This is a genomic window from Rhizobium sp. BK661 (assembly GCF_024808825.1).
Taxonomy (GTDB): domain Bacteria; phylum Pseudomonadota; class Alphaproteobacteria; order Rhizobiales; family Rhizobiaceae; genus Rhizobium.
This window is the reverse complement of the sequence record NZ_JANTYT010000008.1, coordinates 1-57,671: the sequence shown is the minus strand read 5'-3', so window position 1 is coordinate 57,671 and position 57,671 is coordinate 1. Positions and strand designations below refer to the sequence as shown.

General features: G+C 58.8%; 50 protein-coding genes and 4 pseudogenes. 33 read left to right on the top strand and 21 right to left on the bottom strand.

The window, feature by feature from the left end:
• The first annotated feature begins 354 nt into the window (after positions 1-354).
• The 5 genes from FHX16_RS17700 (at position 355) to FHX16_RS17680 (ending at position 6,428) form a co-directional block, all read left to right on the top strand.
• Positions 355-702 carry a hypothetical protein gene (locus FHX16_RS17700; protein ID WP_259129553.1) on the top strand — a complete coding sequence of 116 codons (348 nt, stop codon included), beginning with the start codon at positions 355-357 and terminating at the stop codon, positions 700-702.
• A gap of 415 nt (positions 703-1,117) precedes the next feature.
• Positions 1,118-2,206 (top strand): DNA topoisomerase IB, encoded by a 1,089-nt coding sequence (locus tag FHX16_RS17695; protein ID WP_183756156.1) that lies wholly within the window; start codon positions 1,118-1,120, stop codon positions 2,204-2,206.
• A gap of 9 nt (positions 2,207-2,215) precedes the next feature.
• On the top strand, positions 2,216-2,497 hold the full coding sequence (locus FHX16_RS17690) for a hypothetical protein (protein WP_183756157.1): 282 nt from the start codon (positions 2,216-2,218) through the stop codon (positions 2,495-2,497).
• 174 nt (positions 2,498-2,671) lie between these two features.
• Positions 2,672-5,938 (top strand): DEAD/DEAH box helicase, encoded by a 3,267-nt coding sequence (locus tag FHX16_RS17685; RefSeq protein WP_259129627.1) that lies wholly within the window; start codon positions 2,672-2,674, stop codon positions 5,936-5,938.
• Positions 5,939-6,065: 127 nt separating this feature from the next.
• A complete protein-coding gene (locus tag FHX16_RS17680) occupies positions 6,066-6,428 on the top strand; it encodes a hypothetical protein (protein ID WP_183756159.1) in 363 nt (120 codons plus the stop codon).
• A gap of 449 nt (positions 6,429-6,877) precedes the next feature.
• Here the strand turns inward: FHX16_RS17680 and FHX16_RS17675 are convergent, their stop codons facing one another.
• Positions 6,878-7,255, bottom strand: a complete 378-nt coding sequence (locus FHX16_RS17675) for a GFA family protein (protein WP_183756160.1) — start codon at positions 7,253-7,255, stop codon at positions 6,878-6,880.
• A gap of 354 nt (positions 7,256-7,609) precedes the next feature.
• Between FHX16_RS17675 and ligD the strand changes: the two genes are divergently transcribed.
• From ligD to FHX16_RS31565, 5 genes and pseudogenes are all read left to right on the top strand, one after another.
• Positions 7,610-10,246 (top strand): DNA ligase D, encoded by a 2,637-nt coding sequence (gene ligD, locus FHX16_RS17670; protein WP_259129552.1) that lies wholly within the window; start codon positions 7,610-7,612, stop codon positions 10,244-10,246.
• A gap of 203 nt (positions 10,247-10,449) precedes the next feature.
• Complete coding sequence (locus FHX16_RS17665; protein WP_259129551.1) at positions 10,450-11,667, top strand: MFS transporter; 1,218 nt, start codon at positions 10,450-10,452, stop codon at positions 11,665-11,667.
• Positions 11,668-11,788: 121 nt separating this feature from the next.
• The gene (locus FHX16_RS17660; RefSeq protein ID WP_259129550.1) at positions 11,789-11,968 is read left to right on the top strand and encodes a hypothetical protein; all 180 of its coding nucleotides are present in this window, start codon (positions 11,789-11,791) and stop codon (positions 11,966-11,968) included.
• A 225-nt stretch (positions 11,969-12,193) separates the two neighbouring features.
• Positions 12,194-12,628 (top strand): hypothetical protein, encoded by a 435-nt coding sequence (locus FHX16_RS17655; protein ID WP_259129549.1) that lies wholly within the window; start codon positions 12,194-12,196, stop codon positions 12,626-12,628.
• A gap of 95 nt (positions 12,629-12,723) precedes the next feature.
• Positions 12,724-12,866, top strand: a pseudogene (locus FHX16_RS31565) (IS630 family transposase); the annotation flags it as partial.
• Between the two features lie 830 nt (positions 12,867-13,696).
• On the opposite strand, the gene FHX16_RS17650 reads toward FHX16_RS31565, so the two are convergent.
• The 4 genes from FHX16_RS17650 to FHX16_RS17630 form a co-directional block, all read right to left on the bottom strand.
• Positions 13,697-14,818 carry a helix-turn-helix domain-containing protein gene (locus FHX16_RS17650; RefSeq protein WP_246712774.1) on the bottom strand — a complete coding sequence of 374 codons (1,122 nt, stop codon included), beginning with the start codon at positions 14,816-14,818 and terminating at the stop codon, positions 13,697-13,699.
• A 376-nt stretch (positions 14,819-15,194) separates the two neighbouring features.
• Positions 15,195-15,362 (bottom strand): hypothetical protein, encoded by a 168-nt coding sequence (locus FHX16_RS17645; protein WP_183756166.1) that lies wholly within the window; start codon positions 15,360-15,362, stop codon positions 15,195-15,197.
• Positions 15,363-15,493: 131 nt separating this feature from the next.
• Positions 15,494-15,991 (bottom strand): DUF1269 domain-containing protein, encoded by a 498-nt coding sequence (locus tag FHX16_RS17640; RefSeq protein ID WP_183756167.1) that lies wholly within the window; start codon positions 15,989-15,991, stop codon positions 15,494-15,496.
• 1,997 nt (positions 15,992-17,988) lie between these two features.
• A complete protein-coding gene (locus tag FHX16_RS17630; protein WP_183756169.1) occupies positions 17,989-18,174 on the bottom strand; it encodes a hypothetical protein in 186 nt (61 codons plus the stop codon).
• Positions 18,175-18,692: 518 nt separating this feature from the next.
• On the opposite strand from FHX16_RS17630, the gene FHX16_RS17625 reads away from it, so the two are divergent.
• The 3 genes from FHX16_RS17625 (at position 18,693) to FHX16_RS17615 (ending at position 20,295) form a co-directional block, all read left to right on the top strand.
• The gene (locus FHX16_RS17625) at positions 18,693-18,905 is read left to right on the top strand and encodes a hypothetical protein (protein WP_183864666.1); all 213 of its coding nucleotides are present in this window, start codon (positions 18,693-18,695) and stop codon (positions 18,903-18,905) included.
• Between the two features lie 535 nt (positions 18,906-19,440).
• Positions 19,441-19,872: a universal stress protein gene (locus tag FHX16_RS17620; protein ID WP_259129547.1), complete on the top strand. Its 432-nt coding sequence runs from the start codon at positions 19,441-19,443 to the stop codon at positions 19,870-19,872.
• 39 nt (positions 19,873-19,911) lie between these two features.
• Positions 19,912-20,295 carry a hypothetical protein gene (locus FHX16_RS17615; protein WP_183756172.1) on the top strand — a complete coding sequence of 128 codons (384 nt, stop codon included), beginning with the start codon at positions 19,912-19,914 and terminating at the stop codon, positions 20,293-20,295.
• Positions 20,296-20,445: 150 nt separating this feature from the next.
• Here FHX16_RS17615 and FHX16_RS17610 read toward each other — a convergent pair whose 3' ends face one another.
• The 3 genes from FHX16_RS17610 to FHX16_RS17600 form a co-directional block, all read right to left on the bottom strand.
• Positions 20,446-20,664 (bottom strand): hypothetical protein, encoded by a 219-nt coding sequence (locus tag FHX16_RS17610; protein WP_259129546.1) that lies wholly within the window; start codon positions 20,662-20,664, stop codon positions 20,446-20,448.
• A gap of 390 nt (positions 20,665-21,054) precedes the next feature.
• Entirely contained in the window at positions 21,055-21,615 is a 561-nt protein-coding gene (locus FHX16_RS17605; RefSeq protein ID WP_259129545.1) for a DUF5335 domain-containing protein, read from the bottom strand.
• Between the two features lie 470 nt (positions 21,616-22,085).
• Positions 22,086-22,604, bottom strand: a complete 519-nt coding sequence (locus tag FHX16_RS17600) for an Hsp20/alpha crystallin family protein (RefSeq protein ID WP_259129626.1) — start codon at positions 22,602-22,604, stop codon at positions 22,086-22,088.
• A 337-nt stretch (positions 22,605-22,941) separates the two neighbouring features.
• Between FHX16_RS17600 and FHX16_RS17595 the strand changes: the two genes are divergently transcribed.
• From FHX16_RS17595 to FHX16_RS17575, 5 genes and pseudogenes are all read left to right on the top strand, one after another.
• A complete protein-coding gene (locus tag FHX16_RS17595; protein ID WP_259129544.1) occupies positions 22,942-23,121 on the top strand; it encodes a hypothetical protein in 180 nt (59 codons plus the stop codon).
• Positions 23,122-23,132: 11 nt separating this feature from the next.
• Positions 23,133-23,594 (top strand): pyridoxamine 5'-phosphate oxidase family protein, encoded by a 462-nt coding sequence (locus FHX16_RS17590; protein ID WP_259129543.1) that lies wholly within the window; start codon positions 23,133-23,135, stop codon positions 23,592-23,594.
• A 251-nt stretch (positions 23,595-23,845) separates the two neighbouring features.
• Entirely contained in the window at positions 23,846-24,088 is a 243-nt protein-coding gene (locus FHX16_RS17585; protein ID WP_183756176.1) for a hypothetical protein, read from the top strand.
• Positions 24,069-24,360, top strand: a pseudogene (locus FHX16_RS17580) (SMC-Scp complex subunit ScpB); the annotation flags it as partial. The gene FHX16_RS17585 and the pseudogene FHX16_RS17580, both read left to right, overlap by 20 nt.
• Positions 24,361-24,434: 74 nt before the next feature.
• On the top strand, positions 24,435-24,662 hold the full coding sequence (locus FHX16_RS17575; protein WP_310503133.1) for a helix-turn-helix transcriptional regulator: 228 nt from the start codon (positions 24,435-24,437) through the stop codon (positions 24,660-24,662).
• A gap of 392 nt (positions 24,663-25,054) precedes the next feature.
• Here the strand turns inward: FHX16_RS17575 and FHX16_RS17570 are convergent.
• A pseudogene (locus FHX16_RS17570) lies at positions 25,055-25,565 on the bottom strand (methyl-accepting chemotaxis protein); the annotation flags it as partial.
• A 195-nt stretch (positions 25,566-25,760) separates the two neighbouring features.
• Here FHX16_RS17570 and FHX16_RS17565 point away from each other — a divergent pair.
• A complete protein-coding gene (locus tag FHX16_RS17565) occupies positions 25,761-25,919 on the top strand; it encodes a hypothetical protein (protein WP_259129541.1) in 159 nt (52 codons plus the stop codon).
• Positions 25,920-26,033: 114 nt separating this feature from the next.
• Here the strand turns inward: FHX16_RS17565 and FHX16_RS17560 are convergent, their stop codons facing one another.
• Positions 26,034-26,720: a TetR/AcrR family transcriptional regulator gene (locus tag FHX16_RS17560; protein ID WP_259129537.1), complete on the bottom strand. Its 687-nt coding sequence runs from the start codon at positions 26,718-26,720 to the stop codon at positions 26,034-26,036.
• 153 nt (positions 26,721-26,873) lie between these two features.
• Between FHX16_RS17560 and FHX16_RS17555 the strand changes: the two genes are divergently transcribed.
• The 5 genes from FHX16_RS17555 to FHX16_RS17535 all read left to right on the top strand — a co-directional run bounded on the left by FHX16_RS17555 (position 26,874) and on the right by FHX16_RS17535 (position 30,889).
• Entirely contained in the window at positions 26,874-28,052 is a 1,179-nt protein-coding gene (locus tag FHX16_RS17555) for a patatin-like phospholipase family protein (protein ID WP_259129536.1), read from the top strand.
• Positions 28,053-28,079: 27 nt separating this feature from the next.
• Positions 28,080-28,838 carry an acetoacetate decarboxylase gene (locus FHX16_RS17550; protein WP_259129533.1) on the top strand — a complete coding sequence of 253 codons (759 nt, stop codon included), beginning with the start codon at positions 28,080-28,082 and terminating at the stop codon, positions 28,836-28,838.
• Positions 28,839-28,864: 26 nt separating this feature from the next.
• A complete protein-coding gene (locus FHX16_RS17545) occupies positions 28,865-29,647 on the top strand; it encodes a 3-hydroxybutyrate dehydrogenase (protein WP_259129531.1) in 783 nt (260 codons plus the stop codon).
• A 170-nt stretch (positions 29,648-29,817) separates the two neighbouring features.
• Positions 29,818-30,264, top strand: a complete 447-nt coding sequence (locus FHX16_RS17540) for a hypothetical protein (protein ID WP_259129625.1) — start codon at positions 29,818-29,820, stop codon at positions 30,262-30,264.
• 187 nt (positions 30,265-30,451) lie between these two features.
• Positions 30,452-30,889, top strand: a complete 438-nt coding sequence (locus FHX16_RS17535; protein ID WP_259129528.1) for a potassium channel family protein — start codon at positions 30,452-30,454, stop codon at positions 30,887-30,889.
• Positions 30,890-31,155: 266 nt separating this feature from the next.
• Here FHX16_RS17535 and FHX16_RS17530 read toward each other — a convergent pair whose 3' ends face one another.
• The 4 genes from FHX16_RS17530 to FHX16_RS17515 form a co-directional block, all read right to left on the bottom strand.
• Positions 31,156-31,488, bottom strand: coding sequence for a hypothetical protein (locus tag FHX16_RS17530; protein WP_259129526.1), 333 nt, complete (start codon positions 31,486-31,488; stop codon positions 31,156-31,158).
• 684 nt (positions 31,489-32,172) lie between these two features.
• A complete protein-coding gene (locus tag FHX16_RS17525; RefSeq protein ID WP_259129523.1) occupies positions 32,173-32,835 on the bottom strand; it encodes a TetR/AcrR family transcriptional regulator in 663 nt (220 codons plus the stop codon).
• Positions 32,836-32,953: 118 nt separating this feature from the next.
• Positions 32,954-34,150, bottom strand: a complete 1,197-nt coding sequence (locus tag FHX16_RS17520; protein WP_259129521.1) for a hypothetical protein — start codon at positions 34,148-34,150, stop codon at positions 32,954-32,956.
• Positions 34,150-34,812 (bottom strand): DUF2092 domain-containing protein, encoded by a 663-nt coding sequence (locus FHX16_RS17515; RefSeq protein WP_259129520.1) that lies wholly within the window; start codon positions 34,810-34,812, stop codon positions 34,150-34,152. Before FHX16_RS17515 ends, FHX16_RS17520 begins: the two co-directional genes overlap by 1 nt.
• A 434-nt stretch (positions 34,813-35,246) precedes the next feature.
• Between FHX16_RS17515 and FHX16_RS17510 the strand changes: the two genes are divergently transcribed.
• From FHX16_RS17510 to FHX16_RS17490, 5 genes and pseudogenes are all read left to right on the top strand, one after another.
• Positions 35,247-36,311: an efflux RND transporter periplasmic adaptor subunit gene (locus FHX16_RS17510; RefSeq protein ID WP_259129519.1), complete on the top strand. Its 1,065-nt coding sequence runs from the start codon at positions 35,247-35,249 to the stop codon at positions 36,309-36,311.
• A 1-nt stretch (position 36,312) separates the two neighbouring features.
• On the top strand, positions 36,313-37,404 hold the full coding sequence (locus tag FHX16_RS17505; protein ID WP_259129518.1) for an efflux RND transporter periplasmic adaptor subunit: 1,092 nt from the start codon (positions 36,313-36,315) through the stop codon (positions 37,402-37,404).
• Positions 37,401-40,454, top strand: a complete 3,054-nt coding sequence (locus tag FHX16_RS17500) for an efflux RND transporter permease subunit (protein ID WP_259129517.1) — start codon at positions 37,401-37,403, stop codon at positions 40,452-40,454. The genes FHX16_RS17505 and FHX16_RS17500 overlap by 4 nt, the downstream gene beginning before the upstream one ends.
• Position 40,455: 1 nt before the next feature.
• Entirely contained in the window at positions 40,456-41,736 is a 1,281-nt protein-coding gene (locus FHX16_RS17495; RefSeq protein WP_259129516.1) for an alpha/beta hydrolase, read from the top strand.
• A 501-nt stretch (positions 41,737-42,237) separates the two neighbouring features.
• Positions 42,238-42,381: pseudogene (locus FHX16_RS17490) on the top strand (IS3 family transposase); the annotation flags it as partial.
• 830 nt (positions 42,382-43,211) lie between these two features.
• Here the strand turns inward: FHX16_RS17490 and FHX16_RS17485 are convergent.
• The 7 genes from FHX16_RS17485 to FHX16_RS17455 all read right to left on the bottom strand — a co-directional run bounded on the left by FHX16_RS17485 (position 43,212) and on the right by FHX16_RS17455 (position 51,096).
• Positions 43,212-44,507: an amidohydrolase family protein gene (locus tag FHX16_RS17485; protein WP_259129515.1), complete on the bottom strand. Its 1,296-nt coding sequence runs from the start codon at positions 44,505-44,507 to the stop codon at positions 43,212-43,214.
• A gap of 11 nt (positions 44,508-44,518) precedes the next feature.
• Positions 44,519-45,460 carry an ABC transporter permease gene (locus FHX16_RS17480; protein WP_183864664.1) on the bottom strand — a complete coding sequence of 314 codons (942 nt, stop codon included), beginning with the start codon at positions 45,458-45,460 and terminating at the stop codon, positions 44,519-44,521.
• Positions 45,457-46,506, bottom strand: a complete 1,050-nt coding sequence (locus FHX16_RS17475; RefSeq protein ID WP_259129514.1) for an ABC transporter permease — start codon at positions 46,504-46,506, stop codon at positions 45,457-45,459. Before FHX16_RS17475 ends, FHX16_RS17480 begins: the two co-directional genes overlap by 4 nt.
• Positions 46,496-48,022 (bottom strand): ABC transporter ATP-binding protein, encoded by a 1,527-nt coding sequence (locus FHX16_RS17470; RefSeq protein ID WP_259129513.1) that lies wholly within the window; start codon positions 48,020-48,022, stop codon positions 46,496-46,498. The genes FHX16_RS17475 and FHX16_RS17470 overlap by 11 nt, the downstream gene beginning before the upstream one ends.
• Entirely contained in the window at positions 48,019-49,443 is a 1,425-nt protein-coding gene (locus FHX16_RS17465; protein ID WP_259129512.1) for an amidase, read from the bottom strand. Before FHX16_RS17465 ends, FHX16_RS17470 begins: the two co-directional genes overlap by 4 nt.
• Positions 49,444-49,456: 13 nt before the next feature.
• On the bottom strand, positions 49,457-50,443 hold the full coding sequence (locus FHX16_RS17460) for a BMP family protein (protein WP_183756182.1): 987 nt from the start codon (positions 50,441-50,443) through the stop codon (positions 49,457-49,459).
• Between the two features lie 251 nt (positions 50,444-50,694).
• Positions 50,695-51,096 carry a hypothetical protein gene (locus tag FHX16_RS17455; protein ID WP_259129511.1) on the bottom strand — a complete coding sequence of 134 codons (402 nt, stop codon included), beginning with the start codon at positions 51,094-51,096 and terminating at the stop codon, positions 50,695-50,697.
• 676 nt (positions 51,097-51,772) lie between these two features.
• Between FHX16_RS17455 and FHX16_RS17450 the strand changes: the two genes are divergently transcribed.
• The 4 genes from FHX16_RS17450 (at position 51,773) to FHX16_RS17435 (ending at position 56,906) form a co-directional block, all read left to right on the top strand.
• Positions 51,773-52,546 (top strand): LamB/YcsF family protein, encoded by a 774-nt coding sequence (locus FHX16_RS17450; protein WP_259129510.1) that lies wholly within the window; start codon positions 51,773-51,775, stop codon positions 52,544-52,546.
• Positions 52,539-54,170: an urea amidolyase family protein gene (locus FHX16_RS17445; protein WP_259129509.1), complete on the top strand. Its 1,632-nt coding sequence runs from the start codon at positions 52,539-52,541 to the stop codon at positions 54,168-54,170. Before FHX16_RS17450 ends, FHX16_RS17445 begins: the two co-directional genes overlap by 8 nt.
• Positions 54,171-54,173: 3 nt before the next feature.
• Positions 54,174-55,886, top strand: a complete 1,713-nt coding sequence (locus FHX16_RS17440; protein WP_259129507.1) for a biotin carboxylase N-terminal domain-containing protein — start codon at positions 54,174-54,176, stop codon at positions 55,884-55,886.
• Positions 55,887-56,018: 132 nt separating this feature from the next.
• The gene (locus FHX16_RS17435; protein ID WP_259129506.1) at positions 56,019-56,906 is read left to right on the top strand and encodes a DUF1989 domain-containing protein; all 888 of its coding nucleotides are present in this window, start codon (positions 56,019-56,021) and stop codon (positions 56,904-56,906) included.
• Positions 56,907-57,671: the final 765 nt, after the last annotated feature.

The following is a 57,671-nucleotide window of genomic DNA, read 5'->3' as shown; positions in this document are numbered from 1 at the left end:
ATGGGGAGTTTTTCATGATTTGCTCCAATTGGACCTGCGCTCGCTCCAAGATGTTCCGCCCAGCTGCAAAACGCTCGAACGAGGATTCGGTGGAACTTCGATCTTCTGGCACGGTTTGAGTGGGCGAAAGATCGACAACGCAGCAGCTTACCGCATCGCCGGCCCAGTCGTCGCCTTCGCACGCCAGGCAACTTAGAGAGGAAATCAACAATGGACCCGGGATCCTCACATCGACCGCTGATGATCTACGTAGTTGCAACACTAATGATCGGCGTGGTGATCACGGTGGGATCGCTCGTCGTCGTCGGCCTGAGTTAAAATCCGGCAGCCCAAAACTGAAGTGGGAGAATAGCAATGACAAAACAAGAAGAAAGAACCGGTGCTCAGGTGCGCGGACAGATTCAATCCGGGCAGAGCGGCGATCGCCGATCAGGCTTTGATCCCGCTGCGGCACCGATGGAAACCGATGCAGAGGCCGGCGGAGTGCCAATATCGCCGGAGCAGGCAGGTATGGCCATTGAAGATCGATCAGGATTGAAGCCGGACATCCAGCAGAACTACGACGTCGCCATGCGTGAGCCAGGATCCGCACGGACAATATCGCAGACGGGCCGCGTCGTGCCGTTAGGCATCATTGTCGTCTGCCTTGTCCTTGTTGCCGTTGGACTTGCGATCGGTAGCTGGCTCCTCGGGCCGCCCTGATATGTACATCGACCAGACGCAATGCTGAAGGTTCTCGATCGACCAAGCTGCTTGGAACCGCGATGACAAGATGCCGTGACGACCATCAATCGCCCTGCGAGACGACATGAGCCCGGAGCTCGGAAGCAAGCTCCGCGCGGAGGTCCTGAGCGAAGAATGGCTCTCGCCGAGCTTACCGGCGCTATTGCTATTCTATAACCCGCAAGCCGAAAGAGGACCACAGGGTCCTCGGTTACGGCGCGGCCGTGCACGAAGGCTCTTCGTCAGGCTCTTGAGGAAGAGCTCAAAACATCGCGCGCCGATGACGCCCGCAGCAGATACTATCGCGTGATGCCTGGTGTGGCCAAACCTGCCCGACGTTCTTGGCTTCACTAGCACCCGGAACCGGAAGGCCGGGACCGGAGTTACGCATGTCATGAACCAGATGCTTTCCAAAGATGCTGTAAGGACTGCCGCTGCGGGCGCAAAGCTGGCATCCGGCCTCGTTTATCTGTCTTCTCTCGAAAGCGGCTTCACGCGACGGCCGGGCAAAAAAGGCTTTCTGTATTATATGCCGGACGGTCGACGTGTCACTGATCCAGCCGAAATCACACGTCTGAATGCCTTGGCCATCCCACCCGCCTATACCGACGTCGTTATCTCCACGAACCCGCTGTCCCACCTCCAAGCGGTCGGAACCGATGCACGTGGGCGGAGGCAGTACCGCTATCACGCGGAATGGCACATGGAGCGGGGACGGGCGAAGTTTGAACGTCTCGTTGATTTCGCTGCACGGCTACCGGACCTTCGCGAGAGAGTGGATCTCGATCTGAGATCCCGAGGGCTCACCATGGACAAAGCGCTCGCAACAGTCGTTTGGATGCTGGACAATCTCTATATCCGTATCGGTAACGTCGCCTATGCCGAGGAGAACCGTTCATACGGGCTGACCACGCTCCGAAACCGCCACGTGAAAGTTGATGGAGGGAATGTCAAGTTCAAGTTCAAAGGCAAGTCGGGCAAAGAGTGGAATCTTTCCCATCGTGATCGTCGCATCGCAAATGTTGTAAGAAAGCTCCAGGAGTTGCCCGGTCAACATCTATTTCAATATGTTTGCGATGAGGGAGGCTGTCGTCCGATCTCTTCCCACGACGTGAATGGCTACATCCGCGACGTCACGGGAGAGGATTTCAGCTCAAGACAGTTTCGAACCTGGGGCGGGACTTGCATGGCTGTCGCTGCACTTGCGCCAGTTGAAGCCGCCGCCTCCAAAAGGGGGATCGCCACACAATTGAACGAAGCAATTGACCAGGTCGCGGCAAAGCTTGTTAACACCCGCTCTGTCTGCCGATCTTCCTATATTCATCCCGCGGTTTTCGACGACTTTCGCGAAGGAAAACTGCGGGATGTTTTACAATTGAAGACAAGAAGCGAGCGGCTCTTGGAATGGATGGATGTTGAAGAGATCAGAGTCTTTCGTTGGTTGCAGAAGAGAGTTGCCACGCCAAATTCTACCAACCCATAGGAGCCAACTGTGAACACCGCCAATCTACAGCTCGAGGGACTGATCATGGCAGTCGCAGCGCTTTCCAACGCTCTTGTAGCGAAGGGCGCATTTACCCACCAGGACATCGCAGCGGCACTCGGCCGCGCTGAAAGGGCCGTGGCCGAAGATGATGATCACGAACTCTCGAATTCGAATCGCGCGGCAACCTTGTTTCCGATCCGCGTTCTCGTCCTCGCCAACGAAGCCGCGCAGCGGGGCAGGAATTTCACGTTTTCTGATTATGCTGAGCTTGTCGGAAAGCTGACATGATTGATTTTCCTGGTACCTTCAAACTTCACCCCTGTCGACGTCAAAAGCGGCCAGCGGGTTAACGTGCACTGTCGCGAGCGGATTTCAGCTCGTTGGATGGAGAGCGAATTTCCTGGTGAAAAGCGCCGGTCTCAAAATCACACACGCTGCTATCTGATTGGAAATATATAATTGATGGAAGCCAACGCCGCGACTGACATTGCCAACGGCCCCGCTTCCGATAGCTTGCCACCTCCAGCTTTCGTGGCAGCAAGCCTTTTGAGAGAGCTGCAGGAAAGCACGCATAATCTGGTCTATGTTGCTTCAAGCGAGTTGGCGGCGACCCAGATCGCGAGCGCTGTTATGGAGATGAACCCGATCGCTCCGGTCGTTATGCTTCCTGCTTGGGACTGCCTGCCCTACGATCGCGCTCCACCCTCAAGACACAGCATGGGCCGGCGCATGGACGCTCTCAGGGTCTGGCTCGAAAGCCCAACAGGACCCAAGCTTCTTGTAACCTCCCTCGAAGCAATGGTGCAGAAGGTACCACCACTAGGGGTCATCCGAGACACTTGGTATCGCCTGGCGATCGGCGAGAGCTTCGACATAACCACGTTTCTGGCCTTCGCGAAGCGGACCGGATATTATGAAGACGGAAATGTCGACGAGCCCGGAGAATTCGCATTTCGCGACGGTCTAATCGACATCTTTCCAGCCGGCGGCCGTTTCCCAGTGCGTGTCACCTTGCGCAACACTTTGATCTCGGAACTTTGGTTTTACGATCCAACCAGCCAAAGGACGACAAAGGCCCTGGAGGAGATGGTTTTCGGACCTGCGTCGGAGGCGGTAATTGGCCGCGACGAAGAAAAGGACGACCCGGCCAACACGGCGGACGCAATGTACAATCGGCTTTTTCGACAATATGGCGAACTCCCGAGCGCATTCGACATTCTGGAAAACGTCAAGATAGCGCTGCCTGACCAAACCTTTCGTCGATTGCCGTTCTACCTCGAATTGATTGATGATGCTCGTCACGCCCATGTGGCTTTCGGCGGACGAGCTTTCGAGCACTCGCTCTATATCGATGAAGCCCAATGGACGTTTTTCATCAACAAGTTGCCTTCTTTTGCGATCGACACGACCGCGGCTCAAGAAGTTCCGCAATTTAGCGAATTTGTCAGTCCGGGCAAAGCACTCCGGACTTTCGTCGAAGATCATATTCGTTCAGGATGGACCATCGTCTTGGCAGGAGAGTCGGTCGATATCGAGCGCGCTACCCAACGATTGGTGCAACAGACAGGCTTCAGCATTCAACCGATCGGAACATGGCTGGACCATCAAACCGCGCCGCCGGGAAGTCTGCTGAGGCTTTCCCGTAGTCTGCATCATGGCTTTATTGACCACCACCAAAGACTCGCCATGCTTGGAACGGCAGACATTGTGGGGCGGGCGATACCAACGCAGTACTCACAGGTCGGGATAAATACCGAACCAGACCTCGAGCTTGGCGATTTGGTCGTTCATGAGGATTACGGCATAGGCAGACTGTGCGGATTGGAAACAGTTGAGGTTGAGGGCGAAACTCGCGATGCGGCACGTCTCGTCTATTATGGCGAAGCATCGATCCTTGTGCCGACGGACGACTTCGGTAAGATCTGGCGATATGGCTCCAACGCCACTGCTGTTCCTCTCGACCGGTTGCATACCGATGGTTGGAAGAAGAAACGGGCATTGGTAGATAAAGACATCCGCGCGGCGGTTCGTCATTTGAAAAAAGCTGCCGAAAACCGCCAAGCGTCTCCGGCGCAAGCGGTGAAGCCGCCTCGGGCCCGATATGCTAGATTCGCTTCCCGTTTTCCCTATGGAGAAACACCGGATCAGGCTGCGGCTATCCAAGCCGTCATGACTGATCTTGCATCCGGCGTGGTGATGAACAGGCTCGTCTGCGGTGATGTGGGTTTCGGAAAGACTGAGGTGGCGCTTCGAGCGGCCGCCGCTGTCGCACTTGCAGGGGGACAAGTCGTCGTTGTATCGCCAACCACTGTCCTGACAAGGCAACATTTCGTGACGTTCAGCAGACGATTTGCCGGCATGGGAATAGAAGTGGCGATGTTGTCACGGGTCGTCTCCCCGAAAGAGGCGAAGCGCGTTAAGGCGGGTTTGAAAAACGGCGACATCAGTGTCGTCGTTGCTACACAAGCGATACTCGCCAAAGACATTTCACTGCCCCGTTTGTGGTTGCTGATTATTGACGAAGAACATCGTTTCGGTGTTCGGGATAAACAAGCCCTGCAGGAGCTGGCGCCTGCCATCCATACGATAATGATGTCGGCTACGCCAATACCGCGAACCCTGCAGACCGCATTGATTGGAATTCAGGACACCAGCCTGCTGACCGCCCCGCCGGCGGAGCGAAGACCGGCGCGGACGGTGGTGACGGACTTCGACAAGGCTTCTCTCCGCGTGGCGCTCCTTCGCGAATATCGCAGAGGCGGCCAGAGCTTCATTGTTACGCCGCGGATCGAAGATATCGAAGAACTGCGTGCTATGCTTGCCAATGTCGTACCAGAACTCACGATCCGCGTAGCGCACGGGAAAATGCGGGCGGTCGAGATGGATGAAATCATGGTCGATTTTGCAGATGGACATGGCGACGTCTTGCTCGCAACCAATATCGTTGAAAGCGGGCTTGATGTGCCGCGCGCCAACACGATGTTCATTTGGCGTGCCGACCGCTTCGGGCTTGCGCAACTTTATCAACTACGTGGCCGCGTTGGAAGGTCCAAGGTTCAGGGCATATGCTACCTGATCCTGCCGCCCGACAGGAACCTCGCAGATGCCACCCGATCGCGGCTGTCGACCATCCTGGACAATGATCGCCTTGGCGACGGCCTGTCGATCAGTTTGGACGACCTGGAGCTCAGGGGCGGTGGCGAGATCGAAGGTGACAAGCAGTCAGGGCATCTAAAGGTTATCGGTACCGCTCTTTATCAGGACCTGTTGGAGCGCGCGATCTCCGGAAGAAAAGAAAGCGGCCAGTCTAAAACCGACGTTAACCTCGGCATATCAGGGGCAATTCCTGGTGACTATGTCAGCGACGCCGGCGTCAGACTCGGACTGTATTCAAGATTGTTGCGAGCGGACTCACTGGATCAGGTAGAGGCGCTCGCGGAAGAGTTTGACGACCGGTTTGGCGACCTCCCGGTCGATCTGGCGCTTTTGCTGCGCCTGACGAGCGTTAGAGTAGCTGCGCAGCTGCTTGGCATCAGAAGCGTCGAAGGAGGTCCTAAAGGGATCGCGTTGACCTTCAACAACAAGGACACCCGGCACATCAAGAAGCATTTTGATCGAATTCGCCCCAGTTCCTTACGTGAAGGGAGGCTGATCTTTGAGGAGCGAACAAACTCTGGTGAAGAACGGCTGGCCCTTTTGGAGCAGCTGCTGGACGTTGGCGGGCGGTAAAGTCTTGTCGGAGCGGGTGAGAACGCAGCCTTTCCAAGATTTCTTCGGCCCTGGCCCACAGTGCGGTCGAGGGAACATCTGGTTTCTTCGAAGGTTACCCGTTCGTCAATTATTCATGGAGTTTTCGATGAGAACCGATAGCGCCGGAAGCGATCAGAAGACGGTAACCGAAACCGCCACGGAGGCGAGACAGGGGAACTTCGGTAAACCGGTCCTCATCGTTCTGGTGTCAGGTCTGCTCCTCGCGTTCGTTGCCTGGGGAGCGGTCGAATGGTGGGGGGAAAGTCTTGACGTCGATCATAAGCCGACCGTATCAACAGCGATCGACCCGATCAACGCGCAGCCATCTGGAAAAGGCACGTTTGACGACAATCCCGCCGGTGGAGGTTCAAGGCCACCACAAGCCACCGATCGCGATCCGACTGCAAGTGGAAGCGGTGGAGGAAAGACGATGATCAATTCGCCCAGTGGAACGGAAAAGGTTCGTTGATCCCTGCGATCACATAAGATCAGCAAGGAAAGTCCGTTACCTTACGCCCGGAACAGGCAAAGGGCAGGAACGAACGCTAAAGGGTTGATGCTGGTGAAACACGGCAGCCACGTCTCTCATCGTGGTGGTTCCAATCCCCGTCGTAAAGCGCCTCCGGCTCGGACCTCCCACACGCCGGGGGCGCTTTCTTGCAAAATTTGCATCTCGCTCGCCGCTAAGAGCAGAGCAAGACTGGTGGCAGTGGTTCAGATTGCTGGCACCCATTTCCAAATGACGCCTTCCCTGCGATCCTCATCGTAGTTGAAGACGCGTCGGCCAGAGGTTGCAGCAGGTTCAAGGGCCCTCCTTCGCGACAGGATTCACGCCCGTGCCGGGCGCAAACTCTATTGGCAGCGGAAGCTGCGTAGCACATCGTCCGTTGAACGTGGGGGCACGGCTGATCCTTTCAATCAGGCGATCTTGTCTTCGGTGTACTGAACGGCGTCATTGATCGGCGAAAGCCAATGCTCTCGCCTTTTGACCCACAGCTCGTATGTCGGCGCCAAAGCCGTGGGGGCGTCTCGTAGCGTTCCAAGTTTTACCTCTGCTTCATTATCATTGTATGAGAACATCCTACTTCCACACGTCGGGCAGAATCTCCGGCCCTCGTGAACCTCCGTTTGCCCAGACGTTGAAAAGGAAGAAGCGGGCCAGACACCAAAGAATGTGAAAGCCGAACCGCTTTCCTGCCGACAGTCCGTACAGTGACAAATTCCTATGCGAGTGGCTTCCCCTTCGAGGCTATAAGTTACGCGTCCGCATCGACATGATCCTGTGATCCGTGTCATTCTTGTCCTCCTGCTTCATCCTCGCCGGCTTGCAGATCCAGGAATGGAATTTCTTTCGCCGGGAGCCAGCTCTCATACAACCTTTGAGGATCCTCACAGTTCCTGCCTGGCCAGGTGAGGTGTTGGGCGCTCCCCGGCACCACGAAACTCCTTGCCGCGGCCAGCGTTTCTCTCACTGACATGATGATCAGGAGACCGTTCGTGGCGAATGACTGGGTGGCAATTTCTCTCAACCATTTCACCTCACGTAAGCGTTCGTACCTGTTGGGTGGAGGTGATTTTGCCCGATCGGCCCCTGAGACCGGCAGCTTTGTGGGATGAGCAACGAATGTCGACGAAAGAAGGGAGGTCATAATGAGCGATACTCTTTCAACCTATCGTGCCAAGCGGGATTTTCACCAAACCGAGGAGCCGAGCGGCAGAGTTCCCGTGAAGGCATCCAATCGTCTCCGTTTTGTAATCCAGAAACACGACGCAACCCGCCTTCACTATGATCTCCGACTGGAGCTTGATGGAGTCTTCAAATCGTGGGCAGTTACGAAGGGTCCGTCTCTGGATCCGCATGACAAGCGGCTGGCGGTCGAAGTCGAAGACCATCCCCTCGACTACGGCGATTTTGAAGGGACGATCCCAAAGGGCCAATATGGCGGAGGCACGGTGATGCTATGGGACCGTGGATTCTGGGAACCGGAGGGAAAGGGTTCCCCTCAGGACGCTCTGAAGAAAGGCGATTTCAAGTTCACACTCCACGGAAAGCGTCTTCACGGCAGCTTTGTTCTGGTGCAAATGCGCGGTGACCGCGACGGCGGGAAGCGGACAAACTGGCTCCTGATCAAACATCACGACGACTATTCGGTCGAGGAGAATGGAGATGCCATTCTTGAGCAGAATGTGACGTCCATTGCGTCCGGTCGGACGATGGATCAGATTGCGGATGGAAAGGGCCGCAAACCAAAACCGTTCATGATGGCGAATGCCGACCTGAAATCCGACGCGGTCTGGGACAGCAAGAATGGGCTTGCCGCGGATGCACGCCGAAAGAAAACCGGCGACGCGGAAAAGGCGCCGGCTGACCTGCCTGACTTCGTAGCGCCTCAGCTCTGTAAAACATTAGCAAGGCCACCGGCAGGCAAGAATTGGCTCCATGAGATCAAGTTCGATGGCTATCGGATTCAGATGCGAGTGGCCGCGGGAACTGTCATGCTCAAGACGCGAAAGGGTCTCGACTGGACGGCCAGATATTCCGAGATTGCCTCGGCGGCGTCTGGACTTCCTGATTGCATCATCGACGGCGAAATCTGTGCGCTTGACGAAAACGGCGCACCGGACTTTGCCGCACTCCAGGCTGCCTTGTCAGAGGGAAATACTGGCAATCTGGTCTACTTTGCTTTTGACCTGCTGTTTGATGGGGAGGAGGATCTGCGCTCGATGCCATTGGTCGGACGCAAGGACCGTCTGCGCACTTTGCTGAGCGTAATTGGAAATGAGCCCCGACTCCGTTTCGTCGAGCATTTCGAAACGGGCGGCGACGCCGTGCTTCGTTCCGCCTGCAAATTGTCCCTCGAAGGAATCGTTTCAAAAAAGGCCGATGCGCCCTATCAGTCTGGTCGAAGCGACGCTTGGGCGAAGTCCAAATGTCGAGCCGGACATGAGGTCGTGATCGGGGGTTACGCCACGACCGGCGGCAGGTTTCGATCCTTGCTGGTCGGTGTCTACCGTGGCGAGCATTTTGTTTACGTTGGAAGGGTTGGCACGGGCTACGGGGCAAAGACTGTCGATGTACTTATGCCAAGGTTGAGGGAGGTCGATACGACCTCTAAATCACCGTTTACGGGGATTGGAGCGCCCAAAAAGGAAACTGGTGTCGTCTGGCTAAAGCCGGACCTTGTGGCCGAGATCGAATTCGCTGGCTGGACATCCGACGGCCTTGTTCGCCAAGCCTCCTTCAAAGGGCTGCGGGAAGACAAACCGGCGAACGAGGTCAAAGCGGAGAGGGCAGCCTCGCCTGAACAGACGGAAACACCTGATCCACAGGTAGGAAAGAAACAGCGGACCGCCGGTCGAAGGGGCGCGAAAGCCGAAGTCATGGGTGTTCTTATTTCTCATCCAGATAAGCCGTTGTGGCCCGATGGCGGGGATGGCCGGCCGGTTACGAAGGAAGACTTGGCGCGATATCATGAATCCGTCGGTGGTTGGCTGATCGATCACATAAAGGGTCGTCCATGTTCGATCATTCGCACACCGGATGGCATTGCCGGAGAGCAGTTTTTTCAACGTCACGCAATGCCGGGAACATCGAACCTGCTTGAGCTCGTGAAAGTATTTGGCGACAAGAAGCCTTACCTCCAGGTCGACCGAATTGAGGGGCTTGCGGCGATCGCGCAGATTGGCGGTGTCGAACTGCACCCATGGAATTGCGAACCTTACCAACCGGAGGTCCCAGGACGTCTCGTATTTGATCTGGATCCCGGCCCGGACCTGCCGTTTCCGGCCGTCGTTGACGCTGCCCGGGAGATGCGCGATCGCCTTGATGAACTCGGGCTTATCAGCTTCTGCAAAACCACTGGCGGAAAAGGCCTGCATGTGGTGACGCCGCTTGCAGTCAATAAACGCAAGCCGCTTTCATGGACCGAGGCCAAAACCTTCGCGCATGACGTCTGTCATCAAATGGCGCGGGACAATCCTGATCTCTACCTGACCAAAATGACGAAAAGCTTGAGGAATGGACGTATTTTTCTCGACTATCTTCGCAATGACCGTATGGCAACGGCTGTTGGGCCATTGTCACCGCGTGCCCGTCCCGGCGCAACCGTATCAATGCCTTTGACCTGGGCACAGGTGAAGGCCGATTTGGATCCTACGCGGTTCACGGTGCGAACGGTGCCCGCCCTCATCAGAAAAAGCTCCGCGTGGAAGGATTATTGCGACAGCCAACGGCCACTTGAAGCTGCCATAAAAAGGCTGGACCGACAAAATAGGCGACCATCTTAGCAACGCAGGCTTTCCGGCTGGCCGATAACGAGCTTAGCGGGTGCTCCTGCCTCAGAGCAACGAACCGATGGACGATGGGCCGGCGTGGTGGTAGCCGCCTGCGTTTGGCTATTGTCTCTGCCGCGACGACCAGTCCCCGTTCTCTGGACTATCAACAGTCTTCGTAGATAGTATGAGCTTTGGTTTCGGACGGAGGTCCTGTCATGACAAGCGATCACCTCCAAGGGCTTCTGGTCGCTGTTATGATCGCTTGCGTTGGCACGTGTTATGGCTTCGGATTGAGCCTGTTTCCGCAGATAATCCCCGACATGCGCAGAAGCCTTGCATTCGACTACGCATTTGTCGGCACGGTTACCGGACTTATCCAACTTGCGTCAGTCGCCTCAGCATTGATCAGCACCTGGCTCGTTCATCGTATCGGTGCCGCCCGAACGGTGGTGGGATCCGTCGGCCTTTGTGGGTTGTCACTGTCGACTGTCCCGCTTGCGGAGAATGTTTATGTCCTCGCCGGTCTGTTGATGATTGCCGGCTCGACTGGAGCGTCAACTTTCGTGCCAATGATCGATCTCGCCTCCCGGGTCGTGAGCATCAGGCGCCGTGGCTTGGCCATGAGCCTGATTTCCAGTGCACCGTCCTATGGGGTACTCGGAAACAGCGCCCTGGTGGCGGCCTTCGCCGGCAGTGACCGTTGGCAAATTGTCTGGTACATAACCGGAGCGATTTCCGTTTTGTTGACCATCACCACATCTATCCTATTCAAGCGAGCGGGGCTTTCAAGTCTCGCTCAAGGCCCGCAAGCCGATGGCTTCGCGGAGAGGCGGCCAAGTCTGCGTGCGATGGTGCCGTGGGTTTTCCTCGTCTTTGTACTGGGATTTATTAACGGCGTCATGCCGTTCCCATATCTCACCTATCTGTCGCCGCTTCTGCGCGAGGAACGAGGTTATACGGTTGGTACTGTCTCATTGCTCTGGGCGACGATCGGTACCGTTGGCATAGCGGCCGGGTTTGTCTTGGGCAGTATAGCGTCGCGATTTGGATCGCGACTGGCGATGCTTGTGTGTTATCTGTGCTTTGTTTTGGCCGGCCTTTTGATGCATATCCAAGCACCGTTGGAGCTCTCCGTCATTTCTGTCGTGTCTTTTTCGCTCGGTTTTTATCCGATCTACGGTCTCCTCCCCGCGTATGTCTCGCATCGCGCCGGACCGCGTATCGCCGTAACAGTCATGGGTATATGTACCGTGCTTCAGGGACTCGGCGGCGCCTCGGGCAACATCTTCGGCGGCCTAATAAAGACTTCTACCCAAAGTTTTGAAGGAATATATCTCGCGGTAGCACTCATCGCTGCTGTCGCCGCCGGGATGACAATGTTGCTGACTAGCGACCAAAAACAGCGCCTCGAGCTGCCTAATAGCAGACCATAGGACACGATGGGAACCATGCCCATCTGGGCGGCGGCATTCGAGCCCGTGGTCGCAGGGTGATGAAATTTAGTTGGTACGAAGAGTTTTGGACCCGGGTTTCGTCTTCTTTGCTCGACGGCGCATGACGCTCTTGGATTTCGTCAGCGCAGGGGATTTTGTAGATGTGCGCGATATTGGTTCTGATCTTGCTTCAAGCGGCTTCGCATTGATTGCAGCAATGCTTGCCTCCAGCGCGGACAAGCTGGAAATGACATTGTCAAATACGCCCATGAGTCCCTCGATGCTCGGGGCCTCGCCATAGTCTCCGCGAGGCTCGTTTAAGCCAAGTCACGCAATTTAGACATAACTAATGCAAATCGACGCCGGGATGTCAATGTCAAGTGAAACCGGCCCGCGGCTTCGATTGGTGATCCGTCGAGAGTGAGGGCGGTTGCACCTGCAGATTTGGCTGAACGCTTCCGTCGCGGCTTGTTTCAATCCAGAACTGCTCCAGTTGTTTGTGATGACGTTCATAACGGAGAAGCAGATGCCACCTCGCAAACGAACTGAGACTTCGCCGCTCGGGCAAGAAAGCGCCAAGATTGGTGAACCCGTGCCAACCGGTATCATCGATACCAACACGGCATCGGTCGGAATTCCGCCCGGTTCAGACTTCGATGCCGAGGAAGAGCTCGGCGCCTTGCGCAAGCAGTTGGAAGGTCTTCGCGAGCAGGTAACTGAGGCCTTGCAGGCGGCAAAGGGAAGCGCACGCCAGGCTGCCAGACAGACGGAAGCAACCGTAAGGCTATACCCCGTGTCAAGTCTCGTCGCTGTCGCTGTCGTAACAGCCGCGCTTTCGTTCGCAATTGGTGGCGCCAGGGTAGTGCCCCAAAGATCCCGATATGAGCGCGCGCTGGATGACATAAGGGAACTCTTTGAGGAGCTTCGTGAACGCCTCTGGAGGCAGCCCGGCCGGACGTGAGCATGACTGCAATGCCTCTCATGGGAAGCGAGCAGCTTCGTCCGGAAATCGCTCGGGCGAGAAGTCCATGGATCGAAAGGCGCAAGCCAGCCATGACGCAGACGTTTATCGCTGGCCTCAGATCGCATTCCATGGTCGCGCCATGGATCGTTAGCAACTCGTCCCAACTCTACCCAAGGGCGACATCGTCATTGCCGACAATGTCCGTTTCCACAAGAGCCAAAAGGCCGAAAAACTTCCAGGATCCGAAAGGCACGTGACTGCCGTAACGGTGTGAGGACCAAAAAAAGGCCCCGCATAGGCGGGGCTGAGGCTGAGTTTGGACACTGGGTGAAAACACGCGCCGATCAGTGAGGCTCGCATTTTCCGGGCCCAACTCCCGGGGGCATGGCAGGTTCCCAATGCTCGACTATTTTTTTAGGCGATTCGCTGGCTCTAAAGCTTGTCGCATTTAACGCACCAATGAATGTCGAGTTATTCCAGACTTGGATTGAAACAAGGCTGACAAAACGCTCCGGTTGGTCGTTGCGAGACACGTCAGGCGAATAGGCCGGTAGGAACAGCAGCCTGGCACCGGTTTGTCGGATGATGTTTGTCGACGTCTCATGGATAAAAGTGAGCGTGCCAAAGCCTTATAGACGGAAGCGATTTCCGCACCCGCGCACGTGTGGAATGAGGCCATAGAAAACTATGGCGACGCTGTCAGGCTCCGCGACAGGCTTCGAGCCGGAAGCGAAGATCAGTCTTTGCTTGTGGAGTATGAGCGACCTTGCGAAGAGCTTGAAGACGAAATGCGTTCTGCGTTGCAGATATTCTGTAAGCGTTGTCTTACATTGTTCGATCATTCCGCTGGGACGAAATCCTTCCTGGATGGTGCGCTAGAAAATGGTGGGAGGCTCGCCGTGCAAGTGGTAAAAGAACAAGTGCGACTTGCGGCCAAAGGCAAGCAAATTGAAGCCGAGCTGAGAACAGCACCGTGCTGGTCCCGGCAAGGGCCTATCGCAGTGTGCTACCATTACCATCGACATCGCGCAGGCTCGATGACTGCGTGATAAGAAGACGCGCGGGCTAACCCTGTAAGCGTCGCAGGAGAACCCCTAACCGTTCCACGGAGGGGCAGTCCGCGAGGTCGGAGCGCACGCGAATGCCACCGCCATCTCGATTCCTCACCTCGCTCGGACTGCAGCCGAAGGTCCGCTTGAACGCCCGGCCGAACTCGGCGCCGTCGCCGAATCCGCGCTCTTCGCCAATCTGAAAAATGAGACGCCGATCGCTTGGATCTGTCAATGCTGCGTAAGCGCTGAGCAGTCGACGATGCTGGATGTAGTGCATGACGCCGCCAAACGGCTCGAACAGGTTGTAGAGGCGCGTTCGCGAAACGCCAAGTTCCTTGCGCACCATCTCGCTGCCGAGTCTCGGGTCGAGCAGCTGGTTGTTAATCAATCGGCGGGCTCGTTCGAGGAGCAAGTTCGCAATGGGGCCCTCAGCCGCCTCCACATGACCAGTGGATGGCGAAACGCAAGCAAGAATCATGGCTCGGGTAGCAGCAGTGAGGCTTGGAAGATCGGCTTGCGCCAGCATGGGCAGGCGGCGAGCGACATCCACCAGATAATCCGAAAACAGGCGTCCCATTCCTGTGGCGAGAGTCGAAAACTCCGCCGAACTAAGCGTCGCCGCAGTCTCAACAGAAAGGTCCCTGGGCACAAAGAGCATCAGCATTTTGCTCTCTTCGGCGACCATGCCCTCAAAAGAGCGGCCGAGAGAATGGATCTGAACCTCACCGAGCCCGCCGCCGAACGCGTATCTCTTCGTTTTAGTGCGAATTTTCCCTTTCAACAGGACGGTCATTGTCCAGTGATCGACGGGATCACGTCGAACACGGCCCGGAAGGCTGGAGAACGCGTGGCTATCCGTGTTGATTTCGGCAAGCACCAGGCTGCCGAGGTCCCATAGCTTTTGCCGGCCGGTGAAGGTTGACGTTCCCGGAGTGATATCAGCGAGATCCAGCATTGGTGCGAAATTGTCATGCCATAGATCAAACTGCTCGCCCCGGCAAAGGCCGGCGGTGGATAAATGATAGGAAGGTAAGGACGATCTTGGGCCGCCCACCAATATTCCGTTCTCCGCTTCGCGATCAAGCATCAGAACGTTCTCGCGAGGCCTGTCGCGCTCCGGGAAAGTGCACTTCATTCGTACTTTCCTCCTTAGCCCATGGAATGGGCGGGGTAACGTCGGAATGATGCAATCGAATGGTTTGTAATCTGCTGGGCATAAAAGACGTCACGCGGTCGTAGGATCCGCATGCTCGGTCTAAAAGACCGCAAGCCGAAAGGTAATGAGTTCTCCCTCCAGCAATCTAGCCTTTCCGACCGGGATTCTCAACCGTCAGATGCAACATCGGCAACTCTCGCCGCTGCAGGGTAGTTGGGCCCATTTCCTACCTTCCGCGCCGGACTTGTTGCCGCTGATCGCGGCGCCATGCATGAGCGCGGCACAACTCCTCGCGCCGTCGGTCATCGCAGATCAAGTTTTGCAGTTGTGCTGTCCCGGCGAGTTCGCATCACGGCTAGGCTGCCTTCGCACGGGCTGCGGCGTCCATCAAAAAACGCCATTCGCCAGTGAGCAGGACCGCGCCGACATTTGCCCGGCGCAGAGCCCGTTGGGAGGCCTGGCAGAGCGCTTCGATCCGAAGCGGCTTCGTCTTCATCAACGAGAGTGTGCCAAGATCAAGCACTGGATGCGCCCAAGTGCGAAACATTGAGGAAACTTGGCGACATCTGGGGCTGCTTGCCGACACCACAAGCCAGAAGAATGCGCCAACTACTTCTCAACGCCGGCTACGCCTCCGTCAAAACATGACGGGCTCTAGCTGGCTGTAGCCGCCCCCTGCAATGCCTCCCGCAAGACATGTTCCTTGGTTTCATCAAGCGAGGTCTTCAAAACGACACCCCCGAAGGCCGATATCTGCTTTAGGACCTTGTCTTCCGTCATCTCCTGGATGAGGACGAACAACGCCGCGTTGCCCGGGTCAAGGTTAGCGGAAAGCTGTTTCATGAAATCGTCATTGATTCCGACATCTGTCAACGCCCCGCCAATAGCACCGGATGCTGCACCGACCGCTACTCCAAGGAGTGGATTGAGGAAGAGCACACCGATCAGAAGGCCCCAGAAGCTACCAGATGCGGCGCCCGCAGCCGTGGTATTGACCAGCTGGCTCAGCTTGACCTTGCCGCCGTCGGTCTTGGTCGCGATGACGGCGTCTCCCATCTTGATGAGATACTCCTTCTGCATTTCTAACAAGCGCTGACGAACTTCCTCTGCCTTGGCTTCGGTCGGATAAACAATCGCAATCAAAGTTGACATCTCTGCGCTCCTCCAGAGTGGTGTACCAAACGAAGATCGAGATTGGCTGGCGCCGTAGCTTAACCGACGGCGCTTCCTTAAGCGCTTTGTCGGACGAGGTTCAGCACAACCCGACGCCGTGGTCGGAACTATAGAGCGGTTCAAGAAACGATGTGATCGGCATAGAATCCCATAATCCTGCTTACAGTCCGGATTTTAAGGCGGCTCTCGTGCGTGCGGTGTTCTTCCGTCTGGTTCGCCGGTGCTGTTCGGGAACTCTGCCCGCCGAAACGCTATTCCGCGGCGGGCGCTGATGTTCGATCGGGTTTTCGGTCGACGTTTCAACCAGGGAGCCGCCACGAGCCTACCAATGAGTGAACGACGACCACCACCAATCACGATGAAATCCGCAACTGGGTGCAAACACGGAGCGGACGACCGTCACGCGTCAACGGAGGAAGAGACGGAGGTTTGCTCGGGACCGGCGATCCCGAGGAAAGTCCCGAGGAGATTTCATGGCGCGATTTCTCTGAGATATTCGACCGACGCAAGCTTGCTTTCCTCGATCAGGATGAGACGGCGGACGGAGAGAAGAGTCGTTTCAACAAATTTTGTCGACAGATGAGGAAAACGGCATGGTCGCCGATTGCTCTCCGCATTGAGCGACCATGCTGCAGCACGATGAACAACAGCCTGACATCGACGGCCGAAGCCGGCACGTCGGCAGGGGAGGGCTGCGCACCGATCAGCGTGAGTCGACGACCTTCTGAATTTTCTTGTGCTTCGTCATTTGGATGAGGTGAGTGACGTAGGCATGCTCTGCATCTGCGAGCGCAGTATCGAGGTCGACGCACCTGCCAGTCAGATTGAGGGTCGTACCATCGGATGCGACAAGACGCCAGGCCCAAGGCCTTCCGGAAGTCCGATTGCGGTCGTCCCGAGCAATTGATCCAACAAAGCGCCCCGCATCCACGATGTGAAAAAGACCCGCATCCGTTGAAGGAAAAAGCTCAAGCCTATCAGGCTTTGTCAGTGTGGCCACGGCACTCATCCCGACTTTAATTAGAAAAATTCCGAACAATTCAGTGACAGCTTTGTTCCTGTCTCCAATAGCGCACTTCCGGAAATTCCGCAGTTTGGATGCCCGCATAGGATTGCCCCAATTATTCCTGCTGAGCACACGGATAAGGCAGGTGCAGATCCGTCCAAATCAAATCATTGGGCGAACGAATGCCTCTGATGGTGCGGACTCGGCGGCAAAAAGTGCATTTGCGTTGAACACGATTACCGGCACGGCGTTATTCCTTTTCACAGCCCCGAGAAAGCTACGCCTTATGATCGGTGTCGAGTTCGGGGCCGAGCATCGAATGGTCTGCGAACGGGTTTTCGCGAATTTGCGGTTATGCCCAGTTGGATCGTGGAGTTTGAGTTGCGGCGATATGAGCATAGTGGCGTCATTTCTTTATCGTGACGGCAAGCCCATCGAAAAACGTTGCGTTGACCGCCGGAATGGATCTACCGCCGAATGCCCTGTGGTTCCTCCTAGAGGCCCGACGCGAGGGGTCGGTGATGGCCTTCGACCGATCATCTGCGGCCTTGCTCGTCGAAATGTCGATGATGCAATGGATCGGTCCTGACAGATTGACCCTGGGTCCCTCCGGGAAGGACCACTATGATTGCATCGTCACGCTTTATCGGCAGCGGTTCTCGGCTGGTGAGTAGATGGGAACCTGAACGGCACGCGGAGGCTCGCGCGATGCTCGGTCGACTGACCGAATCGTTCCTCCCTGAGCCAAAGATTTCGACCGTTCGCTGGCCAAACGCCGTCGGTTGCTGCCGGGAATCAGCGGTCGCTTGCACATCGGATCTTTCAGCGACGAATGGCGAAGAAAGCGAGCACCGAACACACATCTGTCCTGCCACTCTACCGCAGAGGCCCAATAATGTCGGCGTTCGACTCGTCGTTTCCGAGCTTGATGTTGAGTAGCCACTGACTGCCAGAGGCCAGGGCCGTATTCCTATCTTGACCGCATGCGGCGCGTCACATTGTGGACGAGTTCGCTGGTAGAGGCGAACTGGCCAAACAGGGCCAGGAGCTTCGCTTCTTCCTTGTCGTCCAGGCGATGGAGTAAGCAAAACTCAGCGACGCTCCAAACTTTCATTGCTGCGATCGGCTCAGCAGCAGTCGAATCAATGTGTTGCATGGTGGTCCTCCCGACGAAGACGCTACCGAAGCGAATATTAGCTGGCAATCAAATAAATCATTCGACCCAAAATTCTAGTCGGCGACCGTGAACTTTGCCTTCGGCTATGTGCTTGTCCGCCCACGTTGGTTCGATGCGCCTCTGGAAATCGCCCGCCAGCATCACCACGTCTAGGTCTGCGCTAGTCCGCGCGAGTTTGGGCCGGCAACTCACCAAACATCGGTATCACCCGGCGCTGCCCTCTTCCAGCGACGGTGGTGCGCGCGGCGGGTTGAGCCAACACGGGCTCCCCGCTGCGTTTGCTATTTCAGTGCAGCCACACAATCGCCTGGCGCGCGGCTTGCTCCGAGCCGACCGCCACCACACGCATCCGCTGTCCGAAAGGCTTGGGAACCAGGTCAGCGGTCAATCCTGCGTCGCTCCTTTTGGATCTTGTTGGAGGTCGCGGGTTCCTTCGAAGCAAATCGGAGCTTGCGCACCCACATAGCCGCGGCCGATACTCGGGAAAGAACGAGAAATTGCGGCCAGGTACTGTTTGGCGCGCATTTGTCGGCTATTCCGAGATGCTTGGCGACATCGTCCTCAACGAAGCGAGCAAGCTCTTCATACTCGGCTATCAGCGAAACTTGAGTATTGTTACGACGAAGAAGGTCAATGTGGCGGATGAGGAGGCTGTAGTCCTCGCAGAGTTCGCGGATGTCGCTGCGCGCCTTGGGCACCGATCGAAGTGAGGGACACTTCACTTGAAGAAGCAACCACCCGTGTTGGACACTGTTCATGTGAATCTGCCCATATTCCGAGTCAGCCTGGTCGCCACCGAGATACCAGTGATCACCTGACTTGACTGCGTTTTAAGGACTTCGTAAAGGCCCGGACTAAGTGGGTACGATATCGTACATTAGTCCTGCTTGGAGAGCTCGGATGATCCGATTGGCAAGCATGACTTTGCAGCCTCCAAGCCCGTGCAGGACGCTTTCACGGCACGACGTCATTTCGGTTTCGACCAGCATCTTTTGCCTCTCCTGACCCGAACTCTCTGCAAGGAATTCTGCGCCCTACTTTTGCGCGGAAGCACGCCAGTCGATACACTCCTCGTTTCTGCGACACATGCATGGACTGAGATCAAGGGAGTGACGTCTCGCATGCGTGGAGTGGCCGTGAAAGCATCACCCAGGATGACCAACGACGCCAAGCTTCTACCAGATTGATGAGGATCAAGGATCGTTGCCACCGTGTCGTTACTTTGGTGGCGGAAGGATGTGCCTCATGTTTACAAAAACTCTTGTGCCGACGGACGGTTCAAAGCTAGCGGACCAGGCCGCCCAGAACGCGGTGTCCTTTGCCAGAGACGCAAACGCGTCAGTCGTTTTCGTCCACGTGGTCGAGCCTTTTCGGATTTTCACGCTAGACACCGACAAGCTGACCGCGAACCGAGAGGACTATGAACCATCGTCAGATCATCAAGCGGTCACGTTCCTGGCCGCGGCCGAACGGCGGGCACGGGATCAGGGGATAGCAAGCTACACGGTCAAGGAGCGAAGCGATCAGGTGCATGAAGCCATAGTCAAAACGGCCCTGGTCAACGGATGTGACCTGATCGCAATGGGATCGCACGGCCGCGGAGGGGTGGCCGGACTTCTGCTCGGCAGTCTTACGAACAAGGTTCTCTCTCGTCCACAGATCCCCGTACTCGTTTAACACTGACTGAATAGACGCCTAACAGCGAAGGAAGAAGATATGACTCCGAACAACGATCTTGGCTTCTCCATGCGTCCGAACCTTCCGGGCGTTACCGCCGCAGAGAAAATCCTGGGGGCGGGCGTCGATTTTCAGTATCAGGTGCTGAATGCGACCTTCCAGGCGCAGATGGCGGCCATCGATTTTTTCTTTCGACGTTCGCAGCAGCAGGCAAAATTGATTGGCGCCCTAGCTGACAGCGCGGAGTACAACGATGCCCTTGATGTCATCGGCGATTTTGTCCGGGTAGCAAAAATCGATTTCGCGACTGAAGCGAGCGACATTCTCATGATCGCCTCGACCATGACGTCGCAGGCTGCACAAAGCATCCGCGATCAGACTGATGCGACGCTGGATGATATTGCCGCGCGAACGATCGTCTAGCCTGAGTGAAGCGTCCTCGTTTTCCTGTTGCCCTTTGTCGGCGTTTGCTCCGGCTTTAGTCCTGAGCGGCGCTTAGTTGGCTTTGGACCAAGAGCGCTCGCATCGGGATCAATCTGTATTTCACCTGGGCGACCCGCATCGCGATACCAATCAAAAGCGCGCCAGGGATCGGAACCTTGTTGAGGCCCGCGATCCGCCAACCGCAAGGAGAATGCCTGCCTTCAGGATAGGTTCTGAAATGCCGGTTCCCACATATCCACCGACCGGTTCGGCTTCGGCAAGCACAATCGACATTTCGACGCCTTCGGCCAGGGTCGCCGGATCCTCGGGGTTGTTCTCCCTTGCTCGATGACCACCATTCGAAGCCAACGGATCGCCACCTCACCGATCCAGCGACGATAAACATTCAGGACAAGCTTGATCCCGCCTTCGGTGGGCGCGAGCGCCAGATAGGCCAGTACGAGGTACAGGATTGTATTGAGGCCAGTTCCCTGCGTTGGCCATTGCCGATCCGGCGCTGAACCTCGAGGGGCAGAATTCCCACGGCAAAAAGAAGAACGGGCAACAGGACCAAAAACGCCTGGTGGCCACGTCCCATCTTTGATGGAGCCCGAGAGCTTCCGCGGCATCGCGTCAATCTTATCGGATCGCATCTCCCGCTCTTCGAGATGCCCTTGAGAATTGAGCCGCTGGCAATCGTGCGGATTGGGCCGCCTGTTTTACGCATCCCCGGCAGGATGTGAAAAACCGCGCCCACGACTACGCAAATGTCATGAGCTGGTGCCTGGCCCCGATATCAATCACGTCGATCGCGCATACCGTTCCATTTTCGTCGAGTACGGAGATCTTCTGCGGACGGTCGACAACATGGGTCATGCCTTTGACCGAGATTTCGAGAGCATCCTCCTTTGGCTCGTACGTTGCTCCGATTAGCGTTGAAGATCTTATAAGCACCTGATCGCCAAGCGTTTCGCCGATTACTTCAATCTTGATTTCTTTTCCTTCGACCTCTTTATGAAGTTCCGAAAAGTAGGCCGACCAGTCTGACTTCGGAAGCACCCTAACACCCACTCTGTCATCTCCTTTTGATAGCCATCCCGCTGCTGAAAGCAGGGCTTCTGTCGTACGTGATCCATGATTGATCATGACCATTTCACTCCTCCGCTTGGGTTCCGCCTCTGCGAATGCCGGGAAGGCGGAAATGACGATGATGATACTGCCGATGATGACGGCCGCCCAGGTGACTGCGGTCGACTCGTGAAGCGGGAGCATGACCCACGGCAAGATTATGACCCAGCCGCCGAGTGCGAATTCGATCAAGGCCTCCCATCTTTCCGGAAGCACGATGCCGACGACTGCCGTTCCCGTCGTCACTGCGCCCGTGAGGACGAGTGCCCACGCTGTTGCATCGCCAGCCAACGGATCCCCGAAACTTGACGGCAAGACCCACGGGCTCGCGAATATCACGGTTCCGAGTGTCACCATGATCGGATCCCGCCAACCAATCCCGCCCATTTTGCCCTCCGACCGGCGCATTAACCGCACGGTCAGAATAGAACTCCTGATCCGGTCTACATTGCGTTCAATCAAAGTGAGCGGCAATTTTAGAGAAGGAGGTTTCCGGCATCGCGACCGCCGTACAGACCACGTTCGAGGAGCGTGTGTTCCGCGAAAAAAGCCCCGAACTGGGCGGGGCTGAGTAAGGTCCTGAACGTGACCCACGCGATCGCAGTCGTTCGACGCTGCGGCGCGTCTTTCAGACTAGGTTAGGCCGTCAGGTTCCCCGACGTCTATCCCGCTGTAATCTCTATCTTCCGATCATTCTTTTTGGCGTTGGACGTTTTTGGAAGGACCACTTTCAGGACGCCTTTTGCAAAAGACGCGTTCACGGCGTCGACATCGACATAGTCGGGAAGCTGAAACGAGCGCTGAAAGGCGCCATAGTGGCGCTCGGAAACATGATAGGCCTTGTCTTTTTCTTCTGTCTCTTCGCTCTTCTCGCCCCGTATGGTCAATATGCCGTTCGCGAGCTTCACTTCGATGTTCTTTTCATCGAGCCCCGGAACCTCTGCGGTAATTTCAAATGCATCGTTCTTTTCCACCACATCGACAGCAGGCGACATGACCAAGCCATTCTGGGTCCCGAAGCCGCGGGGGAGCATCGGGCGCCGTGCGGCGCGCCAAGACGGTCCGAAATCCTCGAACAGTCGGTCGATTTCCGAACGAAGTGATTCGAAAGGTGGCCAGATCCCGCTCTGAGCTGGCGTCGTGGTTTTCTGTTCGGTCTTCACGGGGAATGTGTCGGGCATGGCCATCTCCTGTTTGTCAAGCAGATCCCGACTGGATCTCGTTGTCTTGCTCGACATTGAGCAATGCTATCAAAGCACGCCAAGCGGCGCGCTGCTTTGATCCCCATCAAACTAGGAGACTGTTGTTTCGGTTATTCCGATATGCCGTCATCCAGCTTTCTGTCGTCGTCGTCTCCTCTCGGGCCGCGTTCACCACTCTTTTCAGCATTCGCATGGAGTGCCAAGTCTCCGATGTTTGATCAAGCGCAATGCATCAAAGGCAAATCCGTCGGATCCTATCTGTCGCGTGCTGAGAACCCGCCGCAATGATCAAATTGTCGCCGCCCAGGAGCAGAGGATGCGTACCGAGCACCGCTACAGATGGTTCCGCTGGATGGTGTTCGAACAGGCCTTGCTGCTGGTCATCGCGGTAATGATTGCAACGATCTTCAGCGTTCTTTTCGACCGGCCGGGCGGCGATCTTACCCGACAGGAGTTTCATCTGCAGCGATCCGCCGAGGATCGCCCTGGAAGATAGGGGTGAAGACAATGACAATGGCAATCAGGACTATGACGCATCATGAATGTGTGGAGATGCTGAATGCCGGGCACTATGGCCACCTGGCATGTTGCAACGAGGGACAGCCTTATATTGTGCCAGTGTACTTCGTTTTCGATGCCAAGGTCGCCTACAGCTTTTCGATGCCGGGGCGCAAGGTCGAGTGGATGCGCGAAAACCCGCGAGTTTGTCTGCAAGTCGAGGAACGGCAATTAAAGGGCAGCTGGAGAAGCGTGATCCTCGACGGCAAATTCCAGGAATTGCCGGACAACGACACCTGGCACGAAGAGAGATTGCACGCCTGGTCGCTGCTCCAGAAGCACAGGGATTGGTGGGAGGTAGGTTCTCTGAAGCCAGATGCCGTCCCGCCATCTCATGCTTCCCCGCATCTTTTTTACGCCATTTACATGAATGACGTCACCGGCCGGGCAGCGACGCAGATCGACTTATAGTTTTTTCAATGATTTCGGCGCGAAGGCATGGCGCCGTGCCGATCCAACACGTCGCCTCCTTGCGGTTTTAGGTCGCACGCAAAATTTCGACGATTGACGTGAACTCCTTGTCTAGACTGCAGAAGTTCGACATTTTGAAACGACAAATGTATGATACCGTATCATATCATTTATTGATTTCTAATATACGCATTGACCTTTGATGTTGGGTCACTACTATCCGCCCTGTTTCTTAGAACCGGGAGGCGGGCATGATTTTCAGACCGATCCTTGACGCAGAAATGGCATTGCTCTCACGTTCCGTTCAGACTTGGTACAAGCATTTTCAAGCGGCACCCGACCTGCGGGCCTCGGAGACACTCTGTGGTGCAGCGATTGACCTTTTCAACCAGGGCCACCGAACGCAGGAAGAGCTGGCTTCCATTCTGATCGAGCGATACCCGGGCCTCGCGGCAACGCTTGTCACGTCCTCGACTGCCATCACGATCCACTAGCCCTCCGGCCGACGAAGGTCCGGGAGGCGAGCGCCTCTATGATCGAGACTGGAAGATCTGCCAGCGGAACTGCGCTGGCGGGAGTGGCTGTTGCGGGTCGAGGCGGTGATCTTTTGCCTCAGCTGAACCGGTCAGTCGGGAGACGCTCGCGCGCGTGATGGGCAAGGAGTGCAGCATCGATCTACCTGATCGATGATCTGCGGGAGGAACTCAGTTCCCGGCCTTACGAGCTGGCGTCGGTGGCCTGTGGCTGGCAACATCGAATGCGGCCGCGGCCAAAGAGTCAAGGTTAGCGAGGCGGCGTATTACTTCGCCCACCGTCGAGTCGTTACGTCGAAAGACGCAGGTGCATCTCCGGTTAAGCGCCCGCGAAGAACAGATCGTTGACTACCTGGTGCGCGGCAGCACCAATCGGGAGATTGCGATCTCGCTCGACATCAGCGAAAAGACGGTGAAGCATTATATGACCGTTCTGATGGGGAAGCTGGATGCTCGAAGCAGGCTCGAAGTCGTTCTGGCCGCTCAGAATTTGGCTATTTCGCACGAGGCTGGTGCGCAGAAGGTTTACAGTTGATAATGTGACGGGCGGTATGAACCGCACCGGGTTTGCCGCTCAATATGAGCAAGACAACGAACAAGTTTTCACCTGTCCGTGAGCGTGCCATCGGTATGGTGCTGCACCGTCATCTGCGGAATGCGTACGGACGAGCTGCTGCATCGTGTCTTTTGCCATACGCCGGGGCCGGATCTGCTTGTAGCCGCAGAACCTTTTTCGACCGAGTACTCATCGAGCCTTTTCTTACCGTCTTGTGCTTGTCGGCGCGGGGGCATCGCATTTCCTGACACATTTGACGAATCGAGGCGCAAAACCTCCGATGCTATCGCACCCGCAGCGCAACCCACCAGGGCCTCTGGATTCATCCAAAGGGTGAGCTCCCCCGAAGGCGCAGTCTATTGGGGGCCGGATCAGAACTCCTCCCAACGGTCCCGTGCAACCGCGACGCTTCCAAGCGATGCAAACTTGTTAGCGACTTTGGCCTGCATTCCGCGAACCGCCATGTTCTGGGTCTTCGCTGCCAATGATCTTGCCGGTTCAGGCTGAGGCCTGGAGCTCGGCTCGCCGCTGTTGAATTCGCCCAGCATTTTCGCGATCCGCCCCACTTCGGAAACAAGCGCATGGCTCGCCGCTGTCGTCTCTTCCACCATGGCCGCATTCCGTTGCGTTCCCTGGTCCATGGTATTGACGGCAGTATTTATCTCCTGAAGCGCCGTTGACTGCTCGCGAGAGAATGTGCTGGTTGATTTCCTTGACCTCACCAACAATAGCCGCGAGTGCAGCGCCTGTATTGCCAACAAGTGTTACGCCGGCTTTCACTGGCTCCCCAGATGACGTGATCAGGGTCTTGATTTCCTTCGCTGCATTTGCTGAGCGCTGCGCAAGCTCGCGCACTTCCTGGGCAACGACCGCAAAGCCCTTGGTGTCGGTTTCGGCGCCTGGCCGACGGTCATTGCGTGAAATTGTCGGGCGGCACGATGGGTACGGCTAGACCAAAGAGTAGATGAACTTGACGAAGGTACATCAATCTCACCTTGAAGTATCATGGGCCGAGACAACCCCTGGAGATAGCCTCGAATCTGCCGATGGATTTCAACGGCCGAAGAGGAGTGCAACATGGGCGGTACGTCGAACCAAAACGATCTAGCCATCGAAGAGATGCTGAAGGACGCGATAACCTGGTACGTGCTGGACCGTCTTGAGGTGCAGGATCGACTGAGGCCGTGGTCCAGCAAATTGCCGTGGATCTGCTTGCCGAAGAAATCGCTGCAATGAGGGCGAAGGCGGCGATCGCAAGTCGTATCTTCCATCCGGCGACGCAGAGACCCCGCGGGCGGCCCTCATCGGCGCGGCGGCCTAGGGCGCCGGGACGATCGCGGCCACGTAGCTCTACCCCGCTAGCGGAGGCCCAACCCAAACGCCTTCCGGCACTGCGGGGATGCTGTTCACCAGTCCGTCAAGCATTCCCTGCAGGACGTTCTCGGTCAGCCCCTCCAGCTTGTCGCTGGGGCCGACGAGGCGGTCTACCAGCAGCAATGTGAGACCGTGCATCTGAGACCAAAAAACCAGAATTGCCCCATCGATCGTGCGGGTATTGGATTCGGTGTTCGAAATAGGGCGCCCAAGGGCGCCCCCGGTAATCGCATCGACGATCAAGGCTTTCATGTTGTGAGCGGCAGTCCTTTCGATCACGGGACGTCCGGCATCCTGACCGGCCAGGTATCCGCCAAACATCAATCTATAGAGGGCCGGATTGTTGATGCCGCCGCAGACGTACGCACGGGCCATGGCCGCCAGCCTCATGCGCGGGCTGTCGAGCTCCTTCGTCGCTTCGGCCATGCGCATCGCCAGAAGTTCGAACCCCACCGCCGATACGGCCGCGAGCAGTTCGCGCTTGTCGGCGAAGTGTTTGTACGGGGCGTTGTGACTGACGCCCGCGCGGCGAGCGAGCTCACGGAGCGAAAACTCCGTGCTTTGAGACTCGCTAAGGACTTCGAGTGCAGCCTCCACGATCGCCCTGTGAAGGTCGCCGTGGTGGTAAGGCCGGTTGTCTTTGGTGGAGATTACCTCGGTCATGCTCGTCACTTAGCCTGTCAAGTTGCTCATGTCAACATTTTGCATCAGAGATGTTGACATTGTCCACTCTTAACTTTAAGTGGGCGGCGTCAACATCGACTGCCGCCCCGCTCGACCGCTCGCGGCGGGACCCCGCAACAGAGGTGAAACTGCATGGACTTCCAACATTCCGCCGGACATAAGACGCACCGCACAAAGGAGCGCCCCCCGTTCGAGCGCATCGCTCTGTTGCTGCAAGGCGGAGGGGCGCTGGGTTCGTACCAGGCCGGCGTCTATCAAGCCCTGGCCGAAGCCGGTCTCCATCCGGACTGGGTCGCCGGCATCTCGATCGGCGGCATCAACAGCGCACTGATCGCGGGCAATCCGCCCGAAAAGCGAGTGGAGGCGCTCCGAAGCTTCTGGGAGACGGTAACGGCCCCGGCTCCAGGGCTTCCCACTCTGTTTTCAGCAATGCTTGGCATGATGGGATTCAAGGGTGACGCCGAGCGCGGTCTGCTCAATCAGGCACACGCCTTCGCAACCTTGATGGACGGCGCGGCGGGCTTCTTCACGCCCCGTCCGGTGCCGCCTTTCTTTTCATCCGCCGGCAGCATCGAAGCAGAGAGCTTCTATGATGTCGCACCGCTCAAGGCGACGCTGGAGCGGCTGGTGGATTTCGACCGGATCAACTCGGGCGCCATGCGGTTTAGCGCCGGTGCGGTCAACGTGCGCACCGGCAACTTCGAATATTTCGACACCACGACCCACACCATCCGTCCCGAACACGTCATGGCGAGCGGCTCCCTGCCGCCTGGCTTCCCGGCGACAAGGATCGATGGCGAGTATTACTGGGACGGCGGCCTCATATCCAACACGCCGCTGCAGTGGGTCCTCGACAACTCGCCGCGCGAGGACACGCTGGCCTTTCAGGTCGACCTATGGAGTGCGCGGGGTGAGTTCCCGCGCGACCTCCTCGGTATCGAACTACGGCAGAAGGATATCCGCTTCTCGAGCCGCACGCGCGCTGCGACCGATCATTTCAAGTCGCAGCAGCGGCTGCGCCGCGCTCTCGGCCATCTCGTGGAACTCGTTCCCCAGGACGCTCTGATGCAAGCCGATCCCGAGATCAAGCTTCTCCTCGAGCAGGCGGACGAGAAGGTCTACAACATCGTCCAACTCGTGTACCGCGCGAAGAACTACGAAGCCAGCTCCAAGGACTACGAGTTCTCGCGCCTGACCATGGAGGAGCACTGGGCCTCCGGCTACAACGACGCCCTCCGTACACTGCGCCACCCCGAGGTGCTGCAGCGGCCCGCCACGCCCGACGGCGTGGCCATTTTCGACTTCGACTGACAACTCACCAGAGAGAAGAGCACGACCATGAAGATCGCCGCAGTCCGCGAGAACGCCTTCGCGATGCCGCTCAACAATCCGGCCTATCCCCGGCCGCCCTATAAGTTCTATAATCGGGAGTTCGTCGTCATCAACTACCGCACCGATCCGGAAGCCCTGCGCGCCGTCGTGCCGGAGCCGCTGGACGTGATCGGCGACACTGTTGCCTACGAGTTCATCCGCATGCCGGATTCAACGGGGTTCGGCGACTATACCGAAACCGGTCAGGTGATTCCGGTGCGCTTCACGACGCCGTCGGGCAGGGTGCAGGAAGGCAGCTACGTGCATGCCATGTATCTGGATGACAACTCGCCGATCGCCGGCGGCCGCGAGATCTGGGGTTTTCCGAAGAAACTGGCGACGCCGAAGCTTACGCACGAACAGGAGACGCTGGTCGGGACGCTCCACTACGGCTCGGTTTTGTGCGTAACGGCGACCATGGGGTACAAGCATCGCGAGCTCCCCCTCGAGCCGCTGGCCAAGGCGATGGCGAGGCCCGCCTTCATGTTGAAGATCATCCCAAATGTCGACGGTTCGCCCCGGATTTGCGAACTCGTGCGTTACCATCTCGAGGACGTGACGCTGAAGGGCGCATGGGCCGGTCCTGCCGCCCTGCAACTGTTCGAGCATGCGATGTGTGACGTCGCGCGGCTACCGGTGCGCGAGGTCACCTCGGCCAGCCACTATATCGCCGACCTGACGCTCGGTCTCGGCGAGGTCGTGTTCGACTACCTGCAAAACGACTGATCTCCTGCAATTGAAAGGAACTACCCATGTCTCGATTTGATGGAAGAGTGGCGATTGTCACCGGCGCCGCGAGCGGCATCGGCAAGGAGATCGCGCTCCGCTTCGCGGCCGAAGGCGGCATTCCCGTGATCGCCGACCTCAATCTCGACGCCGCGAATGCGGCGGCCGCCGAGATCAAGGAGAAGGGCGGTGACGCCTTCGCCGTGACGATGAACGTCGCCGACGAGGCGCAGGTGGAAAAGGCCGTCGGCGAGGTTGTCGCCACGTTCGGCAGGATCGATGTGCTGGTCAGCAACGCCGGCATCCAGATCGTCAAGCCTCTGGTCGACTTTCCGTTTGCCGACTGGCGAAAGCTGCTTTCGATCCATCTCGACGGCGCTTTCCTGACCACTCGCGCCTGCCTCAGACACATGTATGCCGCCAATTACGGGCGGGTGATCTACATGGGCTCCGTGCATTCCAAGGAAGCCTCGAAGCTGAAGGCGCCCTACGTCACCGCAAAGCACGGACTGATCGGTCTGGCCAAGGTCTTGGCGAAGGAGGGGGCCGAGCACAACGTCACGGCCAACGTAGTCTGCCCAGGATTCGTGCGCACGCCGCTCGTCGACAAGCAGATCCCCGAGCAGGCTCGGGAACTCGGCCTCAGCGAGGAGCAGGTGGTCAGGACGGTGATGCTCAAGGACACCGTCGACGGCGAGTTCACCAGCACCGACGACGTGGCGGACGCCGTTCTCTATTTTGCGGCGGCCAGGTCGAACGCCGTGACCGGTCAATCGCTGGTCGTGAGCCATGGCTGGTTCATGCAGTAAGGTCGATTGCCTGCCCACCGAAGGCACCATTGTCGGTGCCGTCGAATGCAGGCTGGCCGCTGTCGCACGGCTTGGCGGTGGCGGCCAGTTTCGGCCGTGCCCGCCAAGCGCTCGATACTTGTCATAGCCGCCACGTGCGGTGCGCTAGCTCGTTTTCGCAGGAGAGGGTTTTGAACGCGTATATCTCCGCCCTGATGGGGCTCGCCGGCGTGGCGATGGGCAGTCTCGCCTCGTTCGCCACCACCTGGATCACGCAGCGGTCGCAGGTGAGGGAAAGGTATCGCGAGGTGGAGATCGCCAAGCGAGAGAAGCTCTTTTCAGATTTCATTGGCGAGGCGACGAGGCTTTACGGAGATGCGCTAAGCCACCAGAAGGACGACGTGTCCGACCTGGTGCTCCTGTATGCGTTGGTCGCCCAGATGCGCCTGATCTGCTCTCGGCCGATTGTGGATGCAGCCGAACGCACGATGGACCATATCATCGAAGCCTACCTTGCACCGAATCTATCGCTTCACGAGATCGCCGATCTCGCGCGTTCCGGCGCGATGAACTTTCTTTCTGACTTCGGCGAGGTCTGCAGAATGGAATTGGCGGCGCAGTGGCCGCCTGTTCAATGATCGGACGACGGAGGAGGTCACCTGGCACACCCCATTGTAGGAACGGCGGCTAGGTGTGTTTTCGAATGTCTCCCGGACCTGCGTCCTGACGCTGTGCGGTAACGGCAGGGCGCCCTCCAGGCCAGATTGAGACGAGCGAGTGAAGCTCCTCCACTAAAAAAGTCCGGGACTCGTTGAGGTAGATGAGATGGTACTGACGCAGTTCCTTTTGGCCGGCATTGTCAGCCTTGGCAACATCGCCATTCATGCAGTCATCATGATGCCCTTGGTGGCGACCGTGGATCGCGCGCTCAGATGGCGGCATCAGCTTCCCCAGGTGTGGCTCGCCGGCGTCATGATCGCTACGGTCTCTGTTCTCATGATCGCGCATGCCGCGGAGGTGACGTTGTGGGCGGCGACGTATGCCTTGTTTGACGTCGCACCGCCCGGTGCCGACGACCTCTACTTCGCGTTCGTCAACTACACGACGCTCGGCTACGGCGACGTGCTGCCCGTCGAGGGCTGGCGCCTGCTTGGCCCGATAACTGCAATGAACGGAGTCCTGCTTTTCGGATGGTCGACTGCGGCTATGTTCGAGGTCCTGACGCGCGCTATGCAACAGCGATTGGAAGCGAACGACGAGTAGTCTCCGCGTAGCGGCTGGCCGCCAATGGCGCTTGGAACGGGTCGGCGCTACATGCATCCCGATGGGCAGTTCTTGTAGGCGGGCTCAGCGCAAGTGAGGCCGCGAACCCGATCGGCTGGAGGGCAAGACCAGCGCGGCCGCAAGCGCCCCATCCGTTCAAAACACGCGGAGAGTTGTGACGCCGCGGTTCGCTTCGATGCGCTCGAGAAGGGCAAAGCCTGTAATTGTGACGATTGCGATGAGCGAGGAGGCCAATCTAAGCGCAATCACTGCTCTACCTTTCTTGATAACTTATCCCTGTCTTGGGCGGAGGAAGTGGTTGAAGGTTCATTCAAAGCAGCATTGTCGAGCATGGTCTCCGCCAGCAGCCGCTTCAGCTTCGTATTGGACGGCGGAACAGCCTCCTCTGCTCGCACTGCCGGCAGCCCGGCAAATCCCACAAAAAAACCGAGCGAACCTCCTTGAACGGTGTGCCCGAGAACCACGTTCGCCAGCGTCGGCCAACGCGGCAGGAATTCGCCAGAAAACCCAAGACCCAAGCCGACCGCTTGGCGACCGTCGTCAAGGACGGTCCTATCTGAACCATTGCAAACTCTCATGCGAATCTCTCTCTTGTTGCACTAGGCAGTGCAGAATTTATATACTGCACGGTGCAGTGCAATACAAGGCTGATCAAAGCGCAGTGCCACTTAAGAGAGGAAAATTCGGCCATTCTGAAGGCTAATTGAGGTGGGACTACATTACAGGCAACGTCGGAGGTCGCTCGATTTTGGGACGGAGTGCCGGTAAGATCGGCCGGGAACATCACGAACGATGATGCTGCATTCCATGCCGACGCTCGCCAAAGACGCTCCGATGCGGCCACGCGAACACCATCGACGTAAGTTGGTCATAAGCCGCATGCTTTGGGCGCCGCAGACGCCTGAATCCTTCACTTTGCCACGCTGGAAGCGATAAACGCCGCGAGTCCGGTCTGGATCTCAAAATGATCGTCGGTTCGAAGGTCCGATCACTGCCAGTCGATGGCGTCGGCATAGGCTGACTGGACACGGCGGAGTTCGCGCAGAACGCAGCGTCTTTGTGGGTGCGACGCTCGGTCATGAAAATCGAAGGTCGGACCAGTGTCGAACTTCCAATTGCAGCGTCGAATCTTGTCGACGTCAAACACCGGAGCCGCTGTGGAGGGCGTCCACACCTGACAATACCCACATATTCAACGCAGCCGCGAACCACCACGCCCCTCTCGTGAAACGAACAGGCGTGCACCGCGGCAGTCGAACTCGCTACCTAGCGCCACGGCTGGCGCGTGCCTTCGATAGCGGACGCCGGTATCGTTGCAGAAACATCTGGATCGTTTCTTCGACGACCTCGTCATTTGGAAAGGGTAGACTTTCACGGCCGATCATCCAAGGCCATAGAGAAAGCTCATTCAGCATCCCCATGAACTGGTGCGCCCCAAGCACCGGATTGCGGCAGTCCAGGATGCCCTGCGCAGTCTGATGGGCGAGATATTCCACGAGCCTCTCCGTCTGAGGCTCCATCACCGCGGCGAACTCCTCGGCAATCCAGGGAAACTGGCGGGAGTCTGCGACCACCATCCGAAGAAACCCACAGTATTCCGGCTGCTTGTGCAACTCCAGAATCATGCGCGCAATGATACGAAGCACGTGCTCGACGTCGCCGTGGGGCTCGATGCCGGACGGAAACGCGTCTTCGAGCTTTCCCGAAACCCTGAGGAGCATCTCGCGGAAAATGTCCTCCTTCGTTGCGAACTGGTTGTAGAGCGTCCGCCGCGCTACGCCGGAAGCCTTAGCCAGGTCGTCCATGCTAACTGAACCGAACCCCCGTTCCAGGAATAGCTGCCCGGCCGCGTCGATGATGGCCTCCCTCGACCCGCCCTGCCGGGCTTTTGCGCCGGCCTCGTCTGAACCCCTGTGACTATCCATACCAATCCCCCTGCACCAATGAGTGCACTTGTAATGTACTGCACTGTCCAGTGCATCGCAAGGGCCGGTTGCCTCGCTCGACCGGCCCTCATGCTAAGCTCTGTAATTCGAACGGACTCTAATTTCCGCCCTGTCCGCCGTAAATCCCACCCTGTGCGCCGTTATTCCCGCCAGGCCCGCTGTATTTTCCGCCCTGACCGTAATCCCCGCCCTGGCCGCTGTTGTAATCAGACGGCGGATATTCGCCGGTGACCGAGATGTTTCCCGGGATATTGTAAGCGATCCGCAAATTGGCGGCGGTGGCCTGAAGCCAAGCGACTGCGGCTTCCGTGGTCCATGCCGTGCCATCCGGTGGCAGGCTGTTGAACATGCCCACCATCAGCGGATTGGGGCCGCCGCTGCTGCTTGCCTGATTGGCGCCGTCATTCCCACCGCCAGCGGGCGAGTTGGAACTGGAGCCCGCATAAGTCCCGCCAGAAGAACCCGAATGAGTCCCGCCAGAAGAACTCGAATAACTTCCGCCGGAAGAACGTGAAGACGACCCGCCAGAGGAACCGGAAGAGGACGAGCCCGAGGAGGTTGAGTGAGAGGAACCGTTAGAAGATCCAGACTGATAATAGTTGTATGTGTTTCCGCTTCCGCTTCCGGATCCGGATCCGGATTCGGATCCGTACGACGCGGCCGCGGCACCGGTGGTTACTCCGACCGCATATCCGCCGAGGGCGTAGGCTGCGCGGCGATAGTATCCCCTGCCGTAGTCTCCGCCCCCATAATCTCCGCTCCCGTAATCTCCGCCGCCGCCATCGCCTCCACGGCCATAGTATCCACGACCGAAGTATCCGTTGCCGTTACCAGAGACTTTGACATCGCCGGAATTGTTCACGGTGACGTTGCCTGAGTCCTTTGCGGCAATATTGCCCCCGGAGTTCATGAAGGCGCGGTTGCCCGTGATATTGCCGCCCGAGTTCAGCGTGTTGCGGATGTTGCCCGACAGGTTGTTCCCTCCTCGGCCAGGGCCTTCCGCCAAGCGCGCCCTTACGCCGCCGACATTCGGCGCGCGGGTCGGGAATGCGCGGTCCGCCGGCGGACGACTCTGGGCGCTCAGCGGCGGACGGGAGTGGTTGACCACCGGTGGACGCGGCGGCGTGCCGCCGATCTGCGGGCGCGGCATTGCGCCTACGGGCGGACGGGGCGGCCCGCCGGCAGGCAAATGCGGCGGCCCGCCCGGCGGCGGAGCAAACTGGCCAAAGGCAACGCCCGACGTCGCGACCGTGATCGCGAGAAGAGCGGCGAAGGTCCGTTTCACATGGGTCATCACTTCGCCCCTTCCGGTGTCGGAGCGGCCGAATTGAGTTCGATCTTTTCCGCGTCGGCCGGCGGATGAAAGGAAAAGTCGGAGTCGGACGGGCGCTCGTCGGTCTTCCAGCTCGTGAACTCCGAAATGAAACTGGGTTCGCCCGGAAGTGTCCGATAGGTGACGACCAGTCGATGCGGGGTGGCCGCGCTATTGTTCTCGACCCACAATTCCAGGTCGATCCCGGACCTTTGCGCGAAAAACAGATGCCTGCACTCGATGTCGTCGACCTTGTCCGTCCCGACCTGCCGGGCGGAGATGGCATCGTCGAGCAGGACCTTTTCCGGAGAGGCTGCAAAAAGGGCGCCGAGCGGAAAATCGACGGCCAGCTTGTCCGCTACCTCGTCGAGCGCGGACGGTATGTCACCCGATGCGGGAATCACCACGTACTTCTTGCTGCCGGGAAAGAAGGCCGAGGCAGCCTTGCCGTCGTAGTAGAGGCTCTGCTGGCCGTCATCGCCAGAAATTTCGACGGCTATCCGGTCGGGACGGTGCGCGGCGATCTTCATCGTGTGGAAGATGTGAAGAGGTCGTCCGGATTCGTCCAGATAGACCCTAATGGTTCGTGCCGTCGTCGCCAGGTCTGTTGCCATGAGCGTCCTGCCCATCTGCGAGACTGCCATGGCGGCCTCATCACTGATCGCCGGCTTCAAGGGCCCTGCCGGTTCCTCGGCCCAAGCCGCAGATATGGAGGCGCACACCAAAGCGGCCCCGAGCCCAACGACCCCTATGACATTCGTAAACGCGGGCCCCCTCGGCAGGAAGACGGCGCCTGAAGCAGTCCAAATTTTCATATTACACCCTTTGAATTTCAGCGTTGCACTCCACGGTGCATGTCGCTGTGTATTGCACAGTGCAGTGCACTTCAAGGGTTAAAATGGTGGCGGGAGGCATTATGTTGCGCTTGTCAACTTTTTCAACAGTCGATGTTGACATTGCCCACTCAAGGCCTTAAGTGGGCGCTGTCAACATGGGCGACGGCCCGCAGCATCATCGGAATGGACCCGCGGTGAAACGCCGGCGCCAATCTGGTCGAAAACCATACCGGAGCAAAACAATGCAGTCTTCCCGATTGCTGGGAATTGGTGTCGCCTGCGCAGTTCTGGCTGCCTGCGACGAGAAAGCGGCAGTGGCCCCGCCGCCGCAGCAGGTCCGCGTCGTTGTGGCGGCGGAGACGCGCTACCAACCGGGAGCCGAGATCACCGGCGAGGTGAGAGCGCGGGTCCAGACCGAGCTCTCGTTTCGCGTCAGTGGCCGGGTTGTCGAGAGAAAGGTCGACGTCGGGTCACACGTCCACGCTGGCGACGTCCTTGCGCGGCTGAACGACACCGAACAGCAGGCCGACGTCAGCGTCGCCCGCGCCGCGCTGGAGTCCGCGCAGGCCGTCCTCGCACAGAAGACGCTTGCGTTCGAGCGGGCGAAGTCCCTGCTACAATCGCAGGCCGTGCCGCGGGCGATCTTCGACGACGCCCAGAAAGAACTGCTGAGCGCACAGGCTTCTCTCGAGGCGGCCGAGGCCGCCCTTGCGGCCGCCGAGGACGCTCTGTCCTACACCGAGTTGAGGGCAGCCGCGGACGGCATCATCACCGCGCGCGGTATCGAGACGGGGCAGGTGGTGTCAGCCGCACAGTCCGCCTTCACGCTCGCCCATGACGGTCCGAGAGATGCGGTGTTCGATGTCTTCGAGGCGTTCTTCCTCGACGGCCGACCGCTGAACGACGTCGAGGTCGCGCCAGTGTCCGATCCCGCGCACGACGTGCACGCTGGCATACGCGAGGTCTCTCCTGTGATCGACGGGAAGGGCGGAACGATCCGGATCAAGGTCGGCCTTCAGGAGGCAGTGCGATGGCCGCTGGGGACCCCGGTGGTGGGCAAGCTGCGGGCCTCGCAGCGAGACGGCATTGTGTTGCCCTATACCGCGATCGCCTCCGCCGGAGGTGAACCAGCCGTGTGGCTCGTCAATCCCCAACACCACTCGGTTTCGCTCCGCAAGATATCGGTGGGCCGGTACCGCCAGAACGATTTCGTCGTCACCAGCGGCGTGGCGGCGCAAGACGTGATCGTCACCGAAGGCGGTAAATTTCTCAAGGAAGGCCAGGCAGTCGCCTGGGAAGGCAAGTGAGATGACACTCGTCCGCATATGCAGCTCTCTTTCAATTCTTCTCTCAATTCCCCTGCTTGTCGGTTGCGATCAAAACTCCGCCGCAGAAGAGCAGGCGCGACCTCGTCCTGTCAAAGCGGTAATAGCCACGGCCGAGCGGGACCAAGCGGCAGGGTTGCCTGGCGTCGTGCGAGCCCGCATCGAGACCGATCTGGCGTTCCGGACCCTGGGGCGGATTGTTTCTCGCAAGGTCGAGGTTGGCGACCTGGTCTACAAGGGCGATGTCCTTGCGGAGATCGATCCTCTCAGTCTGCAGCTAGCGGTCAAGAGCGCGGAAGCCGATCTGCGCAACGCCCAGGCTCAGTTGGAGAACGCCGCGACGACCGAAACGCGCAAGCGAAGGCTCGTCCAGAACAATGCAGCCAGCATTGCTGAACACGATCTTGCCGAACAGCAGCTCAAGTCGGCGACCGCCAATGTTGCGAGAGCAAAGGCGAGCCTTGCCAAGGCGAATGAGCAGCTTGGCTATTCAGAGCTGAGAGCCGAGTTCGATGGCGTCGTCACCGCCACCTTCGTAGAAATGGGCCAGACCGTGTCGGCGGGCCAGCCGGTCCTGAAGGTGGCACGCCTCGAGCAGCGCGACGTGGTCGTCGACGTTCCGGAGGCGCTACTTTCATCTGGGCGCGTGGGCGACCACGTCGATGTCGCGCTCCAACTCGACCCCAAGCAGGAGACAGTGGGCAAGGTGCGCGAGATCGCGCCTCAGGCTGATCCCAGTACCCGCACTTACAGGGTCAAGCTCGCTATAGATCAGGCACCTGAGATCTTCCGTCTCGGCACGGTGGTTTCTGTCAAGCCCCTTGCTGGAAAGAAGGGATCAGTCACCCTGCCGATCTCCGCCATAGGCGACAAGGATGGCGCCGAAAACGTCTGGGTCGTAGACCGGTCGACAGGTGCGGTCAAGCTCAGACCGGTCCAACTCGACAAGCGGGCTGGTGGCCGCGTCGTCCAGGTGCTTTCCGGCCTGCGGGAAGGGGAAGAAATCGTCGTCGCCGGGATCGATGAACTTGTCGACGGACAGAAAGTGAAACTCGCACAGGAGCCAAGCCCTTGAAAAAATTCAACCTTTCGGACTGGGCGCTCGAGCATCGCTCTCTCGTCTGGTACTTCATGATCATGTTCGCGGTGGCGGGCGCCTTTGCCTATCTCGCCCTCGGTCGCGAGGAGGATCCCTCGTTCACCATCAAGACGATGGTGATCCAGGCACAGTGGCCCGGCGCTTCAGCCGCTGAGGTGACGCAGCAGGTGACAGACCGCATCGAAAAGAAGTTGCAGGAACTCGACAACCTCGAACATACACGCAGCATCACCACCGCCGGTCAAACGATCGTCTTCGTCGATCTGCTGGCGGACACCAACGCGAGGGACGTGAAGCCCACCTGGTCGCGCGTCCGCAACCTGGTCGATGACATTAGGCACGAGTTTCCACAGGGCGTTGTCGGACCCTTCTTCGACGACCAGTTCGGCGACGTGTATGGCAATATCTTCGCCTTTATGGGCGACAGCGGGCTTACCCAGAGGGAACTGCGCGACTACGCCGAGAGCGCCCGAACGCAGATTCTCAAGATCCCCGACGTCGGCAAGGTCGACATCGTCGGTGCGCAGGACGAGGTGATCTACCTTGAATTCTCCACCCGCAAGATCGCCGCCCTCGGCATCGACCGCTCCGCCATCATCGCCACGCTGCAGGCGCAGAACGCCGTCACCCAGTCCGGCTTCGTCGAAACGGGGCCCGAGCGCGTCGCCCTGCGGGTCGGCGGGCGGTTCATCTCCGAGGAAACGCTGCGCGGGATTAATCTCCGGGTCAACGACCGCTTCTTCCCGCTGACCGACGTCGCCACCATCACCCGCGGCTACGTCGATCCGCCGACGTCGCTCTTCCGGTTCAACGGAAAGCCGGCAATCGGCCTCGCGATCGGCATGAAGACGGGCGGCAACCTGCTCGCCTTCGGCGAAACCCTTGAAAAGACGATGGGCAACATCATCCAGGAGCTTCCGGTCGGCGTCTCCGTCGAAAAGGTCTCCGATCAGCCGAAGGTGGTCGAGGAGGCGGTCGGCGGCTTCACCAAGGCCCTGTTCGAAGCCGTCACGATCGTGCTGGCGATCAGCTTCATCAGCCTCGGGATGAGAGCGGGCATGGTGGTGGCGGTCGCAATCCCGCTCGTGCTCGCCATCACCTTCCTGGTGATGCTCTACACGGGCATCTCGCTGCAGCGCATCTCGCTCGGAGCGCTGATCATCGCGCTGGGTCTTCTCGTCGACGACGCCATGATCGCCGTCGAGATGATGGTCGCGCGGCTGGAGGCGGGCGACAGCCTCAGAAGCGCTGCGACCTACGTCTATACGTCCACGGCGTTTCCGATGCTGACGGGCACGCTGGTCACCGTAGCGGGCTTCATTCCTGTCGCTTTCAACAAGAGCAGCGCGGGCGAGTTCACGTTCACGCTTTTCGTCGTCATCGCCGTTTCGCTGGTGGTTTCATGGGTGGTCGCGGTTTTGTTCACACCTCTGATCGGCGTGACCATCCTGCCGAAGACGATAAAGAAGCATGCCGAGCATAAGGGCCGCTTTGCGAAGGCGTTTTCAAGCCTTCTGCAGTTCTGCCTGCGCTGGCGCTGGATCACCATCGTCGCGACCGTATTGCTCTTCGCTGGTTCGGTCGTCGGTCTATCGATGGTGCAGCAGCAGTTCTTCCCAAGCTCCGACCGTCCGGAACTGATCGTCGACTGGAGCCTGCCGCAGAACAGTTCGATCGCCGAGACAAGCCGCCAGATGGCCCAGTTCGAACATGAGGTGCTGGCCGGTAACCCTGATGTTGAACACTGGTCGACATACGTGGGACGGGGCGCGCCGCGGTTCCTTCTTTCGTTCGACGTGCAGCCGGCCGACGTGTCCATCGGCCAGACCATCATCGTCACCAAGGGGCTGGACGTCAGGGACAAGTTGAAGCAGCAGATGGAAACTTATCTTCAGAAGACATTTCCGGGAACGGACGCCTACGTGAAGCTTCTCGACATCGGCCCTCCGGTTGGCAAGCCGATCCAGTATAGGGTGTCCGGCGAGAACCTGCAGACGGTGCGCGACCTGGCACAGAAGCTGGGGACGATCGTCGGTACCCATCCCTCGCTTAGGAACCTTGCCTTCAATTGGAACGAACCAGCCCGCGTCGTGAAGATAGACGTGTTGCAGGACAAGGCCCGACAGCTTGGCGTCTCGTCCCAGGATATTGCGACGGCGCTCAACACCGTCGTCCAGGGAAGCGCGCTGACGCAGGTCCGCGACGACATCTACCTGGTCGACGTCATCGGCCGTGCCGCGGAAAAAGAGAGGGGCTCGATCGATACCTTGCTTGACCTGCAACTGCAGAGCAGCAGCGGCCAGGCCGTGCCGCTGTCCTCGGTGGCGACCTTCCACTACGAGCTCGAACAGCCGACGATCTGGCGACGCGATAGAGTTCCGACCATCACCATCAAGGCCGGGATCGGCGACGCGACGCAGCCGGCGACGGTCGTGAAGGCGCTCTCCGAAAAGGTCGCGGCCTTCGAAAAGACGTTGCCGGCCGGGTATTCGGTCCAGGTCGGCGGCGCAGTCGAGGAAAGCGCCAAATCCCAGGGACCGATCGCCAAGGTGGCGCCTGCCATGTTCGTCATCATGGCGACGCTGCTGATGATCCAACTCCAGAGCTTCCACAGGCTGTTGCTGGTCTTCTCGGTGGCGCCGCTGGCCCTCATCGGCGTCGTCGTGGCGCTGCTCGCCAGCAACTCGCCACTCGGATTCGTCGCCCTGCTCGGAGTCCTTGCGCTCGTCGGAATCCTCATCCGCAACTCCGTCATTCTTATTGTGCAGATCGAGGAGTTGCGAGCGGAGGGAATGTCGCCATGGAAGGCTGTGGTGGAGGCGACCGAGCATCGCATGCGACCGATCATGCTCACCGCGGCGGCTGCGACGCTCGCCCTGATTCCGATCTCGCACGAAATCTTCTGGGGACCAATGGCCTACGCGATGATGGGCGGGATCGTCGTGGGCACGGCGCTGACGCTTCTTTTCCTGCCGGCCCTCTACGTCACCTGGTTCCGTATCCCGCGCGAAGTTGAGCAGAACTGACATGACAGGAACGCTCTCTCACCCTGGGCGCGTTGCCCAGGGATACCGCCGCACCGCGACGATCGCGACCGTTCGTTGCGCGTGCAAAGCCGTCCCGGTCCTCGTGGCCCTATCCGTTGCCACATCAGGTTGCGCCAGCCGGGCTCAGGACGTTCTGCGGCCGCTCGCCGTCGCCCCGGTCGGAACCACTCGGGTCACCATGCTTGTCGCCACGACGAGAAAGAGTTCGGAGGATCCCGGCAAGCTCTATTCCGGGGACCGCGGGACGGCGATCTCGCTGAATAGCGTCGCTGTGTCCATCCCGCCCGATCGGAACCGCAAGATCGGAGCGGTGCAGTGGCCGTCGCGCATGCCGCCCAACCCGCAAAATGACTTCGCGGTCACCCAGGTCGACAAGGTGGAATCCGAAGGTAAGGCCTTGGACTGGTACCGGCGGAATCGCAACAAGAAGCATCAAGTCATTATTTTTGTTCATGGCTTCAACAACACCTATGCCGACGCTGTGTTCCGCTTCGCGCAGATCGTCCATGACTCGGGAACCGATGCCGCGCCGATCCTCTTCACCTGGCCGTCAAGGGGACGGGTCTTCGACTACCTCTATGACAAGGAGAGCGCCAACTACTCGCGCCGCGCCCTCGAGGATCTGATCCTCCAGGCGGTGAAAAGTCCAGACGTCTCGGATGTGACAATCCTCGCCCACTCGATGGGCGGCTGGCTGGCGGCGGAGGCCCTGCGCGGCGTCGCCATGCGCGAGAAATCGATCCCGGCGAAGGTGAAGAACGTCATTCTTGCATCGCCGGACATCGACATCGACGTGTTTCGCCGTCAGTTCACGGAGATGGGGCCGAAGCGGCCGCACTTTGCGATCCTTACATCGAAACACGACAAGGCGCTGGAAGTCTCGGGCTGGCTTTCGGGCGGGGTCAAACGTCTCGGCGGGTCCGATCTCAGACCCTACGCACCTCTTCTCGACGACCTCGGCGTTTCCGTCATCGACACCAGCGCCATCGCCACGAACGATCCGCTCGGCCACAATGCCTTCGCCGACAGTCCGGAGATCGTGCGCCTGCTTGGGCGGCGACTCGCGGGGCAGAGCCTGGATGGCGGAATGGTAAGCGTCGCGGACCAGATCGGGGTAACGGCCGCAAATTTTGCGGGCTCGGCGGCGCGTCTCGCCGTAGCGGCCCCAGTCGCGGTCATTAGCCCAGAGGCCAGAGAGGTCCTGAGGGAGGAACTCTCCTCCAATGGGACCGAAATCAGGAACGGACAGATTTCTTACTGAATAGCACCTACTCGTTGTGGCCGGACTTAGGGTGCCGGCGCAGGGACTGCGCGATGAGATATTAAGGATCGTCACTGCGAGTTGTAGCCGGTCCTCGTGCCGCAGGGTCTTTCGTTCACAGACGGCTTAGAGCACCAGCATCGGCGGCGCAGTTCTGCTGCCTTCAGGAGCAGGTCAGTGAGAGATGGCAGCCGCGGTTGTCTAACCGCCCGCGTATCCGGGCGCTGCAGTTTCGAACGCTTTGCCCGCAATGAGAATTGCAACTTGCCGATTGCATACGCGGGCCGCTGTTCACTGGGATAAGGTCTAATTCCCATTTGAATTTCCGGGAGAAGAGCAGATGATCACGCTGCGCCTCCAGAGGGAGGCACTGCGCGTCCGTCAGCGTCGACTTAACCCATGCTGGTGACGCGGATTATCCGGCGCGAAGTTTAAAAAAGGAGAGCTTTGCGACCTTCGTTTTTATTTGGGGGTGAACGTTTCCATCGCCTATGACCGGATCGCCGCAGGCTCTACCGTCCACGCGATGAGGGCCGCCAGGACGTGTTCGTTTACATCGAGATGTTCGACAATCCGAAACGCAAGCACGTCAGAAACGGGATGCTGTCGCCCGTCGGGTTCGAGAAGCAGGGCCGAAGGAGATAAGAAGCTCGTTCCTTCGATCAAGAGCTCGACGAATCGCACAACAGCAGATCAAGCACCCGTCCAACACCTCTAGAGCGGCCAAAGCCTACACCTGGCACCGCCGTCGTGTCAGAACGCGATGAAGATAAGATGCCAAGACGATCGCCTGGCACGGCGGCCTCAGGACAATCTCTCCGGTCCAAGGTTCCTTCACTAATTAGGATGACCATCACAGCCGTGGCAGACGTGCGTGATCCTGGGCGCCGACAATCAGCGGCCGCACTGCCTAGGAGCAATTCGAGGCCGCGGCAGGGGTCTTATTTTGTGTTGGCAGCTCGCCAGCCATCAGCGCCAGAACCGCTTCGCATCGATCCGTCGTAGAGGTCGGACTGTGCTTCATAGATCAGACATGACTTGTCTTCATGTACGAGAAGGGTCTCTGCATCGGGATGAGATCGCAGCCCGTGCTTTTCCAGGACGTCCGGGCCGTAACCGTTTAAGGTTCCAAGGTGATCTTGCAGGTTTTCCATGACGGCGATGAAGCGCTTGTGGTGAACACTCCGCTTATCGGAAAACAGCAGTATTTTCCAGAATTTCCTGCACCTGCTTCGCCCCTTCGGCGAGCCGCTCGATCTCTGCCCGTTGCTCGTTCAGCCAGGCAATGGAGATCGCCTCCTATGCTGCGATCGCAGGCACACCATCCCGGAAGGTGACGAGGGCAGTCAAATGCGCGCCTCGTGTCTCGCAGAAATCCATCGCAAACTTGGATCCTGGTTCCAGCGCTCCACACCAAAGACACCCATGACCGTATCAGTCAAAGCGCGGCGCGGGGCAGGAGCGCATTTTGGCCCTCACGACGGCGTCATCGGCACGTAATCTAGACCGCTATCGATCGTCGTGGGCCGGCCATCGAGAGACAACTCGGCGATCCGTGGCTTTGATTGAGCGATAATCTTGCCCCGGCGGACGACGCAAAGCCGTGTCGGCTTGAGCCGCAATGCCTCAATAGGGTCGGCTGCCTGCAGGACAACAAAGTCCGCGTTGCAGCCTTTCATCATCCCATAACCTTCAAGACCCATCGTCTTTGCAGAGTTCACTGTAAGGGCGTCGAAGATCTTTCTCTTGTCAGCGATCCCGGCCATCTGCGCCACATGGATCGCCATATGTCCGACTTCCAGCATGTCGCCTGAGCCCATCGAATACCAGGGATCCATAACGCAGTCGTGCCCGAAGGAGACGTTAAGCCCGGCATCCATCAGTTCACGCACGCGTGTCATGCCGCGGCGCTTGGGATAGGTATCGTGCCTGCCCTGTAGCATGATGTTGATCAGGGGGTTGGGGATGACATTGATTTCAGCTTCGGCCATCAGCGGGATGAGCTTCGAGACATAGTAGTTGTCCATCGAATGCATCGAGGTGAGGTGGGAACCGGCAACACGTCCCTGGAGCCCGAAACGCACTGTCTGGGCCGCCAGCGTTTCAATGTGACGCGACATCGGATCGTCCGTCTCGTCGCAATGCATGTCGACCGGAAGTCCGCGATCAGCGGCGATCCTGCACAGCGCCTCGACAGACGCGCGCCCGTCTTCCATCGTTCGCTCGAAATGCGGAATACCGCCGACAATGTCGATCCCCATGTCGAGGGCACGCTTCAGCGAGTCGACACCGCCTTCCGCCCGGTAATAGCCATCCTGCGGAAAGGCAACGAGTTGCAAGTCGATGTAGGGCTTTACCCGTTTTCGAACCTCGATCAGAGCCTCGGCGGTTATGAGACGTGGATCGGACGTATCGACGTGGCTTCTGATGGAAAGAAGGCCTTGGCTTACGGCAAGGTCGCAGTAGCGCAGGGCGCGATCGACCAGCGCCTCCTGTGTCAATGACGGACGAAGCTCGCCCCAGAGCGAGATGCCTTCGAGAAGCGTGCCCGAGATGTTCATTCGCGGCAGGCCGAGTGACAGCGTGGCATCCATGTGGAAATGGGGATCAACGAAGGGAGGTGTTACGAGCCGCCCGGTTGCATCGATTTCCGTTCCGGCAGAAGCCTCGATCTGCTGCTCGATCGCAGCAATCTTTCCGTTCTCTACCGCAATGTCGATCCCGTTGCGGCCATCGGGAAGGTTCGCTTTTCTGATGATCAGCTCGAACATTGGGTCTCCTTTTACCGTTCGCCACGGCGATAAGATTGCATCAGGGCCTGAGGAACGCGCGCACGGCGTGCCATGACGGCAAGCGCCAGGATCGACAGGATATACGGGGTCATCAGAAAAATCTGATAGGGAATGCCCTGGACGACGGTCTGCAGGCGAAGCTGGAAGGCGTCAAAGAAGGCGAAGAGAAGCGCTCCAAAAAGTGCACGCCCGGGTCTCCAGGATGCGAAGACGACAAGCGCAATGCAGATCCACCCACGACCCTGGACCATGGTCGGGAAGAAGCTGTTGAAGGCTGACAGCGTCAGGAACGCGCCGCCCATGCCCATTAACGCGCTGCCGACGATCACCGCACCATAGCGTATCCGGATCGGATCGACGCCCTGGGCTTCCGCCGCATGCGGGTTTTCACCGGTCATGCGAAGCGCAAGACCAAGCGGCGTGTGAAAGACGACGTAGGCAAGAAGGAGCGCGGTGAGGATGGCGAGATAGGTCGGCGCTGTTTGCGTGAAAAAGGCCGGTCCAACAAAGGGCATGGTGGAAAGGCCAGGGATGCTGATTGGCTGGAAGGGGACGATCGTTGGCGGTGTGCCGGCCACAGGTACGATCAGACGGAAAATATAGTAACTGAAGCTTGAGGCAAACAGCGTCACGCCAAGACCGGAGACATGCTGGGACAGGCCGAGCGTAACAGTCATCACGGCGTGCAGGAAACCGAACACCATGCCTGCCAGTGCGGCCACAAAGAGACCGGTCCAAAGGTCGGCGCCGTGATAGACCGCAAGCCACCCGATCATCGCGCCGAAGGTCATGATGCCCTCGATGCCGAGGTTGAGAACGCCGGCGCGTTCTGACAGAAGGGCGCCAAGGGTGCCAAAGATCAGGGGTGTGGCAATGCGAAGGATTGCCGCCCACAGGCCGGCCGATGAGATGATGTCGACAATAATGTTCATCGCCGGATCCTGTATTGGGTGAAGAACAGGGCAACGAGCATCGTCAGGAGCGACAGCGCTACGGTTACGTCAGCGATGTAGGTCGGTATGGCCAGGCTGCGGCTCATGCCGTCGGCACCGACGAACATGGTTGCCGTGAACAGCGCCGCAACCACGACACCGAGCGGGTTCAGGTTGGCGAGCATGGCGACGACGATACCGGAATAGCCGAAGCCAGGGGACAGATCCGTGGTGACATAGCCCTTGACGCCGAGGACTTCGATCGCGCCGGCAAGTCCCGCAAGTCCTCCGGAAAGACAGGCAACCTTGACCAGGGTCCGCGTCAGAGGCACGCCGGCAAACGCCGCGCCCTGCGGACTGAGGCCAGCAGCGCGTGACTGCATGCCAAAAACCGTCCTCGTCTGCAGGAAATGAATGATGACCGCAAGGACGATCGCAATCAGGAGGCCGATATGGAGGCGCGAGCGGGCAACCAGCTTCGGCAGCATGGCATCGTCGACCACGGACTGCGACTGCGGCCACCCAAAGGCCATTGGATCCTTCAGCACACCGTTGATCAGCATGGAGACAAAAAGCAGCGCGATGAAGTTGACCAGGAGACTGGTCACCACCTCGTCAACAGAGAAGCGCAATCTGAGCCACAGCGGGACGAGGATCAGCACCATGCCCGCGACAGCGCCGATCAATAGCAAGGCTGGAATGAGGATCGGGCCCGGCAGGCCAGCCAGCAGTTTGGAGCCGCAGGCGGCGACTGCGATAGCGCCGACGTAGAACTGGCCTTCCGCGCCGATATTCCAAAGCCTTGCCCTAAAGGCCGTCGCGGCTGCAAGACCGGTCAGGATAAGGGGCGTCGCCCGGGTCAAGGTCTCGGTCGCCGAGAGACGTGAGCCGAAGGCGCCAATCAGGATGCGGCGATAGGCTTCCAGGACTGGCGCGCCGGCGATTGCGATCAGAATGCCGGCAAGCAGAAGTGCTGAGACGACGGCAGCGATCGGCGACCCGACCAGGAGATAGACCGGCCGATGCTCGCGGCGTTCAAGGCGCATGTCTGATCTCCGTGGGGGTCTCACTCCAGTCGCCCGCCATCATCAGGCCAAGCCGGCGTGCATCGATGTCTCCCGAGTCGACAGGCGGCGACAGGCTGCCACCGACGATCGCCTGGATGCGGTCCGCAAGCGCGATCACTTCATCAAGATCCTCGGAGATCAACAAAACCGCCGTGCCCTTCCTGCGGGCGTCCAGGATCCGGGCGTGGACGGCGGCCACAGCGCCCTCGTCGAGACCGCGTGCCGGCTGCGCGGCGATCAGAATACGGGGGCGCTGCTGCAGATTCCTGCCGAGGATAAGCTTTTGCATGTTCCCACCGGACAGGAGGCGGGTACGGCTGCGCGGCGCACCACCTCTCACGTCGAAGGCATCAATGATCTCCCGGGCAAACGTTATGCCTGCCTTGCGGTCGACGATTCCGGCCCGGGAGAAGGCGGGAAGACGCTCGAGCACGACGTTTTCCCATATAGCCATTTCGCCGATCGCCCCTTCCTTGTTTCGGTCTTCGGGAATGCGGCCGATGTCAGCTGCGACGACGTCCGCCACGTCGAGATTGCCGACATTTTTTCCGAACAGGACGAGATCACCCGCCGTGCGCGACAGCATGCCGGACAACAAGGCTGCCAAGGGCGCCTGGCCGTTGCCGGAAACGCCGATGATACCGAGCACCTCGCCTTCACTGAGGTGGAGGTTGATGCTCTTCAGCCTGTCGACCCCGCCAATCCTGGCGGTGATCCCAACGCCTTCCAGGACAACGGCGCCGGGTGTCGACGGTTCGCGTACGGGGCGGCTGACCCGGTGACCGACCATCAGTTCAGCGAGTTCGGCCTTGCTGGTTTCCGACTGAAGACGCTCGGCGACCATCCTGCCGCCGCGCAGCACGACAATCCTGTTGGCGGCGGCCATGACCTCATCCAGCTTGTGGGAGATAAAGATCACCGACAATCCCTGGCGGGCCATCTCCTTCAACGTCGAGAACAGCCGTTCGGCCTCGATATTGGTGAGAACGGCGGTTGGCTCGTCGAGGATCAGGATTCGAGCGTCGTTGAAGAGCGCCTTGAGAAGCTCGACGCGTTGTTGCTCCCCGACCGACAGATCACCGAGACGTGCGTCAGGGTCGACCTTGAGCCCGAAACGATCCGAAATCGAAAGGAGCTTCCTGCGCGCGGCATTTGTGTTCGAGCGCAACGCCCAGAGTTTTTGCGTCCCGGTCATGATGTTCTCGATGACCGTGAGATTTGGCGCGAGCGAGAAATGCTGGTGCACCATGCCAACGCCAGCCCGGATTGCCTCGCGGGGCCTGCCCGGCGACAGCTCGCGGCCATGGATCATTATGCGACCGGAGTCAGGCACATAGTGACCGAAGAGGATGCTCATCAACGTTGTCTTGCCGGCGCCGTTTTCGCCAAGGAGTGCGATAATCTCTCCTTCCTTGAGTGACAGCGAAATATCATCGTTGGCAAGGTTGTCGCCGAACCGCTTCGAGACACGGGAAATATCGAGCACGGTGGTCATGCGGGCGCGCCCGCGATTTCGAAGGGATGTTGCCAACGGCCTTCGGCTTCCAGTCGCAAGGCGAGCGACAGGAGCTGCAGATCGCGGCCGATTGGTGCCATCAGCTGGATCGGCAGCGGCAAGCCGGCAGCATCTGATCCGAAAGGAAACGTCAAGGCAGGAACTCCCGAGACATTGGCGAGTGGCGCGAGCGGCGCGAAGGCAGCCATGCGATCGAAATGCAGCTCGGTGTCGGCATGATCGGATGGGAACGAGCCGACGGCAAGGGGTGCCGACGACAGCATTGGGGACAGAACGCAATCAACCCTGTCGAAGAGACCCCACATATGATGGCTAACGAGAACAGCCTTGTTCAGCGATGCCCAAAGGGCGGCGGCAGGCATCGCGCAGCCCTGTTCGGCGACTGCCTGTGTCAGGCGCTCGGCCATTGCCAGGTCGAGCTCAAGGTCCTCTGCCAGATTGAACAGGTTGACGGCGACAATGTCCTCGAAAACGCGCGCGCTATATCCTACGGCGGTTTCAAAATCGCTCCACTCAAGTCGGACGATCTCGTGGCCGTCTCGTTCGAGCGCAGTCGCCGCCGCCTCGACTGCATCCAGCCGGTCGGTGGCGGTTGGAAACCGCGCACCGGTATCCGTCAGGAGGCCGATCTTCAGGCGGGACGAAGAAGAGGCCTCCATGGCCACATCAGGAAATGGGCCACGCGCTTTACCGCTCAACGAGATCAGAGCGAGCTGCGTGTCCCGGACTGAGCGTGCCACGACGAATTCGCTTGCGATGCCACCGAGGTGATTGCCGAACGAAGGACCTGCTGGCATGGCGCCCCGGCTGGGCTTCAGCCCAACCAGGCCGCAGCAGGCGGCTGGAACGCGAATGGAGCCGCCAGCGTCGGTCGCATGTGCTATTGAAACGATGCCGGCGGCAACAGCTGCGGCCGCACCACCCGATGAACCGCCAGCGGTTCGGGATGGGTCATGCGGATTACGACAGACCGGCCCAATTGCCGGCTCGCTTGCAAGCGACAGGCCGAGTTCGGGGCTCGTGGTCAGGCCAAACAGGCAAAAGCCAGCCGCGCGAAACCGGGCTGCAAGCTCGGAATCGGCATTGCCGGAATCTCGCTTGAAAAGGCGCGAACCGGCTGCAACCGGCAGACCCTTGAACGGGCCGCCAAGATCCTTGGCAAGCGTCGGCACACCACCAAACGCACGCGCCGAGAAACGCGTCGGGGCGGCCCGACGCTCGTCGTCGGCTGCCTGGGCGGTCGCAATCCCCATTGGGCCATTAAGATGAGTAATGGCACCAAGACTGGAAAGCCGGGTGGCAGCGGCCAGAGACTGCCGCATCGCCTCCGTTGCAGTCAGTTGGCCGGAACGGATCAGTTCTGAAACGTCGGTGGCGTCGACTGGCCGTTTGCCGAGCATGGATCGGCCGAACTTACTTTGGCTGTTCCATGTTCTGCGGCACCTCGAACTTGCCGGCCTTGATGTCGGCGCGCTTGGCTTCCATGGCCGCTTCCGCGTCTGCGGGCGCCACGCCCTTCACAAAGACGATGTCGCTTCCACCTTCCTTCATCAGCCCGAAGGCGGTGTAGTTGCGGCCGACGGGCTTGCCCGCAGCGACATCGGCAATCGCCGCGTTCAGAATGGGCCTGAAACCCCACAGGGCATTTGCAAAGACGGTGTCGGGATAGCGTGGGGTATAGTCGATCAATGATCCGACAGCCTTGATCTTGCGTTCCTTGGCCGCATCGGCAGTTCCGATGCGCTCGCCAAACAGGATGTCGGCACCAGCATCGATCTGGGCAAGGCCTGCCTCGCGCGCCTTCGGCGGATCGAAGAACGTGCCAATGAAGGCCACGAGATGCTTGCAGTCGGGATTGACCGACTTGACACCTTCGGCGAAGGCGTTGATCAGCATGTTGACCTCGGGAATAGGCATGGCGCCAACGGAGCCGACCATGTTCGACTTGGTCATCTTGCCTGCCAGCATCCCCGCGAGATAGGCGCCGTCGTAATTCCAGGTGCCGAAGACGCCGAAATTGCTGCCTTCTTCCTTGCCGCTCGATCCGAGAACAAACGCGGTGTCGGGGTAATCGGCCGCCACCTGGCGCGCTTCCTTTTCGACGGCATAGGCTTCGCCGATAATCAGCTTGTTTCCTTGCTCGGCATATTCGCGCATGGCGCGGGGATAGTCGGTCCCGGAAACACCTTCTGAAAATACATATTCAATTACGCCCTCCTTGGCGGCGTCCTGCAAGGCCTTGTGAAGACAAGAATTCCAGGCGTTCTCGACGGGCGAGGCATGGATGCCCGCCACCTTCAATGGGGCAGCAGCGCGCGCGATCGGGGCCAGCCCGCTGACGCCAAGGGCAATGCCTGAGGCCATGAGCGCGCGACGTGACATGAGAAGGTCTTTTGTCATGATTGTTCCCCTTTTTTTACCGTTTGGTTCAAAACCATATGGAGGGGCTAAAAAAGTGTCAAGCGAGGTCCGGGTTTAAAAAATGGGCATAGCCAGTTGCCTTCCGCCTCGCAAGTAAGGAGCCGTCATGCCCATATGAGGTTTGCTTATGGTGACCGAGCGCGAGCATATGCCTCTCAATTCGTCGATCTTCGGGTTCTGTTTTGTCGCCGCGTTTCGTCTTCAAGGCCGCCAGCCGACCTCGAGCAGCGTCAAAAGACGTCTCTACCACCTAGGCCGATAAATTCCGTCCTGAATCCCTGACTGTTTGCCTGTTTCAACAGCCGGTTGGTGCTCAGGATGTCCAGTTTCATGCTTCCGGCGAAGCAGGCACGAAGAGGACAGCAGAGTTCACTTTTCGCCCATTCGAGCGCTGTACGAGAAAGCATCGTCACGATCCAGTGGTCGTCGTCCGCCCGCTCGAGCAAGATGTCGGCACCACCTCTGCCAACGGCGGTGATCGATGGGCATTTCACCGGGGACATTGACGATGTTCTTAGGCGCGTGACCGATTGATCCATCCTGTATGCCTCCTCGTCGATAGGCCGGTCCCTGGGACCAAGTTCTGTGGAGGCTATCTGAACGCCGTAGATGATGTCCTTGATCCAAATCAAGGCGACTTCCATTTTTGTCGTCGGACCCGATGGTCGGCCAACCGGATGGTCCCGCATGGGGTGGGTTTGGTCGCTGCCCCGCGAACCCGAACCTCACCGGATTAAACTTACCTTGCCGGACTGACGGCGGGGCCTTCGGAAGCACTCAATTGCTCAAATCAATCCTTTCGGCCGATCGGTGAATTGCCTCGCCTTGGATCGTCAATTTCATTGAGTGCGAACGCGGGCGGGAAAGCCGTGCTGCGGGATGCGTTAGAGGTTTCTAAATGCTGCTCTGCTAATGTCTGGGTATGCGCGGTTTGATTTTCATCGTTGGCCTCATAGCTTTCCTCTCTGTGGTCGACAAGATCGCGTGCCGAGGGCTGTACAGCCGTATGGCTTGGCGGGAAACCACAGAGCAGGCTGATTATTTCAAGCACCAGGTCGGCTATTGGGTTGGACGCCTCCTCGCTGTCTGATCTCCAGGCGGGTCCGGTTCCTCAAGGACATAACCGGCGCCGAGACGTCGCGGGCCAAGCGGGCTTCGATGAGGCTGGCTCTTCGAGAGCTTGAAACTCGGGACATCCGTTGCAACCGGGCTCTCCACGCCCGCAGGTCAGATCATATTTGTCGACGTTGATCCCTGAGAAGTTATAGACCAATAATCTCGAATCCTCATTCTCCAATGGTGTGCGACATGGCAAGTATCGATCTTAACAGCGACCTCGGCGAAAGCTTCGGACCGTGGAGAATGGGCGACGATGCCGCCGTGCTTCAGATCGTCACAAGCGCCAACATCGCTTGCGGTTTCCACGCCGGCGATCCCGCCGGAATATTGAGCGTTTTGCGGGAAGCGGCCGGCCGCGGAGTGGTGGTCGGTGCACATGTCGGCTATCGCGATCTCGCTGGCTTTGGTCGCCGCAACATGGATCCGTCGAGTGATGAGCTCGTCGGCGATACGATCTATCAGATCGGTGCATTGCAGGGTCTCGCCCGGGCGGCCGGAACATCGGTGCGATACGTCAAGCCACATGGGGCGCTTTACAACACCATCGCCAACGATACGCGACAGGCAGCGGATGTCATTGCGGCCATAAAGGCGATCGATCCCGCCCTGGTATTCCTGGCACTTGCAGGTGCCCCTGTCGTGAAGCAAGCACGCGACGCTGGTTTGACGGTCGTATCCGAAGCTTTTGCCGACCGGGCATACAATGCCGACGGAAGTCTCGTCAGCCGTAGACTACCAGGCTCGGTTATTCATGATCCGGAAGTCATTGCCGAGCGCATGCTCAAGATGGTGAACGAGCAGCGGGTCACGACCATCGACGGTATCGATATTCCGCTTGAGGCAGAATCGATCTGCGTTCACGGCGACACGCCGGCGGCGGTTGGGATCGCACGTACGTTGCGTGAAACCTTTGAAAAACGCGGTATCGACCTGAAGTCCTTTGTCGGCCCCTCGCATGTGTGAGCTGCTTCGCTTCCTTCCTGCCGGGAGTGGTGGCTTCCTCGTCGAGCTCAAGGATCTCGAAACGACCTTGACGCTTCTCGATGCGCTTCTTGCCACGCCGCTTCCCGGTGTGGTGGATGCAATCCCCGCTGCGCGGACCGTGATGATACAGTTCGATCCCTATCTGACGGACCGTCAAACACTGACGAATTCGATTGCGCGGATGGATCTGTCGAAGCGCAGTGTCCGTCAGGGCGATCTGTTTGAAATCCCGGTAACTTATGATGGTGCTGACCTCGAGGAGGTGGCGAAGCTGCTTGGCTGGTCGGTGGAAGAACTTATCCGCCGGCACACCGAGGCGACGTATACGGTCGCCTTTACCGGTTTTGCGCCGGGCTTTGCCTACATGACCTGCGATGATGAGGGCTTCGACGTTCCACGACGAAGGAGTCCGCGCGTGAAGGTCCCTGCCGGGTCGGTGGCATTGGCCGGAAAGTTTGGCGGAATCTACCCCTCGGACAGTCCGGGCGGTTGGCAGTTGCTCGGATCAACCCCTCTCAAAATGTGGGACACTGCGCGTGAACGGCCGGCTCTTCTGGCGCCAGGCGATCGTGTTTGCTTTCGCAATCTGGCGCAGCGCCCGGCCATTCCAGTGACTTCAGTCAAGGGTAAGACACCGGCCTCAGCGCCCGTAACGGAAGGCCTTCTGGTGACCAGGTCGGACCGGCCGGCCCTTTATCAGGATCTCGGTCGGAAAGGCCGCTCGAGCCAGGGCGTCTCGGAGTCCGGCGCGCTCGATCGCGGCGCAATGCAGGCTGCCAATCTGCTTCTGGGTAATCCTCGCGAGAGCGCTGTCATCGAAGTGACCTTCGGCGGATTTGCCTTTCAGGCGGACCGGGCGGTGACTGTTGCCGTGACCGGTGCTCCCTGTTCCATGACGATCCGAACGCACAATGGTAGCGAGATCAAAGCGCCGTTTGCCCGGGCCTTTGCGCTCGACGCGGGAGACGAGGTGACCCTGGGCATCCCGTCGGCCGGAATGCGCAGCTATCTTGCCTTACGTGGCGGTTTTCTCGTCGAGCCGATGCTTGGCTCGGCAGCCACCGATACCTTGGCGAAGGTTGGTCCCGAGACCATTCAGACAGGCAGTCTGCTGGTCCCTGCTTCAAAGCCTGCCTGCGCTGTCGACGAAAGCCCGCAAGAAGCTGGTAGGCTGCCTCGTGCGGGCGAGATTGTAACACTTGATGTCATTCCCGGGCCGCGAACCGATTGGTTCACGCAGACCGGTATTGAAACGCTACGCACACAGGAATGGGACGTCACACCACAATCGAGCCGCATCGGCATGCGCCTGTCCGGGAACGCTCCGATCGAAAGAAGTGTTCATGGGGAGCTTCCCTCCGAAGGGACCGCACATGGCGCAATCCAGGTTCCTGCCGAGGGCCAACCCGTTCTTTTTTTGGCCGACCATCCGCTGACCGGTGGTTATCCCGTGATCGGTGTTGTCGCCAGCCACCATCTCGATCTTGCTGGCCAGATCCCGATCGGCGCACGCATCCGCTTCAATCTGATTGCCGCCTTCGATCCGCAGGAGAGGCAGGCAGAACCACTTGTCCCGGCCGCTGCTATCACACAGGAAGACTGACTGATGAAAAAGCTGCTGATCGCCAATCGTGGCGAAATCGCCGTTCGCATCATCCGCGCCGCGCGCGACTACGGCGTCTCATCGGTTGCCATCTACTCTGATGCCGATGCAAACGCATTGCATGCAGAGCTTGCTGACGAGGCCTATGGCCTCGGACCGGGCCGTCCTTCAGAGACCTATCTGAATATCGGCCGGATTCTTGAGATTGCGCGACGCTCAGGCGCCGATGCCGTTCATCCGGGCTATGGATTTTTGTCCGAGCGATCCGAGTTCGCGAGTGCCGTGATCGAGGCCGGGCTGATATGGGTCGGGCCTTCGCCTGACGTCATTGCGGCACTTGGCGACAAGGTCGAGGCACGTCGCGTTGCCGAAAAGGTGGGAGCGCCGCTCGTCAAGGGATCGAATGGCCCGATTTCTACAGCGGCAGACGCGGTTGCCTTTGCCCGCGAGGTCGGCCTGCCTCTTGCCATCAAGGCAGCGTTTGGGGGTGGCGGTCGTGGCATGAAAGTCGCCCGACGGCTGGAAGAGGTTGGGGAGCTCTTCAATTCAGCCGTGCGCGAGGCAACTGAAGCGTTTGGCCGGGGTGAATGTTACGGCGAGCAGTTCCTGGAAAAGCCGCGCCACATCGAGGCGCAGGTGATCGCCGACAGCCATGGCAACACGGTTGTCCTCGGGACGCGGGACTGCTCGCTCCAGCGCCGCAACCAGAAGCTTGTCGAGGAGGCGCCAGCGCCCTTCATCAGCGAAGAGCAGCGCAACCGCATCCATGAGGCGGCGAAAGCGATCTGCGCGGAGGTCGGATACTGCGGGGCCGGAACTGTCGAGTTCCTGTTGTCACAAGATGGCGTCATTTCATTTCTCGAGGTCAACACCCGCCTTCAGGTCGAACATCCCGTCACCGAGGAAACCACGGGCATCGACATCGTGGTCGAACAGTTGCGCATCGCCGACGGCCTGGCGCTATCAGTCATGGAAACCCCGGAACCGCGCGGACACGCCTTCGAATTTCGCATCAATGCCGAGGACCCTGGAAGAGGCTTTCTTCCGACGCCGGGGCCGATTACGCGCTTTCGCGCCCCGTCGGGAATAGGCATTCGTCTCGATACGGGCGTCGAAACGGGCTCTGAAATTCCGGACCTTTACGATTCCATGATGGCGAAGCTGATTGTCACGGGATCATCGCGCAGCCACGCCCTTGAGCGTGCACGCCGGGCATTGGCCGAGTTCCGGATCGATGGCGTCGCCTCGGTCCTGCCGTTCCACCGCGCCGTGGTGAACGAGCCTGACTTTACCGGCCAGGATAGGTTCGGGGTCTTCACAAACTGGATAGAGACGCAGTTTTCAGGGATCCTGCCCGCACCACGTGTCGATCCTGTCGAAAGCGGTCTCGTTCGCAGTTTCATCGAGATCGACGGCAGACGACATGAACTCGCCCTGCCAGCTGGCCTGTTCTCGGTTTCTGGCGCCGCTGCCATTAAACCCGCTGGCGAAACGCCTCGCGCGAGCGAAGGAGCGGTTACAACTCCCATTCCCGGAACGTTGCGTCAATGGCTTGTCGAGGATGGTGCCGAAGTGGTTGAAGGGGATATCGTTGCAATCGTCGAGGCGATGAAAATGGAAACGCGGATCGCCGCGCCGAGATCCGGCCGTATTCGCCACATTGCCAAGATCGATGCCGTTCTTGGCCTCGGCGCCGAACTCGCGACAATTCAATAAGTCTATGAATTCAACGCTGCGGCAAAAGAACCTGTTGAAACCTCCATCGGTTCTGCGAACATGGCTAGATTTTGAGCAAACTGACCTGCCTTCAATAGGCAGTCCCAATATGCAGCATGGAGAGGACGAGGGATGAAGCCCCCACCCGTCACTGAAGCCCCGCAAGATGCATCAGCGCGCAGGGCAATCGCTCCTGTGATTTGCTATCCGGTGCAAAGCCTGCCACGTCCCGATCTTAAGGCCTACCGCGCCTTGCGCACGGACCTCACGCTTGTGAAGCGCGTGACTGTTCCAGCGCGAGATGCCGCATGCTGGACGGTGCCGACAGGCTACTTTTGTCGCATTCTCTGCGGCGAGGGTCCGCAGGTCGGCGATCTCAATCTGTTCAACGCCAACAACATTAGCGAGCGCCTCTATACGGGCAAAACCCGTGCCTTGAACGGAACTCATGTCGGGCTTGGCGACCAGCTATTCTCGAACCTGCCTTATCTGCGGCCCATCGCGACGATCACCCATGATACGCTTGACTGGTATGGCTTCGACGCGTTTGGAGGCTCAGTGCACGACGTCATAGGAACACGTTGCGATCCCTACACGCATAACCTCCTGAGCCATGGAGGACAGTATCATCACTGCTGTCATTCGAACCTCACACGGGCCTTTGCAGAGGAAACCGGAATGCCGCTGGACGAAGCGTCGACACACATCCACGACGTCCTGAACGTATTCATGTGCACGGGCTTTACCCGGGATACGGGGCAGTACTTCATGAAGGCGAGCCCGGTGCGCCCGGGCGATTACCTGGAGTTCTTCGCAGAAATCGATCTTCTCGCTTGCATGTCAGCATGTCCCGGGGGCGATTGCTCGTCCGAACATTCGTCGGATGCCGCGGCGTGCTATCCCCTCGAAGTCGAGGTCTATCGACCGTCGAGCCTTCCGCAGGGTTGGGTGCCATCGCAGGTCAATGGATATGATGGCACGCACGGCGTGCAGGCTCCCAAAACGGAGCTGTTTCCCTGACCGCTGCTTCTCAAAGAAGTGGTACAGAACGCCCCGGTCACCACATAGCCCGGACAAACGAAGAGCCCCGCAACCGCGGGGCTAGGTCGAGTAGCCAGACACACGAGCGAGCGCAGGAGCGCACTGCCCAAGATCCTGTTGCGTCGTTTCAGCCAAAAGTGACGATGATTTTTGCCATGACGACAGGGAGGAGCCGAACGTGCATTTGCCTGAAACATCTGGCCGGAGGTTCCGCTTTGGTCTCCGGCCAGATGCTCGTTGATCCAAAGAGGGCTGGGGTCGGCTCCCGGATCAACGCATCGAAGTGCTTCAAAGGTCTCCGCATCTAACGGCAGCAGCCGCGTAAAAGAGGCCCGCCGAGGCGGGCCAGTCTCGCCACATGGAACTGGGAGAAGTTCCGATCAGAATATTAGAGATAACTAATTAAGAAATCGTTAAGTGTAATTTTTCGTTACACAGCAACGCGACACGACACGATGATAGACCGTCCAGGATGGACCAGATGAGTTGATCCTGAATACGGGGAGACTATCCGCGACCAAACGCAGCCGTTGCGCAGTTTTTTCCAGGTAGCAAAAGCCGAAAGATTCAGACCGCGAAAATTGTTACCTCCAGCCCTGTCGATGGAGTTGGTCTGGCATGGTGTCGGTCGTCGAGGAATTGAAGGGCAGGTCGTGTCCCGCCGAATGGTGTAGGTCGGCGGTAGCGAAGCCGCTCGTGAGCGCGTTCTCAATCGCGCCGTAGCGAGCGAGCGGCGAAGCGGCG

What these genes read in the sequence shown, in the direction of transcription:
- FHX16_RS17700 (WP_259129553.1), top strand. Translation starts at nt 355, where the DNA reads ATGACAAAACAAGAAGAAAGAACCGGTGCTCAGGTGCGCGGACAGATT.
- FHX16_RS17695 (WP_183756156.1), top strand. Translation starts at nt 1,118, where the DNA reads ATGAACCAGATGCTTTCCAAAGATGCTGTAAGGACTGCCGCTGCGGGC.
- FHX16_RS17685 (WP_259129627.1), top strand. Translation starts at nt 2,672, where the DNA reads ATGGAAGCCAACGCCGCGACTGACATTGCCAACGGCCCCGCTTCCGAT.
- FHX16_RS17680 (WP_183756159.1), top strand. Translation starts at nt 6,066, where the DNA reads ATGAGAACCGATAGCGCCGGAAGCGATCAGAAGACGGTAACCGAAACC.
- FHX16_RS17675 (WP_183756160.1), bottom strand. Translation starts at nt 7,255, where the DNA reads ATGACACGGATCACAGGATCATGTCGATGCGGACGCGTAACTTATAGC.
- ligD (WP_259129552.1), top strand. Translation starts at nt 7,610, where the DNA reads ATGAGCGATACTCTTTCAACCTATCGTGCCAAGCGGGATTTTCACCAA.
- FHX16_RS17665 (WP_259129551.1), top strand. Translation starts at nt 10,450, where the DNA reads ATGACAAGCGATCACCTCCAAGGGCTTCTGGTCGCTGTTATGATCGCT.
- FHX16_RS17660 (WP_259129550.1), top strand. Translation starts at nt 11,789, where the DNA reads ATGACGCTCTTGGATTTCGTCAGCGCAGGGGATTTTGTAGATGTGCGC.
- FHX16_RS17655 (WP_259129549.1), top strand. Translation starts at nt 12,194, where the DNA reads ATGCCACCTCGCAAACGAACTGAGACTTCGCCGCTCGGGCAAGAAAGC.
- FHX16_RS17650 (WP_246712774.1), bottom strand. Translation starts at nt 14,818, where the DNA reads ATGAAGTGCACTTTCCCGGAGCGCGACAGGCCTCGCGAGAACGTTCTG.
- FHX16_RS17640 (WP_183756167.1), bottom strand. Translation starts at nt 15,991, where the DNA reads ATGTCAACTTTGATTGCGATTGTTTATCCGACCGAAGCCAAGGCAGAG.
- FHX16_RS17630 (WP_183756169.1), bottom strand. Translation starts at nt 18,174, where the DNA reads ATGCAACACATTGATTCGACTGCTGCTGAGCCGATCGCAGCAATGAAA.
- FHX16_RS17620 (WP_259129547.1), top strand. Translation starts at nt 19,441, where the DNA reads ATGTTTACAAAAACTCTTGTGCCGACGGACGGTTCAAAGCTAGCGGAC.
- FHX16_RS17615 (WP_183756172.1), top strand. Translation starts at nt 19,912, where the DNA reads ATGACTCCGAACAACGATCTTGGCTTCTCCATGCGTCCGAACCTTCCG.
- FHX16_RS17600 (WP_259129626.1), bottom strand. Translation starts at nt 22,604, where the DNA reads ATGCCCGACACATTCCCCGTGAAGACCGAACAGAAAACCACGACGCCA.
- FHX16_RS17595 (WP_259129544.1), top strand. Translation starts at nt 22,942, where the DNA reads ATGCGTACCGAGCACCGCTACAGATGGTTCCGCTGGATGGTGTTCGAA.
- FHX16_RS17590 (WP_259129543.1), top strand. Translation starts at nt 23,133, where the DNA reads ATGACAATGGCAATCAGGACTATGACGCATCATGAATGTGTGGAGATG.
- FHX16_RS17585 (WP_183756176.1), top strand. Translation starts at nt 23,846, where the DNA reads ATGATTTTCAGACCGATCCTTGACGCAGAAATGGCATTGCTCTCACGT.
- FHX16_RS17565 (WP_259129541.1), top strand. Translation starts at nt 25,761, where the DNA reads ATGGGCGGTACGTCGAACCAAAACGATCTAGCCATCGAAGAGATGCTG.
- FHX16_RS17560 (WP_259129537.1), bottom strand. Translation starts at nt 26,720, where the DNA reads ATGACCGAGGTAATCTCCACCAAAGACAACCGGCCTTACCACCACGGC.
- FHX16_RS17555 (WP_259129536.1), top strand. Translation starts at nt 26,874, where the DNA reads ATGGACTTCCAACATTCCGCCGGACATAAGACGCACCGCACAAAGGAG.
- FHX16_RS17550 (WP_259129533.1), top strand. Translation starts at nt 28,080, where the DNA reads ATGAAGATCGCCGCAGTCCGCGAGAACGCCTTCGCGATGCCGCTCAAC.
- FHX16_RS17545 (WP_259129531.1), top strand. Translation starts at nt 28,865, where the DNA reads ATGTCTCGATTTGATGGAAGAGTGGCGATTGTCACCGGCGCCGCGAGC.
- FHX16_RS17535 (WP_259129528.1), top strand. Translation starts at nt 30,452, where the DNA reads ATGGTACTGACGCAGTTCCTTTTGGCCGGCATTGTCAGCCTTGGCAAC.
- FHX16_RS17530 (WP_259129526.1), bottom strand. Translation starts at nt 31,488, where the DNA reads ATGAGAGTTTGCAATGGTTCAGATAGGACCGTCCTTGACGACGGTCGC.
- FHX16_RS17525 (WP_259129523.1), bottom strand. Translation starts at nt 32,835, where the DNA reads ATGGATAGTCACAGGGGTTCAGACGAGGCCGGCGCAAAAGCCCGGCAG.
- FHX16_RS17520 (WP_259129521.1), bottom strand. Translation starts at nt 34,150, where the DNA reads ATGACCCATGTGAAACGGACCTTCGCCGCTCTTCTCGCGATCACGGTC.
- FHX16_RS17515 (WP_259129520.1), bottom strand. Translation starts at nt 34,812, where the DNA reads ATGGCAGTCTCGCAGATGGGCAGGACGCTCATGGCAACAGACCTGGCG.
- FHX16_RS17510 (WP_259129519.1), top strand. Translation starts at nt 35,247, where the DNA reads ATGCAGTCTTCCCGATTGCTGGGAATTGGTGTCGCCTGCGCAGTTCTG.
- FHX16_RS17505 (WP_259129518.1), top strand. Translation starts at nt 36,313, where the DNA reads ATGACACTCGTCCGCATATGCAGCTCTCTTTCAATTCTTCTCTCAATT.
- FHX16_RS17495 (WP_259129516.1), top strand. Translation starts at nt 40,456, where the DNA reads ATGACAGGAACGCTCTCTCACCCTGGGCGCGTTGCCCAGGGATACCGC.
- FHX16_RS17485 (WP_259129515.1), bottom strand. Translation starts at nt 44,507, where the DNA reads ATGTTCGAGCTGATCATCAGAAAAGCGAACCTTCCCGATGGCCGCAAC.
- FHX16_RS17480 (WP_183864664.1), bottom strand. Translation starts at nt 45,460, where the DNA reads ATGAACATTATTGTCGACATCATCTCATCGGCCGGCCTGTGGGCGGCA.
- FHX16_RS17475 (WP_259129514.1), bottom strand. Translation starts at nt 46,506, where the DNA reads ATGCGCCTTGAACGCCGCGAGCATCGGCCGGTCTATCTCCTGGTCGGG.
- FHX16_RS17470 (WP_259129513.1), bottom strand. Translation starts at nt 48,022, where the DNA reads ATGACCACCGTGCTCGATATTTCCCGTGTCTCGAAGCGGTTCGGCGAC.
- FHX16_RS17465 (WP_259129512.1), bottom strand. Translation starts at nt 49,443, where the DNA reads ATGCTCGGCAAACGGCCAGTCGACGCCACCGACGTTTCAGAACTGATC.
- FHX16_RS17460 (WP_183756182.1), bottom strand. Translation starts at nt 50,443, where the DNA reads ATGACAAAAGACCTTCTCATGTCACGTCGCGCGCTCATGGCCTCAGGC.
- FHX16_RS17450 (WP_259129510.1), top strand. Translation starts at nt 51,773, where the DNA reads ATGGCAAGTATCGATCTTAACAGCGACCTCGGCGAAAGCTTCGGACCG.
- FHX16_RS17445 (WP_259129509.1), top strand. Translation starts at nt 52,539, where the DNA reads ATGTGTGAGCTGCTTCGCTTCCTTCCTGCCGGGAGTGGTGGCTTCCTC.
- FHX16_RS17440 (WP_259129507.1), top strand. Translation starts at nt 54,174, where the DNA reads ATGAAAAAGCTGCTGATCGCCAATCGTGGCGAAATCGCCGTTCGCATC.
- FHX16_RS17435 (WP_259129506.1), top strand. Translation starts at nt 56,019, where the DNA reads ATGAAGCCCCCACCCGTCACTGAAGCCCCGCAAGATGCATCAGCGCGC.